This window comes from Nocardia sp. NPDC004604 (assembly GCF_040609795.1).
Classification (GTDB): Bacteria; Actinomycetota; Actinomycetes; order Mycobacteriales; family Mycobacteriaceae; genus Nocardia.
Window position 1 is genome coordinate 1 of sequence record NZ_JBEXLC010000013.1, and the last position, 57,671, is coordinate 57,671.

Consider the following 57,671-nt stretch of genomic DNA (forward strand, 5'->3'; position numbering starts at 1 on the left):
AGAGGGTGGATCGCTGCATGGGATATTTCCCTTTCGCTGTGAAGTTCGGCTGCTCTACTGCGGTGTGGCCTCGCGGTATGACGGCCATGCCGATGTCAGTAGCTGACATTTTGCTGAACGTCAATGAGATTGCGGGAGCGCGGTCGGCTGATAACAGGTTTCGGTGCATGCTGCGTGGACGCGAAATGGAGCCGGGCAGGCCGCGCAAGACCGATCAGGCGATGTGTGAGCGTACCTGGGGCAGGTCACCGAGATGGAGACCGGTGACCTGTCTTTTGGTTTCACGTGTGGGTGCCGCCGCGAATCCAGTCGGCCCAGGGGACGCTCCAGTCGCCGTTCTGCCAGATGTCGAGGGGGTCGCCGCCGGTGTTGCGGACCTCGACGACGTCCCCGGGGATGACGAAGTCGTAGAACCATGCGGCATCGTTGGGGGAGATGTTCAGGCAGCCGTGTGAGACGTTGGTGTTGCCTTGAGCCCACATGGTTGCGGCCAGTTCGTGCACGAAGATGCCGTCGTGGCTGATGCGGACCGCGTGGTTGATGCTCGTGCGGTAGCCACCGGAGCTGGTCGGCAGGCCGTAGCTGGCGGAGTCCATGATCACCGGGTTGTTTCGGTCCAGCACGGTGTAGATGCCGGGGCGGGTCCAGAACGACAGGTATCTGCCACCGACGACCGCGGTGCCGCCCTTGCCCATCGATGTGGGCATGGTGCGCACCAGGTTTCCGTTTTCGAAGACCTGGATCTGTTTGGTGTCGTCGTCGGCGATCGCGACGTGTGCGGGGCCGATGATCACCGACACCTGTTGGTTGCGCAGGCCGTAGCGGCCGTCGCCGAGCGCGAGTCCGAAGAGTTCGGACTCGATGGTGATCCTGGTTCCAGGCGCGTAATAGTGCTCCGGCCGCCAGTGTGCATTCTGATCGTCGAGCCAGTACCAGGCACCGGTGACGGCGGGCTCGGTGGTGACCTTCAGGTGGGTTTCCGCGGCCGCCCGGTCGACGGGTTCGTCGAAATGTGCGACGAGCACGAAACCTACTCCGTAGGTGTCGTTTTCGGCCAGGTCGACGAGATTGGCCGAGCGCAGGGAGACGTCGATGAGCTGTTGCGGCTGTACCGTGGTGCAGGTTGTCGTCGCGGTGACGTCGCCGGTTTCGCCCTGCGCCACGGCTTTCGCGGTGTAGGTGTGTCCGTAGCCGAGTGGTTCGGCGCTGGTCCAGGTTCGATGATCGGGGGCCGGTGTGCCCGGCAGTGATCTGCCCGTTTCATCGATCCATTCGACCGACCGCAGCGTCCCGTCGGTGACGGTGACCGTGCCGAGGGTGCGCGCATCGACGTCGTGGGTGCCGGGTGGGGGATCGAATCGGAGTGTGGCGGGTTTGGGGGGCGCGGGTTCCAGCCCGCATCCGGCCAGGGCGAGGCCACCCGCACCGGCGAAGCCGATCAGTAGCCGACGACGTCCCAATGCCACCACGTATCTCCCTTCGCTGGGTGCAGCAGGGCCGACCTCTGTCCGCCAGCATGTGGTAGCTACGCGCTTGCTGGGGCAACAATGAGCGGAATCTCCACCGATCCGTCGCACAACCGACACCGTTCCGCGATCGATCCGCGTATTCGGGAAAGACGCGTGCGGATGGTCTGCAAGACCCGTCCGAGCCCGCGTCGTCCTGTTCGGCCATCGCGGCGACCTCCGCGGGCAGCGGATCCATCTGCTCGATCGCGACCGGGCAGCCGGGCGCACTGAGCGAGACCGAACTCGCTGCCCCGCAGGGTGATCGGTCGGCGCTGAACCCGCCGCACGTAACCACCAATATCCAAGGGCGGCTCAGGATTGGTGCGGAGGAGGTTGGAAGCCACTTGGCCATATGGTGGTGGCGTCGTATTGAACGTTGTCAAATTTTGCTGTGGAAAGATTGAGTGCCGGTGCGGGAGGTTTTGGCCAATCGAAGCGGGTTCCTTTTAGGTTCGAGTTGCGAAGTTCGGCATCCTTTAAATTCGTACGAAGCAGGTTGCAATTGCTGATGTCAGATTCGATAATGCGTCCACGAACCAAGCTTGCCCGCGATAGGTCGCAGCCACTCATGACGTCGTCGGAGAAGCGTGCCCCATTAAGGTTTGCGCCATCCAGGCTAGCCTTCTCGAGTGTTGAGTACTCGATGGTCGACCCCTCGAGGTCGGCGTATGCAAATTGGCTTCGATAGAAATTTGCGCCTCTGATGCCATGTCTATCGAAGGTCGCATTGTTGAATCTTGAATATGGCAATATGGCGAAGTCGAGATTTACATTGACGAGCTTTGCGTTTGTCCAGTTCGCCCCTGTCAGGCATGTGCTCGATAGGTCGACGGGATCGTCGCCGCTGCGTCGACCGATGACAGTGAGCACAGCTTGCACATCAGTGGGCGGGTATGCGGTGCTGAACTCTGTGTTGCAGACGTCGAGTCGAGCTGTGTGCTCCCGGACGTAAGCGCTCAGTATGTGGAGAATTGTCGGGCGATCCCGAACTGAATCCTGGGCGAGTCTTTCCAGCAGATAGATTCCGCCGAGGCGTGTGTCAAGGTTGATGCTTCCTATCTGTTCTATCGCCTTGCCGAATGTTGTGGTGAACTCCGCCCGTTCAGCTATGCGGTACTGCTTGCTGTTGGCAAGTAGTGACTGGACGCTGAAGAAGAGGCCGGCGAGAACACCGATCGCGCCAGCGATGGCCCCAAGTTTTAGCCATCCGTCCCAGGTGAGGAACTTCTTAGCGCGTCGTACGGCCTTACGCGTGCGGCTGACCTCGGGGTGCCCGAGGCTGGTGACACGGTAAATTCGACGGCGTCGAGGCGGTATTTCGGATTGTGATCCCACAGTTCAATGATCCGCCGAATGCACTACCCGTGTGACAACGACGCGCGCATGCCAACCTCGAGCCACTCGGGGGTGTCGATAGGGGCAAACAACGACCGAGGAGATTCGTCATGGTGCCAATTCCTGTTCCGGATGGTCAACCGTCCGGTTGGTACACCCCGGCGACAATATTCAACACATACCGTTCAGGGCCACCGGGCAAACCACGAACGGTCATCTATGTGAGCTGTGGTGGAACGGAACCTGGCGGTTCGCCGACCTCACGTGGGGTCGGCGGACGTCCCTAGCGCTGCCGCTACGGGTTCGCTCGACCGAGCTTGCGTCACACGGGGCTCGTCGGACCTTCGCGGCGGGCGCAGGGAAATGTGAAATCACATCCATGGGCCCGGTCCGGAGCCGGGCCCATGGATACCCCTAGGGGTATAATTCAGTGGGACGGCTGGGAACCGATGACCGCAGCCGAAATCGAGGAACTGTTCCAGGCCATCGCCTGACCGAAAATCGCAGGTATAGAACATGATTGGATGAATTCGAATGGCGAAACTACCTCGACACCAGGGCTGGTCCATCCCGCGACTCGTACCGTTGCTTGCGGGCACTTTTGTGCTGATCAGCACGCTACTGGCCGCGGTGGTCTCGCCTTGGTGGCTGATATTCACCGGGTTCATCGGCGCGAACCTGCTGCTCTACAGCGCTGTGGGATGGTGCCCGTCGACGCTGCTGCTACGGCGACTCGGCGTTCCCGACGGCTCGACGTTCCGAGCCCGTCCCACCGCGCCGTCGGCGTGAACCGATGGAGGCCATGATGGGTTGATGAGGCGACGCGATGATGGGTTGGGGTCGGCAGAGGCGGACGCAGCGCTCGCGGCTGGTTCGGTGATGTCGGTTGCCGATGCTGCACCCGCGGCACGAGAGATCCGGGTGCTGGCATTGAACACGTGGCACAGCGGCAGCAAGATCGCCAGTGGTATTCAGCTGATCGCCGATCTCGTCATCTCGACACAGGCCTCGATTGTGCTGCTCTCGGAGGCAACCGAAGCGACCACGGCCGTCGCGGCCGAACTGGCGCGGCGGGGGCGCGAGTTCAACGCGGTGCCCTCGCACGACACGGGAATTCTGTCGGTGTTTCCGGTCCAGGACAGCGCCGATCTGCAATGGATGGTCAAGGCGCGGTTGGATATCGACGGAAAGCGCCTCACCGTCTACTCCGCGCATCTCGAGTACCGCTGGTATGCCTCCAACCTGGCTCGAGGGTACGGACCAGGGGCCCCGGCGCCGGGCGAGTTCGCCGAACACGAGTGGAACAAGCTGCCGGGCGGTCCGGTGACCGACCCTGCCGCAATCCAGCGCATCAACACGGCCTCGGGCCGCCCCGCGGTCATCAGCAACTTTCTCGCCGATGCGAAAGCCGAGATCGCCGCTGGGGCTTCGGTCATCATGGGTGGCGACCTGAACGAGCCGTCCCTGCTGGATTGGACGTCTGCCACAGCGAACTCGTTCGACCACAACGGTGTGGTGTCGGCGTGGGAGACCACTCGACGCCTGCATCAAGCTGGTTTCATCGATGCCTACCGATCGATGTACCCGGATCCGGCCACCCATCCCGGACTCACCTGGCCCTCGGACAACGTCGATGTGGATGTTTCCGAGCTCGCCTGGGCTCCTGAGGCCGACGAACGCGACCGCGTCGACTACATCTTCGCCCGTGGTGCCGCGCTGCGCCTGTCCGGCGTCGGCATCATCGGCCCGCGCGCGTCCATCGTGCGCGGTACCCGATTGCCGGAATCAACCCAGGACAATTTCCTCGCCTCGCCAGCGCAGTGGGGCAGCGACCACAAGGGCATCCTCGCGACATACCAACTCAGCGACTGACACAGAGGATGCGGCGCGCGCCTCCGCCCGGGGGCCGACCCACCGACCGGAAAATGGCGGCCTGGACGACGTCTTCCACGGTCTGGTCGGATCGGCAGCAATCGCGCCTCCGGCTGTAGGCATGGTTGCGTACGTCAGGTCTCGAGCGAGTGTGCGGGCGCGGCGAGATTGGCGGGTCGACATTGCGGTGTGCCGGATCAGGCATCGATACATTCCCGAATCCGGTGTTCAGAGGCCTATTCTGCCCATGTGACAGAGCAACTGGCGCGCCCAGCGCGCCCATTCCGGCGGCGGATGGTGCTGTTGGCCGTCGGTGTGGTGCTGGCTGCGGGGGGAGCCGCCACCCGACCGTTCAGTTGGTCGGCAACCGTGCTCGTGGTGGCGGCGATGGTTGTGGTTTTGGTACTGGCTTTCCGGGCGGGGTCCGAGCAGATTCCACGCACCGCCGGGCTGCGGCGCGGAGTGGCCGTCTGGTCGATGCTGCTGGTCTGGGCGTCGGCATGGGAGGTCTATGCCTTTGTGCGGCAACCGGATCGGACCCGGCCGAGCGAGGTACACCCGACCTTGTCGACGCTGCTCGATCCGGCACTCGAGCACGGGCCGCTGCGGTTCGCCGGATGGCTGGTGTGGCTGGGTGTCGGCTGGTGGCTGGTGTCGAGATGAGCGATCGAGTGATCGTCATCATCGGGTTCGTGCTGGTGCTAATGGTCACGCTCGGCGTGGTCGTGGTCACGCATGTGCGCCGGGATCTGATTGCGCCCGTGGGGGAAACGATCGCGTACCTCACGCGCACTCGGGTGGCGAGGATTGCCGCTGTGCTCATATGGGCATGGGTCGGCTGGCACTTTCTCGCGCGGTAGAGGCAACCGTGACGATGCTGGCGCAGGTGAAACCCGCCGATACGTCCGGTCTCGGATTCCACCGCATCGAACGACGGGATGTCGCGTATTCCAGTTTCGGTAGGGTCGCGGCGGGGTCCGCATGTCGCGCGGGACCCGGAGAAGGGATACCCCACCATGCCACTGATCGGCCGAGACACCGAGCTGAAAGACCTGGGCGCGCTCGTGGACGGCCCCGGCGATCGGAGCGGAATTCTGATCGAAGGGGAACCGGGTATCGGTAAGTCGGCGCTCGTCGACGAGACGGTGGCGGCCGCGGCCGTCGCGGGATTGCGGGTGCTGCGGACCGCCGGGGTGGAAGCCGAACAGAACCTCGCCTACGCCGGACTGCATCGGCTGCTGTATCCCCTCCGCCGCGGGATATATGCCCTGCCCGTGCGCCAATCGGACGCGCTGGCGACCGCTTTGGGCGTATCGGACACCATCGGCGATCCGAGTCCGTACCTCGTGGGGCTCGGCGCACTCACATTGCTGACCGATGCGGCGGCCGAGCAGCCGCTGCTGATCGTCGCCGAAGATGTGCACTGGCTCGATGCCGCCAGCGCCGATGTGCTCGCCTTCCTCGCCCGCCGCATCGACACCGAACCCGTGGCTGTACTTGCCACCCTTCGAGACGGCGACATGCCGCTCTGCGACGCGGGACTGACCGCCATGAGAATCGGTCCACTGTCCGACGACGACGCGACGGTGCTGCTCGACAACACGGCACCGGAACTGCCCGCGCCGATCCGCCGCCGCGTACTCGCCGAGGCCCAGGGGAATCCGCTCGCACTGACCGAACTACCCACGGCCGTCACGGATCGCACCGAACTCGCCACTGCCCTGCCGTTGACCGAACGCCTCGAACGCGCGTTCTCCGCGCGGTGCGCCGCGTTGCCCGCGCGGAGCCGTGACGCGTTGCTGGTCGTGGCGCTCAACGACAGCGACTCGCTCGCCGAAACACTCGCTGCCACAAGCATTCTGCTGGGCTGCACCGTCGAGCCCGAGATCCTCACGCCCGCGATGCAGGCACGGTTGATCGGAATCGGTTCCGGCACTGTGACCTTCCGGCATCCGCTGGTGCGGTCGGCGCTCGCTGCCACAGCGACGATCGAGCAGCGCCACCGCACCCACCGCGCGCTGGCCGAGATACTCGGCGGGCTGCCGGATCGCCAGGTATGGCATCGTGCGGCGGGCGCATCGGTCCCCGACGAACAGGTCGCCATCGAACTCGAGGACGCCGCCGAACGGGCGCGACACCGCGGGGGCGCGGTCGCGGCGCTGGAGCAGGCCGCGGCGCTGAGCGACAGTTCGGTGCGGCGTGCGGACCGGCTGCTACGGGCGGCCGAACTGGCCGTCGACTCCGGCCGCCGCGACACCGCCGAACGACTGGTGCACACCGCGCGCACGCTATCCCTGACACCGCGACAGGAGAGCACCGCGCACTGGCTGCTCAGCGGATTCGACGACGGAATACGCGAAAACCCATCGCGCATAGGCGAACTGGCCGACCTGGCGGCATCCGTCGCCGTCGACGGGCACACCGATGCCGCGATGCGGATCCTGTGGGGCGCGGCCATGCGGTGCTTCTGGTCCGAACCCGGACCCGACACCCGCCGCGCGCTGCTCGCCGTCGCCGACGCACTCCCCATCCCCGGCAGTGACCCCCGCCTGGTCGCGGTCGACGCATACGTGGCTCCCTTCGAACGCGGCGACCGCGTCCTCGGCCACCTGCACGCCTTGGCCTCGACCACCGGACGCGATCCGGAAGTGGACCGGTTCCTGGGCAGCGCGGCACTCCAAGTGGGCGCCTTCGACCTCGCCGCCCACTTCTCCAACGCCGCTGCACCCGGACTGCGCGCTGCTGGGCGGCTGGGGCTGCTGCCCCGCGCACTCACGGTCCACGCCTGGAGTCTGGCCCGGCTCGGTGATCTCGCCACCGCGACGCCCATTGCGGCCGAGGCCGCGGCCTTCGCGCGCGAGACCGGCCAGCCGTTCATGCACGGACTGGCCACCGCCGTCCAAGCCGAAATCGCCGCGCTCCGCGGGGATTACCCGCACGCCATCGCGCTCACGGCGGAGGCCGAGCGGATCGGGCTGGCCTCCGGTGCGCGCCCCGTGCTGGCCACCGTCCAGCTCGCGCGCGGGCTCACCGCGCTCGGCGAAGGCCGGTTCGACGACGCCTTCGCCGATCTGAGCCGGATCCACGATCCGCGTGATCCGTCCCATTCACCGGCGCTGCGCGCGTATTTCCTCACCGAACTCGCCGAGGCCGCGGTGCGCGCCGGACAGGTCGACGCCCTGCGGGAACTGCTGCACGGACTGGAATCGGCGGCGGCGTCCACACCGTCACCCGCCCTGCACATCGGAATGCGGTACACGCAGGCCGTACTCGCCACCGACGCGGCCGAGGAGCGGTTCGGCGCCGCGCTGGCGGCCGACCTCACCGGCTGGCCGGCCGAACGTGGCCGGCTGCACCTGGCCTACGGCGAATGGCTACGGCGACAGCGCCGAGTTGTCGAATCCCGGACCCATTTGCGCACGGCCAGAGAGACTTTCGACGCCCTGGGCTTTGTGGCCTGGAGCGAACGGGCACGCCTGGAACTGCGCAGTGCGGGCGAATCGAGCCCGGACCGCAGCCCGGACGCCCGAGAACGGCTAACCCCGCACGAGCTGAGCATCGCGCACCTGGCGGCGCAGGGACTGACCAATCGGGAGATCGGGCAACGGCTCTATCTGTCGCATCGGACCGTCAGCACCCATCTGCATCGCATCTTCCCGAAGCTCGGGATCAGTTCGCGCAGCGATCTGGCGGCACTGCTGCCGCCCGGTGACGCGAGCCGGTAATATCGGCAGTTGCACGGTCTACCGACACCGATCGGTGGCGGTTGAGCTCGGCGCCGGGTGAGTCACAATACGACGTCTACGAACAACAACTCGCCACCGGACCCGCCATCACCATCGGTAGCGATTTCGACGGCGCGGCCAAGGATGGAAAACCCTACCGCGTCAAATTCACCGGCCCATACGAACACCGCATCCTCGACGGCATCGGCCACAATGTCCCGCAGGAGGCCCCGCACCCGTTCGCCCAGGCGATCAACCCTTTTCGCCGGGAAGTGCTAGTTGCTGTAGACCCGACTCGGTTCGATGAGGACCGCGGCGCGACGCTCCGCCGCCATCACGCGGTCGTATTCGTCCCAGTCGTCGTGCTTACCGCCGGCAGCGGTGAACACATTGCGCAGCAGCAGGCGCAGCCCTTCGGCGTCGATCCATGGCTGCGGATCGTCGGGACCGACGATGTGGGCCCGGCCCTCGACCGTTGCCCATGCCCAGCCTTGCCTGAAGGTGGTGGTCACCTGCGGTCGGACACGTAGATTGGCGAGTTTCACCTTGCCGTAGGTAACGAAGCCCAGGACCGGCTGGCCCGACAGGGGATGAGCCAGCAGTCCGACATTGACCAGGGTGGAGTGGATGGTGTCGTCGGGCCGGAGGGTGGAGACGACGGCGAGCCCGTTCTCATCACGAGCCAGCTCAGCCGCCTGTGCCAGTGTGGTCATCACATCTCCCATGGTTGTATGCCCAGCCGATCGTCGAATTCTCCGTGTGCGTTCATTAGAACAATGCTCCGGCCGCTCCTATTCGATCCTGACCACAGGAGCATCGCGAACGCCGACTCATGACCGGTCCGGCCGCCTGCGCGAACTGATCGAGACCGCTCTAGGACATCGACGGCCTACAGCCGCACGTCTCCCCGACATCGAGCTGGACATCGATGGCCACGGGGCTGGCGTCGGCAGCGATGTCCGTACTCAGCACTGCGTTGAGGGCCGCGCGTGCGATTGTGTCGATGGGCTGCTGCACCGTGGTGAGGACCAGCTGGCCGTAGGTGTTGGTGCGGTCGCCGTCGAAGCCGACGACCGAAATGTCCTGGGGGATACGCGCTCCCGTGTCGGTGATGGCACGAAGCGCCGCGGCGGCTTGGCCGAAGGTGTCGACGATCAATCGGCTAGCCGGTCGGATTCATTTCGATCACGTCGCTCACCCACATCAGCATCCGATTCTGGGCAGAATGACTACCGCGAGTGGCGGCGGCGCATGGTCATTACGCCGGTGACCCATCCGACCGCGAACATTATCAGCAGGATCAGCCACAGCGGTGAGCGAATAGTGATCAAAAGGAATTCGATGGAGACCTTGTTACGGTTCTCGGCGACGAAGATCACCGCCATGACCGTGACTGCGAGGGCAACCCATTGCGTTGGTGAGATACGGGACAGTATCGAACGACTGTCAGTGCTGTTCATACGACCAAAGTATGACGCTGGTCGCAAGCGGAGATGCGCATTTCGGTCCGCCGCCCAGTCGGTCGGGTCGACCTGATAGCGCAGCCATCCGTAGCGCGGTTGGTGTGTCGGTGCCGTTGGCGGATCCGCCAGTTGAGTGGCGGATCCGCCGAGGCGAAGCTAGGACCCGGTGGGCGGCTCGCCGACGGTGACGTTGGTGTCGATGACGCCGAATACCTCTCCCTGTGGCGCCTTCAGCACCCCCATGCGGCCGAAGGGGCTGTCCTGGGGACCCATCATGACCGTGGCGCCGAGTTCGGTGGCGCGTTTGATGGCTGCGTCTACATCGTCGTACTGGAACCAGGTGAGCCAGTAGCTCATACCCTCGCCGGGCTCCTTGCTGGAATCCATCAGGCCGCCGACGCTGTCGGCGCCGCCCGGCGTGGTGAAGGTGGAGTAGATGAACTGGTCCCCGTCGCCGATCTCGGCGTAGCTCCAGCCGTACACCTTGCGGTAGAAGTCCTGTGCGGCCTGGTAGCCGCGGGTGTGCAGTTCGTTCCAGCAGTAAGTGCCGTGTTCGTTGTAGACGCCAGCGCCGGTATGCGCCTTGGCTTCCCACACGCCGAATACGCCACCCGCGGGATCGGCGGCGACGAACATCCGCCCGACGTCCATGACATCGAACGGCGGCATGAACACCTGCCCACCCGCCGCGGTGACCTTACCGGCGATATCGTCGGCACTGTCCGCGGCAAAGTAGGTGGTCCACGCCGACGGCATCGGCATACCCTCGGGCTTCGGGCCGATACCCGCAGCGGGCTTGCCGTTGCGCAGCGCCATCAGATAGCCGCCCGCTTCGGCCGGGCTGTCCTGGATCTCCCAGCCGAAGAGATTGGCGTAGAACTCGCGGGCCTTGTCGGTGTCGTCGACCTGACAGTCGACCCAACACGGTGTGCCCTGTGGCCAAGCGGAGTCACGAGTGGACATAGGTTTGTCTCCTTAATCGAGGGCGGATCCGCCGCGTCGAATCTAGGCGGGCGGCCTTGCACTGTTTCGAAAAAAGGGGATCGAGCCGGTTAAGAGTTTGCCCCGATTGCCGCCGCCGCACAGCGGGTTGGCGCAGGAATTCATCGGCGAGTCACCCGGAAGGCCAAAGGTTGTCGCGGTTTCCGTGACCTCGGCGGTCACCGTACGCGGTCGCGCGCGTCCTGCCACAGGCCGTGGACGGCCACCAGTGGCTTTGCCGCCATCCACTCACCGAACCGGTATTCCGCTCCCCGCACCAGACGCGAGGCCAGCTCCGGGGACTGCTGGGCGAGGTATCGCCGCCCCTTTGCGGCGTGGAGGGGCAGCGAGACGATCTTGATTCGATCGAAGTCTTTCAGCTGTGGGATTGTGAAACCGATATTTTCCCACGTTGTCCGGCTCTGGTCTTCCAGGACGAGTTCGCCGCGGTACCCGCAGATCTCCGTGGCGTAGTGGGCCATCAGGGCGGCCTCGGTGTGCAGGCCCGCGCATGCGCCTCCGCAGAGTACGAGACGACTGCTGAGCGCGTTCGGGTCGATGGACCGCAGACCGGCTCGCACACGCCACCGGTTCATGAGGTTCGCGCGGGTGCCCGCATTGCGATAGCCGAGAACCACAACGGCCTCGGAGCCGCCCGTGGCCGCTCCGACGAGCCTGCGGGAAGCGCGCCAGTTCTCCCACTCGCCCCACAGCAGCACGAGCACGAGACCGATAGCCGAAAGCCGAGTTCGTTTCCGCACAGCGCTCTCAATCGTGGGGCGGTCGAATCCGGATGAACGTGAAGACGCGATCGATGATTTCGGGAAGCGGTCGGGCATCCGCACTGTCGGCCCACTGCGATAGCGCGACCTCGAAGCATCCCAAGGCAGCGCTGACCATTGCGCGTGCCTCGAGGTCGGCGGTCCCGTCGTGAGTCTCGAGACAGCGGGCAACTTCCGGGGAGAGCGCCGCGGACCAGGCGAGGTGCTTTTCGAGATTCTTCGCCCGCAATTCGCCGGTGTGGGTGATCACGCGCATGATGCGTTTCCAGCTGGCGGCGTCCTCCTCCATCCAGGTGGCGCCCTCGCGGAAGGTCGCGTGCAGGGCCGACCAGATATCGGCGTCGCCGAGCTTGGCGACGAATGCTGCGCGGACCTCCTCGGCAGTGGGTATTCGGCTTCCGAAGACGACGTCTTCCTTGCTGGGGAAGTAGCGGAAGAAACTGCGCGTGGAGATTTCGGCGGCCGCTGCGATGTCGTTGACCGTGACCTGGTCATACCCGCGCTCGTCGAACAGCTCGATCGCCGTTTCGGCCAGGGATTCCTTCAATGCCTCGCGCGCGCGGGCCCGCAAACCGCCGATGTCCGCTACTGCCATGGTGAAAGCATACAATGCCAGATGTGACGTACGCTGCCAAATGTGTCTTTGTGTGACAATCTTGTCATACAGTGACAATCAAGCATCGAAGGGTGAACGCGCAAGGAGGCGGAGCAAACATGACAAAGGTTCTTTTCGTGGTCTCGGCGGCAGATCGCTGGACGCTCAACGACGGCACCGTCCACCCCTCCGGGTATTGGGCGGAGGAGTTGGCGGTTCCGCATCGGATCTTCAGCGAGGCCGGATGGGACATCACGATCGCCACACCGGGCGGTAAGCCGCCCACTCTCGATGAGCTGAGTCTGGGTTTTGCCGGTGGGATGCCGAAGAAACGACGTGCGATCAAGAACTACCTGGACAGCATCGGCGCCGCGCTGAGCGCTCCGCGACCATTGGATGAGGTCGATGTCGACGAGTTCGATGTGGTGTTCTATCCCGGCGGTCACGGTCCGATGGAAGACCTTGCCTACGACGAGGTTTCGGGTGAGCTGCTGAGGCATCGGCTCGCCTCGGGTAAGCCGCTGGCGCTGCTGTGCCACGCACCGGCGGCGATCCTGGCGGCGACGAATCCGGATGGCAGTTCGGCGTTTGCGGGCTACCGGATGACCGGGTTGTCGAACCGGGAAGAGCGATTGAACTGGTTTGCCCGAAAGGCGCCCTGGCGATTGGAGGACAAACTGAAGGAGGCCGGAGTCGACTACCTGAAGGGCATGCCCCTGCGGCCGTTCGTGGTGACCGACCGCAATCTCTACACCGGCCAGAACCCGCAGTCCTCGGAAAAGCTGGCGCACCTGCTGGTTTCGCAACTGCGTGGGTGAGCGGCGCCTGCTGTCGCGGCAGCGAATCAGGGCTGCGGCAGTGCCGCTACCGCGCTGGAGGCGCCGAGTGTCGCGTACACCGCCGCGCGAACCCGATCGGCGACGACCTGTGGGGAGGAGGTGTCGTACTTGCCGTCGAGGTGTAGGAAGGCAAGACCGTGCACAAGTGCCCACACCGCGGTGGCCATCGCTTCTGGGCCGGCAGCGGGAAAAGCCTGCTGCACAATGGATTTGACGTACTCGGCGATCGCGGCCGTGGCGGCCACCCGTTCGGGGCTGCTCGGATCGCAGGGGTCGGCGAACATCACCCGGAACAGCCCGGGCCGCTCGAGCGCGAACTGGACGTAGGCGACCGCGATCGCGGCGAGGTCCTCGGCCTTCGTCGGCGAGGGATGTGCCGCGGCCAGATGTGCGGCGAGTTCGCGATATCCGACGGCGGCTACCGCGGACAGCAAGGCGTTGCGGTCGGCGAAATGCCGGTAGGGCGCAGCGGTGGACACACCGGCGCGCCGGGCCGCGGCTTGCAGGGACAACTCGGTCGCCCCGCTTTCCTCGAGCAATTCCACGGCCGCGCGCGACTACGACCTGACCGGCAAACGTGTCGCGGTGATCGGCACCGGACCCTCGGCGGTGCAGTTCGTCCCGGCGATCCAGCCAGACGTCGCGCACCTGACCGTCTTCCAGCGCACCCCGGCGTGGGTGGTACCCCGCCACGACCACCAGATCAGCGGGTTCAGCCGCCTGCTGTACCGCACGGTGCCCGTTGTGCAGCAGCTGGAACGGTTGAGCCTGTATCTGCGGCGCGAGTGGCAGGTAGTCGGCTTCCGCAATCCGGCGCTGATGAAACTGCCCGAACGCGGCGCCCGCCGCCACCTCGAGGCACAGGTCCGTGACCAATTACATCGCCGACGCGGTCAGCTACGCCCGCGACCACGACCTGGCCGCTGTCGAACCCACCGCCGCCGCGCAGCATGCGTTCACCGAGGAGGTCGAGCGTCTCGATGCGGGCACCGTGTGGACCGCGGGCGGCTGCACCAGCTGGTACCTCAACGAAGACGGGCGCAACACCAACATCTGGCCGGGCTCCACAATCGACTTCCGCCGCCGCACAATGCATTTCGACCCCACCCAGCATCTACTGCACCGTCGCGCACCCGTGGCGGTCACCGCATGAGCGCCGGGGCGATGATCGCGGGAATCCCCGTCGCGCCATCGATCATGCTGATCCACGGCCTCGGCGGCTCCTACCGAGTCTGGGACCGGGTCGTGCCCTTGCTCGAGGCGAGCGCGAATATCGTTGCGGTGCAGTTGGAATCGACCGAATCGATCGAGTTCGATGCGGACGATGCCGCGGCGTTGATCGACTCGCCGACGCTCATCGTCGGACACTCCCGCGGCGGTCTGGTCGCCACCGCGCTGGCCGAACGCCACCCCGATCTCGTGTCGGAACTGATTCTGCTGTGCCCGCCGTGGTCACCGGCCAGCCTGGCCCGACCCGCCACTGGTGCCCCGCGGCTCCAGCCGACCGGAATGGCGTACCGAATAACATCCGGTAGGCACACGGGGGGTGAATGCCGCGCCTACGAGGTCTCGACGGCGGGTCGTCGGCGGGAGGGGCGGATGTCGGACCAGAGTCGGCGGACGAGGGCCTTGCACTCGTCGAGGGTGCCGGGCTGGCCGACCGTTGTCCAGCCGGTGGGCGTGGGTCGGTGCGCGGGCCAGATCGCGTATTGGTCATCGTCATTGACCACGACTGTGCGCAGGGGCGGACCGGCGGTCGGTGCCGTGGGCGCCGCCGTGGCGTCGATGAGGCGACGTCTGTCGAGTTTGCCGTTGGCGGTGACGGACGCTTCGGTGCGCAGGACATAGATGTCGGGCCGAAGGTGGTCTACGACAGTGGATGCCATGTGGGCGCGGAGGTCCGACTCCTCGGCGGTGGACCCGGTGCGCAGCGTCACATACGCGGCGAGGTACTTGCCGCGGCGGTCGTTGTGTTCGGCGGTCACGTAGGCGGCGAGGACGTCCGGGTGGTGCACCAGCGCCTGCTCGACTTCGGCCGGTTCGATTCGGCGGCCGCGGATCTTGAGTTGGTTGTCGATACGACCCAGGAATTCCATCCCGCCGTAACCGATCGCCCGCACCCGATCCCCGGTTCGGTACAGCCGGTCGCCGGGGCGGGATGCGTGCGGGTCCGGCGTGAACCGCTCCGCGGTGAGGTCGGGTGCGCCGAGGTATCCACAGGCCAATCCTGCTCCGGTGATGCACAATTCGCCCGGTTCGCCGTCGGGGACCGGGTTCAGATCCTCGTCGAGGATATAGGTGCGCACGCCGGTGATGTCATGACCGATGACAACGACCGGAGGCAGCGGATCGGCACTCGTCTGGACATGCGCGGTGACGAGGACGGTCGATTCGGTGGGACCGTAGCCCACGATTATCGAGGTGTCGGGAAGGTGTCGCGCGCTCAACTCGAGGTGGGCGGGGAAGATGGCCTCGCCGCCGAGCAGCAGATCGCGCAGGGGACGCAACGCATCCGGTTGTTCCTCCAGGATCAGCCGGAACATGGTGGGCGTGAGAAAGGTCGCCGTCGCGCCGTGATCACTGACCAGGCGGGCGAATTCGCCCACCGAAGGCGGTCCGGGCGGCGCGATCGCGAGCCTGCCGCCGTTGATCAAGGCACCCCAGGTCTCGAATATCGACGGATCGAAGGTGGGAGCGGTGTGCAGCAGGTAGCACTGTTCCGGCCCTACCTTCATGTAGTTCTGGGTGGTGACGACATTGACCACCGCACGGTGCGGAATGGCCACCGCCTTGGGTTTTCCGGTGGAGCCGGAAGTGAACATGATGCACGCGAAGTGATCCGGTCCGACGGAGTCGGGGAGCGGTTCGGTGGGATGGGCGACAAGGTCGTCGTACAGCAACGTGCGGACGGTGCCGGGCAGCCGGTCGCGGCTGGCGCCGTCGGTGATCACGACGGGCACCCCAGCGATCGCGATCTGTTCGGCGAGCGCCTTATCGGGTTGTGCGGGATCCAGGGTCAGGTAGGCGCCGCCTGCGGCCAGGACGGCCAAGTGCGCCGTGACCAGCCTTTCGCTACGCGGAAGGTGAACGCCGACAGGGACATCGGGCCCGACACCCTGACGGCGCAGACCTGCCGCCATACGGCATGCGATGGTGACGAGTTCGGCGTAGCCGAAGCGTCGGTCGCCGAACTCCAGCGCCACCGAATCCGGTGTGCGAGTGGACCATTCGAGCACCCTGCGATGCACAACGGTGTTGGAACTATCGCCGTACCTGCCGTCAGGGTGCATATGATCCGCCTGCCCTCCGCGGTGAGTCGAGTCCAATGATGTTATTACGCCAGCTATTTCAGTAATCTTGCCAACTAAGGGAATAGCGGCGGCACGAACATGCGACGCTCGGAGGATGGACAGTCTGTACCATCGGATCCGGCGCGGGATCGAGAACTTCGCCGACGCCGTCGCTCTTGTCGACGACGGGCGCGCGCTGACGTATCGAGAGCTCGGCCATCGGGTCGATGCCATGGCAGATCGGTTGCGGCGCAATGGAGTCGAACCCGAGACCGTGACGGCCATCTGTGTCCGGCAGCCCGCGGTGGCGATCGTTGCGGTGCTGGCGGTGTGGGCCGTCGGGGGCGCGTATCTGCCGCTGGACGCGGACTTTCCCGGCGATACGTTGCGGCGGTGGATGGCCGGATCCGCTGTGCGCCTGGTACTTACCGAGCCCGAGCAGCAGGCACGACTGTCCGACCTGGACGGGGTCGACGTGATGATCGTCGACGCATCGGAACCATCTTTCCCGGGTGACGCGCCGTTCCATGGCCCACCCAATTCTCGGAACCTCGCGTACGTGATGTTCACCTCCGGCTCCACAGGTAGGCCGAAAGGTGTTGCCGTAGAACATCACAGCCTTGCCGCCTACCACACCGCGCTGGCGTCGTACGTCTCGCTCGGGCAACACCATGTGGTACTGCAGGTGGCGGCGTTCACCTTCGATCCGTGGCTGCGGGATGCGCTGATGCCGCTCGCCGTGGGGGCCAAGGTGGTGGTCACCTCGAAGTCGGTGCGTCGCAATCCGGATCAGCTCCTGGCCGCGGTGCGAGCGCACGGGGTTACCCACTTGTTGAGTGCCACACCGGCTTTGCTCACCGGCCTGATCACCTCGCCGACATTCGCTGCCGAACCGCCTCGGCTGGAGACCACATTGGTCAGCGGTGAGAGCTTCCTGCCGCTGCGTGCGCACGCGGCGGCCCTGGTCCGATTCGGGCGTGTGGTCAATCATTTCGGGCTCACCGAGACCACCCTCATCGCCACCCAGCACACGATCACGTCAGCGGCGGTCGCCGCCGACGTGATCGGCAAGCCACTGCCGGGCGTCTCGGTGCACCTACTCGATAGCGCGCTGCAGCCGGTCGACCGCGGCGAAGTGGGCGAAATCTACCTCGGGGGAACAGGAGTGAGCAGGGGATATCTGGGAGCGGTCGGCCACACCGCCGCGCGGTTCATCGCCGATCCGTTCGTGTCGGCATCCAGTGCGGGTGGGGCGAGGCTGTATCGCACCGGGGATCTGGGACGTCTGCTCATGGACGGGTCGCTGGAGTACCTCGGTCGGCGCGATCGGCAGATCAACTTGCGCGGCCACCGTGTCGAGCCAGCGGAAGTCGAGTTGGCGCTGACCCGTCACCCGGCCGTCCGCGCCGCGGTCGTCATCGGTCATCGCCGCCCGACGCACGGGATCGTCCTGGTCGGCTACGTCGTCCGGGCGGAGAGCACGGCAGGTGCGCCGCTCGATAGCGGCGGGTTGCGGACGCACTTGGCGGCGCTGCTCCCGGCCCACATGATTCCGGCGGCGTACGTGTTCCTGGACCGGCTGCCCTTGGGGGCTACGGGCAAGGTGGACCGATCCGCCTTGCCGGAGCCCGTGTTCGGCGGGCGTCGGGCCGACGCCGAGGACGGTGCGGTACCGGATTTCGCCCCGAGCACCGCGGTGCAGCGCGCGATTGCCGAGGTCTGGTCGGACGTGCTGAATGTGCGGGAGATCGGTCGCGACGACAACTTCTTCGATCTCGGCGGCCATTCGCTGCTGGCGGCGCGTATTGCGAACCGCCTGGCTGCCGACCTGGGCCGTGACTTCACTACCGAGCGCATCCTGGGCAACCCCACTATCGCTCTGCTCGCCGCGAACCTGCCGGGACGGGCGGCCGCCGCGCGGCCGACGGATGAGCTGGTACGCCGGACCGGAACCCGGTATCCGCTGTCCGCGGTGCAGCGGGGGCTGTGGAATCTGGCGTCATGGCAAACGCAACCACCGGTGGTGGCGCGCGCATTCCGGCTGAACGTTCGGCCGGACCGGGATCGGCTCGCCGGTGCGGTGGCTGCGTTGCTGCGCAGACATGCGGTGCTGCGCTGCGCGTTCGATGCCGCGCCGGGACAGCCGCCGGGCCAGACCGTGCGGCACCGGGCGAGCGTTGTGGTCAAGACCGAGACAGCACCCGCCGACGAGATGGCCGCGGAACTCGTGCTGGCGTGTGCGACCGCTATGGACGTTACGCGCGGGCAGGTCATCGATGTGACCCTTTACGAACACCCGACCCGAGCGGCGTGCACGTTGCTGGTGCGCTGTCACCGTCTCGTCGCCGATCAGCCTTCGCTGGACATCCTGGTACGTGAGCTCGGCGAGCTGTACTCGGATGCGCGAAGCACAGCGGGCCGCGCGGAGCCCACGGCCGACTATCCCGAGTTCGCCCGTGCGCAGGACCCGATAGCAGATGCGGGAAAAGCATTGCGGTACTGGCAGTCCCGGCTGGGCGAGATCGATCCGCCCGCGGATGCGGCAGGCGCGGTGTCGTCGGCACGGCTGTCGCTGCCGAGGGCCGTGGTTCGCCCGCTGCGGGCCGAGGCACGGTCGCTGGGCATGGACCTGCCCGGCGTATTGCGCACCGCTTTCGCGACCGCGCTCGCGGCCGATGAACCCGATCGAGACCGGATTGCGGTGTGTACCAAGGTATTACGCCGCCCAGGGCCGGAGTGGGAGCCGGTGATAGGCCCCTTCGCCCGATCCGAGCCCGCGGTGGTCGATATCGGCGCCGGGCATTCGCTGCGGCAGTTGCTGCGGATGGAGACCGACCGGCTCGGCGACGCCGCCGCGTTCGTGGAGATCCCGGTCGAGTTTCTGTGCGGAGAGCTGGGTCTGTCCTCGTCGATGCTGACCAATTGCGTCCTCGTGCATCCGGCTGCCGCCGAACCGCTGCTGCTCGACGGCGTCGAGGCGACCCCGGTCGAACTGCCGATCCTCGGCGCTCACACCATGCGGCTGCTGGAGGTGACCGAACAGGCGGGTGGTCTGACCGGCTGGGTGCATGTGCGCGGCCACGATTCGGAAGCGGCCGATCACATCGCGGCACGCGTGCGAGAGCTGCTGACCGAACTCGTCGAGGACAGGAACGCGCGATGACCGACAACCAGAAGAACGGTGCGCCGACCTTTGCGACGATCGGCATGGTCGGTGCGGGAAATATGGCACGTGCCTTGGCAACCGGATGGGCAACTCCGATCCTGTGCACCGACAACGGCTCGGGACGCGCGGCTGAGCTGGCCGCGGACACCGGCGGTGTCGCCGTGGCGACCAATGCCGAACTCGCCGCCCGCGCGGACGTGATCGTGTTGTGCCACAAGCCGGGGCAGTTGGCCGCGGTGGGCCGGGAACTCGACGGGACGCGGGCCGTGGTGGTCTCGGTGCTATCCGGCGTGACATCCGCACAGCTGAACGCGGTGTACCGCCGGTCACGGGCGGTGCGAGTAACGGTCAATCTCCCGGTCCGGGTCCGCGCGGGGATCGTATCGCTGCCGACCGGCCAGTGCGTGGACGCGGAGGTGGAGTCCGCTGTAGCGGAACTGTTCGGCCGGGTGGGCGCGGTCGTCCGAATCCCGGAACATCAAGTGGACGCTTTGATTCCATTGGCCGGTGTCGGACCCGCGCTGGTCGCGATGTTCGCGCAGGCCCAAGCGGATGCGGCCATCCACGCCGGACTCCCCGCGAATCTGGCGATTTCGCTGGCGACCGAGACACTGCGCGGCACGGCCGCTCTTTTGGCCGACTTCGAGCACGACACGCTCGCGCTGCGTCGCGCGGTGGCCTCGCCGGGCGGTCTGACCGAGCGGGCGCTGGCGGCGGCGCAAGCTCAGGGACTACCGGACGCGGTGCTCGCCGCTGCTCGGGCAGCCTCGCCAGCACGCTGACCAACTGGATTGCGGCGCAACGCCTTTTGAGTTTTCCACTGCCGGGAACTCACACAGCACAGCGGCGATTTGCGTCGATATCCTTTCCGGGAGGCTGCATTACAGCGTTGTCGCCCGCATTGGAGAACCGATGGTGATCGCACAGACCGCACTTCCGGTGGATATCGACGGCGACAGTGTGCTGGTCCGCTATTACGCGGACCTGCGCACCGCGGCCCGGCTCTACCGGTCCGAGAACGGAACTTCGAAGACGCCGGGTTTGGCCATGGATCCGGAGCTTCCCGAACTGACCGAGCCGCTGGCGCAGTTGCTGGGGACCGCGCGGATGCGGATGGTCGGACTGGGTTCGCACGCGGGCCGGGAGCTGCGGCTGCTGGACTTGCGCTGCACCGCGTCCACCCGGACCACGAAAACGTTCGCCTCGGTGCTCATCGTGGCCAGGGCGGTGGCGCATATCCAGCGAACCTGCGAGCGGGTAATGATCGTGACGCCGACATCGGCGAACAAGGGCACCGCATTGCGCGATGCCGTGCTGCGGGCGATCCGACTCGGTCTGGTGTCGGCAGAGCAGTTGAGCATTGCCGTGGTCGCGCCCGCGGAGTCGCTGCCCAAGCTGTGGGCTTCCGAGTTGTCCGAGGACTCGGAGTTGTTGCGGCGCAACCCGATTCTGCTCTACGACGGTGAGCGGACGGACGGGGTCAAGGCGTTGGCCGCCGAGTTCGTGCGCGCGGCCGCGGACTCCTTCGAGCAGGATCGGGGAGTACAGCTTTGGTACACAATGGATTTGGCCAATTACATCGTCGCCGATACCGCGCGGGCCTTCTTCGAAGCGGACGTGTCGGGACCGGCGCCGCAGGGGCGATTGCACGCACATGCCGTATCGAGTGCATTCGGGCTGCTCGGGTACCACCTCGGCAGGCGGGTGCGCCATCCCGAGCCGGATCCGGACCATCCGCAATTCCTGCTCGTCCAACATTTGCGTACGTCCGATATGGTGACGAGCCTGCTGCGAGCGCGGTCGGGTGGCGAGATCCCACCGCGCTACGTTCGTGACGAATCCGTGAAAGTGTTTGCACAGCAGGATGATCCGCACTTCCCGGCGGTCACCGATAGTCCCACCGAGGATTTGGACAGCACCTTCTACACGCGCCAACCGGCCACATCACCGACCATGAACGCAATCATCGAACGGCACGGTGGCGACGGCATTGTGGTGTCGCGGCGGGAATGCCTGGCCCGCTACGACGAGCTGCGGGCACGCTTGGCCGCGGTGGACATCGCGCTGCCCGCCGATGCCGCAGCGCTGCGGGAGTGGTCGCTGGTCATGGCGCTGACCGGCGTAATGAATGCCATCGAACGCGGTTTGGTGCCCGCGGGTGTGGAGGTGGTCGTGCACGGCTCGGGCAGTTACTCGACCGACGACTATGTGCCGCTGTCCGAGACGTGCACCACCCGCGTCCGTACGGCCGCCGATCTCGAGGCTCCGTTGACCAAGGCCGCACTGTGACAAGGGATTTCGCGGGATCGCAGCCGGACCCTGCGGCCGAGGCGGCGCCATTGGCGGACGAGGCCCGGTACCGGCCGGTGTACGCCGCGGGGGACTGGAGCCCGACACTCACCGCGATCTGGCAGGAATGCTATGGCGCGGACCTCCCGGACGGGCTGGAACCGCTGGGCTTCAGCTCCGCCGGAGAACTGGGGTCGTTGCGGCGCTGGCTGGATGTCGGTCCGGGCGATCGCATTGTCGACGTGGGGTGTGGACGCGGTGGTCCTGGCCTGTGGATCGCCCGGCACGCCGAGGTCGATCTGGTCGGGGTGGATCTGCTCCCGGAAGCCGTCGCCGCGGCGCAAAAGCGGGCTCCGACACTGTATCCCGGTGGGTCGGCGACCTTCGTCGTGGGGGATTTCCTTGATACCGGGCTGCCTGCGGGCTCGTTCCAGGGCGCGGTGAGCATTGATTCGCTGTGGATGGTGCTCGACAAGGCCGCGGCCATGCGGGAAGTGGCGCGGCTGCTCGAGCCGGGCGCGCGCTGGGTGTTGTCGACATGGGAGCCGAGCTATCTCTCGTATGCGACGTTGTTGGCGGCGGCGGGATGGGAGGTACTCACCTGTCGGGAACCCGCGGGCTGGTACGAGCGGCAGACCGCGGTATACGACCGGATCATCGGCGCCGAGCCGGATCTGGTCGCGGAGCTGGGGGTCGAGGCCGCGCAGGTGTTGGTTTCGGAGGCACGGACCATGACGCCGACGTTGCGCGACTACCGCAGATTGCTCATCGCCGCGCGGCGATAGCCTCGCAGTCCGGCATACCACGCCACGATCGCCGCACCCGTCACAAGCGTTCCCGCGCCGAGGAATACGAACCGAGGATCGCCGTCGAGCGCGAGCGTGAGACTCCCCGCGACGAATACGCCTATCGGATCCACCGCCAGGAACAGCAGTTTCACGGTGCTGGTTACCCGCCCGAGCATATCGCCACGCACCATCAGTTGCCGCTGGGTGCGATTCACCAGGCTCGCGGTGACCAATGCCCAGAGGTAGATTGCGTTCGCCGCCGCCAGCACAGCCCACGTGTGCGCCAGACTCATTGCCGCCGTGGCGATTCCGGCGAAAACCACGCCACCGGCGAACACCCGCAGATGTCCGAGCCGATATCCGAGCCATGGTGCTGTCAGCGCGCCGACCAGCCCGCCAACGCCACCTGCGCCCACCACCACACTCACCAGCGAGGTGGTCAGTCCGAGGGTGTCCTTGGCGTAGAAGAACAGCATCTTCTCCACGGCCAGACCGAAATTCACCACCATCTGTAGGGCGGTCAACATCACGAGAATTCGGATCGACAGCAGATACCGCAATCCGTCCCGGAATTCCCGCCAGATGTCAGTGATGCGCAGCGGGGAAACCACCGGCGGCGCCGCAGACCGGTGCGACCACACGGCGAGCAGGCTTGCCAGCGACACCAGGAAGGTAACGGCGTCGACGAGCAATGCGGTATCCAGACCGACCGTGGCGGCCAGCGCGCCGACGGTGACCGGCCCCAGTACCAGGGCGAGCTGGCTGCTCACTTCGAGCACCGAGTTGGCCCGGAGCAGATCGCGATCGGCGCACAGCTCCGTCACCGTCACCGTCACCGCGGTCTCGAAGAACACATGGCTCGCACCAGCCAGCAGACCCAGCCCGAGCAGTAGCGGCACCGTCAGGAGATCGGTTGCCGCCAGCACGTACAGCGCGGCGAACAGGCCGGCTCGCAGCGCGTCCATGGTGATGAGCACCCGCCACGGGCCGAACCGGTCGACGACGACCCCGGCGGGCACGCCGACGCAGAGGTAGCCGATGGTGACCGTGGCCGCCGATATTCCGGAAACCACTGGGTTGCTGCTCAGTTCGAGGGCCAATAGCGGCACCACCAAGAGTGCGAGACCGTCGCCCAGCAGCGACACCGCCTGACCACCGAGAAAGATCCGCACGTGGCCCGGCCATGCGCGCGCGTGCGGACGCGTCGTCATACCCGGGGCACGACCCGCAGCGCCATCGTTTCGGCGATGCGTTCCAAGCTGGCGACGACGGTGCCGCGATCGAGGCCGAAGTCCACCAGACAGGCGATCTCGTCGACACCCATATCCGCCAGTCGCTGTGCCCGGGACCGGAAGGTATCCGCACCGCCGAGCAGCGCGCTCGATCCCCAGTATCGCGCGAAGGCGAAGTCCATCAGGGTTTCCCGGTCGGCGGCCGTGAGCTGATCCAGGTCGAGCTCGCCGAGCACCGCCCTGGCCGCGGACTTGATGATTTCGGAATTCGCCCAGAGGTATTCGCGGAACGGCCGCTCCACCACCGCCCGTACCTCGTCGTCGCTACCCGCGCCCAGGTAGGCGTGCACCATGACGGAAACAGTGCCCGCGGCCGGGTCGAGGCCGCTCTCGGCGCGTCCGGCGCGATAGGCGACGATCCGCTCGTCCAGTTCGGTCACGTCCAGGTTGATCAGCGCGGTGAGCACGTTGTAGCCCGACCGCCCCGCCGCGGCGAAGGTCACCGGATTGGTGGCCGCGGTGAGCCACACCGGTAGTTCGGGCTGGACCGGCCGGGGGAAGGTGCGCAGACGCACCCGCTCACCTGAACCGTTGACGTCCTCGATCGATTCGCCGCGCCACAGCTTGCGCACCTTCTCGATGCGGTCCAGCATGATCTGCTGCTTGCGCTCATAGGAGGCCTGGCTGAAGACGAAGTCCAGTGGCACGAATCCCGGTGCGAATCCGAGTCCGACCCGGCCGCCCGAGAGATTGTCCACGATCGCCCATTCCTCGGCGATTCGTGCCGGATGATGCAGCGGCGCAACGACACTGCCCGCACGCAGGTGAATCCTGCTGGTACGGGACGCAATTCCCGCGGCAAGCACCGAAGGGTTGGGAAACAGGTCGCCGAATTGGTGGAAGTGGCGTTCCGGCGTCCAGATCGCGGTATAGCCGAGTTCGTCGGCGCGCTGCGCGCAATCGAGAATCAGCCCGTAACGGTCACCTTCGACGGAATCGGCGGAGAAGAAGAACACGCTGAACTGCGGGCCCGACCGCGGGCCGGATGCGGCTGCGGCACTGTCACATACGGAAACAGTGGGTGTCGCCGGACAGGTCTGGATCGACAGGTCGGCAGCACCGGGGAGTGATGTCGTCTCGGCTGTTCGGGATGTGGGGACGGCGGTTGTACGGTTGGCCAGCAGGGCTGTCAGTCGCTCGATGCTGGGATTGTCGACGAATTCGCGCAACGACAGCTCCCGGCCCAGCGCGGCGCGCAACGCAAGCACCGCCTGCACTGCCACCAGCGAATCTCCGCCCGCGTCGAAGAAGTTGGCGGTGTCGTCGAGCGGACGTCCGATCGTGTCCGTGTAGGTGGCGCGGACCGCCGCGAGCAGTTCCTCGGATTCCGAGCGGGACTGTTCCGAGCTCAGCTCTGGCTGCGTGGCAACAGCAGCCGGTGCGGTACCGGGATCCGGGGGTGCGTCGGCGGGCCAATGGCGAGTGCGCTGGAACGGGTAGGCAGGCAGGTCGACCGGGGTCCGCGACCGGTCGTACTCCCACAGCGCCGACCAGTCGACCGGAGCGCCCGTGGTCCATGCCGCCGCCAACGCCCTTGACAGGCACTCGGATTCGGACTCCGCGTCGTCGGGCGCGGGCAGAGCCGCGAGCACCTGCAGGCCTTCCGGCCGCGCTGGATCGCGCTGTGCCAGTCTGCTCAGTGCGCGGCCGGGCCCCAATTCGACCACCACGTTCGGACCCGCGGCGAATACGGTGGCTAAACCTTCGGCGAATCGCACGGTGCGGCGCGTTTGTTCGACCCAGTAGTCCGGACTCGTCGCCTGCTCGTCGGTGATCCAGGTGCCGGTGACATTGGAGGCGAACGGAATCTTCGGCGGGTGCAAGGTCACCTGGGCCAACCGCGCACGCAGGCCATCGAGGCAGGTATCGGTCATCCGGCTGTGGAAGGCCCGCGTCACTGCCAGGCGTCGGAACGGGATGCCCGCGCCGGTCAGGTCCTCGGCGACCGCGTCGACGACCTCGACCGGGCCCGAAAGCACACATGACTTTGCGGCATTGACGGCCGCGAGATCCGCCCCGGCGGCAATGAACCGAGCGGCATCCTCCTCGCTGATCGCGGCCGCGAGCATTGCCCCCGGCTCGAGTTGCTGCATCAGCTCCGCACGGGCCACCACCAGCCGCGCCGCGTCCTCGACGGTCAGCACGTCCGCGATCACCGCTGCCACATATTCGCCGAGGCTGTGGCCGATCATGCTCGTCGGCTGCACACCGAGGTGCAGCCAGGTGCGGGCCAGCGCGTATTCGACCGCGAACAGCGCGGGTTGGGCGACCAGAGTGTCGTGCGCGCGAGCTGGTTCGGACAGCAATGTCTCGAGTGATCGGTCGGAGGCGGCGTTCAGCAGCTCGAGGCATTCCCGGTGCGCATCACGGAAGACCGCGAAGTCGGGCCGCAGCCGGGCACCTACCTCGGGGTACTGTCCGCCGTGGCCGGGAAAGAGGAACGCCACCTTTGCCTTCGACGCCGCGGTTGTGCCGACTGCCGCTGTGTCGGCGAGCGCCGCTATCAGCTCGGAGCCGCTGCTCGCGATCGCGAAACGACGGTGCGGCAGCGCACTGCGGCCCAGTTGAGTGGTGCGGGCGATATCGGCCGGATCGACGTCGGGGTTGGTCTCGAGATAGGTGCGCAGGTCCCGGGTCCGGGCTGCCAGGGCGGCAGCGGAGTGCGCCGAGAACGTCACCACGTGAGACGAACGGGTGGCGGGCGCGGGCGCGGCTTCGGCCCAACCCCCCAGCACGACATGGGCATTGGTGCCGCCGATACCGAGACTGCTCACACCGCAGCGGCGGTCCGCTCGGGATTGCGGCCACTGCACCACCGATGCGTTGACGGCGAACGGGGAACGATCCCATTCGAAGTTCGGGTTCGGCTCTCGGAAATGCACTGTGCCCGGAATGATTCCGTGTTCGAGTGCGAGCACCGCCTTGATGAGACCGGTCACGCCCGCGGCGGCGTCCAGATGTCCGATATTCGACTTGACCGAACCGAGCAGACAGTCGCCGGGTTCCGCCACACCGTCGCGGTGCCGCCCGAACGCTTCGGCCAGCGCCGACACCTCCAGCGGATCGCCGATCGGCGTGCCGGTGCCGTGGGCTTCCACGTATCCGATATCGGTACTCGCGATACCCGCGCGCTCGAGCGCGCGGGACACGGTCCGCACTTGGCCTTCCCAGCCGGGCGCGGCGTAGCCGACCTTGCGCCGCCCGTCGTTCTCGACCGCGGAACCGAGGATCACCGCACGAATCGGATTGCCGTCGCGGACGGCGTCGGCGACGCGGCGCAACACCACCGCGGCCACCCCATTGCCGCCGACCGCGCCGGTGGCGGCGGCGTCGAACGGGCGACAGTGCCCATCGGCGGAGATGATGGCACCGTCCACATGCTCCTGCAGAGTCACTTGCGGCAGGAATACCGTGGCGCCGCCCACCACCGCGACCCCGCAGTCGCCCGCGGCCAGTGCGCGGGCCGCGAGGTGCACCGCGACCAGTGACGACGAGCATGCCGTCTGCACGCCGATGCTCGGGCCCTGTAGGTCGAGCTTGTAGGAGGTACGGGTCGCGAGGTAGTCCTTGTCGGTGGCCAGCAGGATGCGATGCTGCTCGGTCGGATTCGCATGCTGGAATCGAGTGAGCAGGGTCCGGAGCAGATATGTGCTCGGGCTGGCGGAGGCGAAGACCCCGGTCTGCGGACCGTAGCGGTCCGGCGGGCAGCCAGCGTGTTCCAAGGCATGCCATGCGCATTCGAGGAACAGCCGGTGCTGTGGATCGAGGAGTTCGGCCTCGGCCGGTGCGAACTTGAAGAACTCGGCGTCGAACAGGTCGATATCGGCCAGCACGCCGTAGGCGTCCGAACCCGGTGAACCTGGTGTGCCGTGCGTTGTGCGGACCAGAGACTCTTTGCCCGCCACCAGGTTCCGCCAGAACTCGGCCACATCGGAGGCGCCGGGGAAGCGGCCCGCCATACCCACCACTGCGATTGCGTCGTCCACCGTCATCGTGTCTTCCCGTAGAGGTAGTCGGCCAGCTCCGCCACCGTGGGATGGCGGAAGAAGCTGGTCAGCTCGGTGGTGATGCCCAACTCGGTGTCGAGGCGGTCCTTCACCATGAGCAGCTGGAAGGAAGTCCCGCCCAGGTCGAAGAAGCTGTCGTCCGGGCCGACCGCGTCGACATCGAGGATCGTGCACCACATTCGAGTGATGTATGCGGTGATGCCGGGGTGGGTCATATCGGTCAGCGGTTCCACTGGGCGAGCTCCTGCAGCAGGCGGTCGATGAACGAGGCGACGGTCACCGAGTCGAACAGGTCGGTGCTGAACTCCACCACGCCATCCAGAGCCGGTGTGGTGTCGTGGATTTCCACCGTGAGATCGGTGCGGGCGGCGTTCTGCAGCACCGGACGTCCTTGGATCTGCGTTGCGCCGAGGCGCAATTCGGCGCACGGGTCGGTTGCGAAGGTCAGGACGGTCTGAAAGAGCGGAGTGCGGCCGAGGTCGCGGGGCGGGCGCACGGCGTCGACGATGTGTTCCAGGGGAAGGTCCTGATTCGCATAGGCGCGCAACAGGTTGCGCCGAACCCGGTCGAAAAGCTCCGGTCGGTCGGGTGCGCCCGAGCAGTCCGCCTTGACCGGAATGGTGTTGACGAAGAATCCGACGACATTGTCGACCGCGGCGGGGCCACGTCCCGACACCGCGGTGCCGACGACGAATCGATCCTGTCCGCCGAATTCGGCGAGCACTGCCTGGAACGCGGCCATCAGCACCATGTGCACGGTGCCGCCGTGCCGGCGGGCAGCCGCGCGGATCCCGGCCGTGGTGTCTGCGGGGACCATGAAATGCAGGGATTGCCCCTGTGCGGTCCGTATGGCTGGTCGCGGCCGATCGGTCGGCAGCTCCAGGGTCAGCGGCCAGTCGGCGAGTTCGGTGCGCCAGAACGACGACTGGTCATCCCACTGTCGGGCCTCGACCATGGCGCGCTGCCATTCCGCGTAATCGCCGTAGCGAATCGGAATGTCCGGCAGCACGGGCGTGGTCCCGGCCAGGAAGGCGTTGTAGCACAGCGACAATTCGCGCAACAGGAGGTCGATGGACCAGCCATCGGTAATGGCATGGTGTATCGCGATGGCCAGCAGATGATCGGCGGCGTCGAATCTCGCGACGGCGATGCGGAGCAATGGGAGCGTCGTCAGGTCGAATGGGGTGCCGGTGATTCCGTCGACGAAATCCGCTGCGGCAGCCTCGGCTACATCTTCGACCTGGATCGATATCCGGAAGTCACCTTCTACGATCTGTTCGGGGATGCTGCCGGTGTCGGCGAAGCGCGTCCGGAGGACATCGTGCCTTGCCACGATCACCTCGACTGCCCGTTGCAGCGCCGCGAGATCCAATGCACCCCGAACTCTGGCGGACACCGGCACGGTGTAGGTGGTGCTGTCGGGCTCGAGTCGCTGCATGAACCAGAGGCGGTGCTGACCGTATGACACGCGCGCGGGAATGCGTCCGGATGGGCCCAATGGCACTGAATCCGATTCGGCCGCAGCCGGATTCGTGGTCAGCAGCGAGGCGAGTCCGGCGACGGTCGGTGTGCGAAGGAAATCGGCCAGCCCGATACTGCGTCCGGTCCTGGTTTCGATCCGGCTCAGCAGCCGAATGGCCTGTAGCGAGTCGCCGCCGCAGGTGAACAGGTCGTCGTGCACGCCGACGTAGTCCAGCCCGAGCAATTGCGTCCAGATTTCGGCGACAAACCGCTGCAGGTCGGTTCGCGGACCGTCGGCGGCCGCCGCAGCAGCGGGAGCGGCTACTCGGGCGGGGATCGTCGGCGTTGGACGGGCGTGCGTGCAGAGTGCGCGCTCCACCCCGGCAGCGATGTCCTCGAGCAGTCCCGATAGTCCCGCCAACCATTCGGAAGCACGTTCGTGGTCGATGAGGGCGACGGGTCGAATCAGATAGCCCTGCAATCGCTTTCCATCGTCGTAGACGATGAGATCGAGGTCGGAATGGCAGCCGCCGGAGGGGGCGACGCAGACGTACTCCAGCTCGATATCGGGCAGGCGCAGTTCGGCGATCGGATGCGGGCCGTAGGTGAGGATGGCCTGGAACAGCGGAGTGCGTGCCGGATCCCGCGGCGGGCGCACGGCGTCCACGATGTGGTCCAGCGGTAGGTCCTGGTGGGCGTAGGCCCGAAGCAACTGCTCCCGAACCCGGCCGAACAACTCCGGGAAGGTTGGCGTGCCCGAACAATCCGCCTTGACGGGAACGGTGTTGACGAAGAACCCGATCAGATTCTCCACCGCCGCGGGGCTGCGGCCGGACACCGCCGTGCCGACTACGAACCGGTCCTGACCGGCGACGTCGGCGAGCAGCGCCTGGAACGCGGCCATCAGCGCCATATGTACGGTGCCGCCGAGTCGGCGCGCCGCCTCCCGAATGCCCGCGGCGGTCGGCGCGGACACCGTGAACGGAATTGCTTCGCCCGCCGATGATCGCACCGCTGGCCGTGGCCGGTCGGTCGGCAAATCCAGTACCAGCGGCATATCCGCGAGTTCGGCGCGCCAGAAGTCGGCCTGATCGTCCCATCGGCCCGCCGCGACGGCATCCTGCTGCCACTCGGCGTAATCGCCGTACTGCACTGCCAATTCCGGCGGATCCGGGATCGCGCCCGCGCGAATTGCGGCGTAGCTTTCGGAAAGTTCGCGCAGCAGCACGCCGTACGACCAGCCGTCGGTGACGGCATGGTGCATGGTGATCGCCAGCAGGTGATCCGTGTCGGCGAAGTGGGCGAGGGCGATGCGCAGCAGCGGCGCGACGGTCGGATCGAAGGGGGTGGTCGCGATGCGGTCGAGGAAATCCGAGGCGTCCGACTCGGGGATTTCTTCGATTTCGACGCGCACCCGGCAGGTGTCGAGGACCACCTGCTCCGGTGCCCCGCCGCGATCAGCGAGACAGGTACGCAGCGTATCGTGCCGCTGCACCACTAGATCGACCGCTCGCTGCCATGCCGCGGGATCGAAGGGGCCGCGCAAGCGTATTGCCAAGGGCACGTTGGCGATCGGGCTCATCGGCTCCAGGCGCTCTGCGTACCACAGCCGACGCTGGCCGAATGACGCCGCATAGACGGCCACGCCCTGTTCGGTGCTGTTGCCGCTCATGTCATGGCCACCAGTACGCGGCGCGCGCCGCGGTAGGGCATGCGGCCGTGCGCCGCCACCATATTGTCGACCAGCATCAGATCGCCGCGCCGCCACGGGATCGTGAGGGCACATTCCCGGTAGACCTCGTCGATGCGCCCGAGATCATCCGCGGCCACCGGACTGCCGTCGCCGTGATACGCGTTGCGGGGGAGATCGCTCTCGGGGTAGCTCAGCAGCAGTGCCTCGCGGATCTCCTCGTCCAGCGCCGACACATGGAACAAGTGGGCTTGGTTGAACCACACCGTGCTGCCGGAAGAGGGCTCGGTACGCCAACTCGGTCGGTGGAAGCGGGTTCGCAGGACCCGGCCGTCCCACTCGCATTGTTGGCCGTGCCGGGCGCAATAGTCCTCGACTTCGGACCGCGAATCGGTCTGGAACGCCTCCTGCCAACCCAGCCCCAAATCGTCACGGTAGGTCCTGGTGTAGACAATGCCGTCGGCGAATCGCGTGCGGATGTCGGCGTCGATTCGGTCGAACACCGCGCGACTGTCGGCGACCGGCGTCGATCCGCCGTGTTGGGCGGGTACGGCGCAGAAGAAGAACAGCAACGTGGGCCAGACATCGGCATATGAATTCTCGTTGTGCAGTGGAATCCGTTGGTCTGCCGGGTATTCCGTGGAGGTGTAGATGTTTCCGTCGACCCGCGAGCGGGGCGTGGACCGGTCGCGGTAGGACAGCGGCTCGCCGCCGACGGCGGCGACGATTCGTCCGAAGAGGTCGAGTTCGACGGCTATGTTGCGCAGTAGCACCACCCCGAACCGGGCCAGTACGGCCCGGATTTCCGCGCGGTGCTGCCGTGCCCATCCGGGGATGTCGACGAGGTCGTCCGGGAGCGGATAGACCGCCGCGGAGGTGATCCCATTGGTTTCGAGCACGCCCGCGACGGGGCCGAGGTGGGGGAGTTCGGCGGGCAGCGTCGGTGCCATATCGTCTCCTCAGTGCCGGGCCGGAAAGTGGGGATCGAGCAACCTGCGCACCGTGCGGTGGCTCAGCACGTCGGTGAGGGTGAAATCCACGCCGCTGCGGCGCGCCCGGGTCACCAGGCGCGCCGCGGCCAGACTGGTTCCGCCGAGGGCGAAGAAGTCGTCGTCGACGCCGACCTCTTCGAGTTCGAGCAGTTCGGCCATGAGCTCACAGACGAGCTGTTCCGTGGGTGTCTGCGGCGCTGCGGACGAATCCGCCTGCTGCCCAGCACTTTCCGTGGGTTCCGGCAGTGCGGCGTAGTCGAGCTTGCCGTTCGGGGTCAGTGGGAAAGCTTCGAGCAGCACGATGGTCGTCGGCACCAGGTGTCCCGGAAGCCGGTCGGCCAGGTACTGCCGCAGCGCACCTGCGGTCGGGGTGGCGCCGGGTGCCGGTGTGGCGTACGCGATGAGCCCGGTGCCCGCGGATCCGTCATCGCGAGCGACCACCGCGGCTCGATCCACATCGGCGGCCCGGGTGAGCATGTCGGCGATTTCGCCCGGCTCGACCCGGAATCCGTTGATGGACAGCTGGTCGTCCACCCGGCCCGCGAATTCGAGCAGGTCATCGTCTCGGCGGCGGACGCGGTCGCCGCTGCGGTACATCCGAGTGCCGGGCGGCCCGAGCGGGTCGGCGACGAAGGCGGCGGCCGTGAGCCCGGGGCTGTGCAGGTAGCCGCGCGCGAGTTGGGACCCGGCGATGTACAACTCACCCTCGTCGACGGGAAGGAGTCGCGAGTCGAGCAGGTACAGCCGGGTGCCCGGGGTGGCCAGGCCGATGGCGACGGGCCCGGGTGCGAGTGCATCGCCCGGCCCCACCCGGTGGACACAGCAGCCGACCGTCGCCTCGGTGGGCCCGTACTCGTTGATGACGGCGGCCGCCGGATGCTCGCGCCGCCAGTCGACGAGCATCGCACCGGTGAGCGCTTCGCCGCCCACTATGAGGTCCGAGGTGGGTGCGCAGTGCGGAAAGGTGGATCGCAGCAGCGGCAGATGCGCGGGAGTCACCTTGAGAAAGGTCGGCGCATCGTGGTTCTCGCCGGGGTCGTCGAGGGCCGCGATATCGAGCGTTCCACCCGCGACCAGCGGGCCGAACAGACTCGTCACCGACATGTCGAACGCTGGCGAGGAGTGCACGCGCACCAACCCGGCCAAGCCCGGATACCACGTCACGGCCCAACGCAGATATGTTGCGAGGGCACCGTGTTCGATGACGACGCCCTTGGGTCGGCCGGTGGAACCGGACGTGTGGATGACGTAGGCGGCATCGTGTGGCGCCGGGCCGAGTGGCGCGTTGCCGGGGGAGTCGTCGTGGGTCTGCACACCCAACGGGACGATGGGAGCGAGTCCGGACATCCACTGTGGCCAGTTCTGTTCGACCAGCACGAGTTTCGGTTCGGCCGCCCGCAGCAGTGCCTCGGTCCGCGGCGGTGGATCGGTCACGGCCAACGGCAGATAACCCGCCCCGCTCTTGACGATCGAGAGCAGCGCGATGACGAGATCGACCGAGTTGTCGAGGTACACCGCGACGAGGTCGCCGCGGCGCACGCCGTGGCGGTGCAATGCTCGGGCCTGTCGTGTGGAGATGTCGTCGAGCTGGCGGTAGCTCAGCCGCCCGCGTGGATGCACGACGGCCGTGGCATCGCCGATCCGGTGTACCTGTTCGCGGAACAGCTCTGTGACAGTGGAGGTGCCGGTCGCCATGTCATCTCCTACCTTCCGGTTGCATCGCGTTCATGACCAGGCGGGCGACCTGAGGTGTGCGCAACAGGTCGCGGCGGCCGATCGCGGTGGGGATGCGTTGCGCGGTGAAGCCTGGTTCCCCGTCGTCTTCCATAGAGATCACGGCGGTCGCCGACGACCACCGAGGGTGCGGCGCAATGGATGACGCCGCCCTCAAATACGCTGTGTAGGAGGCGAATACATCGATCAGCTCGGCACCGACGTCCGGTGCGATACCGACTCGTCCGAAGGCGTCGCTGGCGGCGTCGCGATAGAGCGCCAGGAGTCGATCCAGGATGCCGGGAATATCACGCGGCCACTCCTCGAGCAGGGCGCTCGCCGTGCCGATGAGGTCGTTGCGTTCGGCGGCCGACAGCGAAGACAGCGAAGTCAGGGTGGTGCGCATATCGCGGAACACCGAATCCCTGGTGGGGCGACCGGGATTGAAGACGACGGTGGCGGGTCGGCGGCCTTGCCGACGTGCCACCTCATCGGCGAGGGCGCAGGCGAACACACTGCCCGCGCAATACCCGAGTACCGCGTCGATCTGCGCACCGGATGCGGCAAGCCGATTCCACCACCACGCGGTGTAGGCCGCACCCGACGCCGTATCGGCGACGCTCGCGGGCGGCTGGGCGGTCAGCCAGACCGTCACCGGCTCGGGCAGCAGCATCGCGAGGTCACGGAACCCCGCCTCACCACGGCTGGTGAGGTCGAAATCAACTGCCACAACAAGGTATTCGTTAGCACCTGGTTCGAGGCCGATAAAACCCGGCGGGACGATGCCACCGTGTCGGTTTGCCTGCGACGAATCTGACCCCACGTGGACGCTCCATTGCAGCGAGGGTTGAGTCCTGCAAGTAAACCCGATGGCGCGGGTCGCCGTAGTCCCTCCTGCATTCCCGATGGTGGGGATATCACGAATGTTGCTGGTACGCAGTGGATTCGGTCTATCAAGATCGGATGATATTTGAATGTGTATGCGTCCCTGATGATTCCCCGCGGGGTTGACGTACTCACGGTGGTCCGGCTTCCGGGGTCGCGCCAGACGAGATCGAAAACCCGGAATCGCCGATCGGAGTGCGAGATTCGCGCGATCTGTTCGAGGGGCGCCGCTGCCGGTGCTACTTGCGAGCCGACAATCATTGCCACACAGGCGAGTTGCGGCCTCGGCGCAGCCTGGTTACCAGGCCGCGCCGAGACCGCAGACAGGGAGATCACCGCACATCGGGTCAGCCGATGCGGGTCATCACGATTACCGGGGCCAGGGCAGGCAACCGGCGGCGCGCAGGCGGGCCGCCAGTCCGGAGGAAACACTGGCGTTGGAACTGGAACCAGTGCTGGCGAGGGCAAGTACGAGGTCCACGCCCAGCCCAGCGCCGATGGAACATCCCAGCAGGTTGAGATCGATCGAGATGATCTCGGTGGGCGCACCAGGGGTGGGTTCATCGGCCTGCGCCGGACTTGCTGCGGCCACGGTGGCGGCAGCAAGTGCAACGGCGATGGCACCGACTTTGTTGGAACGCACTTGTTCTTCCTCCTTGTTCGCGCAAGGTGGCGCGGATCTCGGGTGGGGTGGTGCAGCTGGTGTGTGGCGGGTGCCGATCGCGCGCGACCGACGGACCGCTGCATAAATATTGACCAATCCAGACGGCGAGAACGCCACCTCGCCCTGGCAAACGCTTTGCTGCGCACCCGGCAGGGCGGCCGAGATTGTCGGTACCGTCGCCTAACCTCACCACGAAACCGGGAAGTGCGGCCTGCGCGTCGATTTGCACTGGAGCCAGGTGGCAATCTCGATCAGGCTCTTGGGAAGGAGGCCGGGTGGCCACATTCGTCTTCATCCACGGCGCTGGCGATGTCGGCTGGTACTGGCATCTGGTGGCGGCCGAACTGCATGCACGAGGCCATGCGGCCATCGCTCCGGATCTGCCATGCGACGACGACTCGGCTGGCCTGTCCGAGTACGCGGACACCGTGGTCGGTGCGATCGGCGACCGGACCGATCTCGTCGTGGTCGCGCAATCGTTCGGCGGCTTCACCGCCCCGCTCGTCTGCGACCGGGTGGCGGTGGAACTGCTCGTCCTGATCGCGCCCATGATCCCCAGGCCGGGAGAGGCGCCCGCCGACTACTGGACCAATACGAGATATGACGAGGAAGAGCGGGTCCGATACGACGATACGATCGCCCTTTTCTACCAGGACGTTCCGCCGGAGCTGGCCGCCGAAGCGCTGACCCGATCGCGCACCCAGTCCGAGGCCCGGATGAGCGAACCGTCGCCGTTCGACACCTGGCCCGGTGTCCCCACGCGAGTCCTGATCGGACACGACGACCGCCTGTTCCCCGCTGGCTTCCTGCACCGCGTCACCCAAGAACGCCTGGGCATCACCCCCGACGAGATCAACTGCGGGCACACCCCCGCACTGAGCCGCCCACACGAGCTGGCGGACCGCCTCGAGGCGTACGCCGCCGAACAAGGACTGCTCGGCGGCCACTAGCCGACATCGTGGCGTGCCTTTCCCATGCGCTCAGGATCCTGCCGGTGTCCAGGGGAGGGACCTCGATGCGAGATAGTGGGGCCAGACGCGAGAGAGTCACGAATCGTTTCGAAAGCCGTTCCGCAACATGGGTTCCGAAACCTGTTCAGACACCGAAATCATGCAAAGTCTCGGTCGGCACACCAACGACCTCATGACCTCGATCTACATCACGACTCCGTCGAGCTTCCAGATCGAACTCGGGCATGGAGGATTGGTCGTGGACGATCTCAGCTGGGTGGCGCGAACCTACAACAAGCCCAGCTACTGGGGGCACCGCTTCTCTTCGGCAGCGCAGACTCGTGCACCTGGGATTCTGAACCCGATCGGATAGTTCCGGCCGAGTCACAAACATCGCGGGATATTTCCGCGACAGGAATGCGCGTACCGCGCAACGTGCTAGGGCATTTCCTCAATTGCATCCAGGTAATTCGGGGTGCATCGAACGCTGCCACGGTCGGCATGGACTTCTGCACCGCCGCTGCCAACAAGGGCGCCGATGTCTTTGTGGCCGCCGGAAAGCGTGTCCTGATCAAGATCGAGCCCTGTCACGCGACCGGCATGCCGCAAGTCTGGGCGGGTCGATGCCGCAAATATTGCACCTCGGGTTGTTTACTGGGCGGGATGCTCGTTCGTGGCGCCTTGTCGAATGCGCGGGCAGCGCTGTGAATAGGGCTGTCGGCGAAGCTGATCCGGTGATCACGTGATCGATCGTCAGGATGTCGCCGATCTCGATGCAGGCAGGAATCGACCGTGAGGAGGGCTAGTGACGAACAACGTGGTTGGCCGGGTTGCTGGCGTGGTCGCCAAATTCAGTGTCGCCGGTGCGGTGGTCGGTGCGTCGGTGCTGGGGCAGCACACCGTGGCTCGCGCCGCGGAAATGGCCACGTTCCGACTGCCGCTGGTGAAGGTATCCCAATCAGGGGGTGTGCCAACGCAATTCAGTATCTACTTGACGGCGACCGTCGGCGACGCCCCGGGGGTCACTACCTTCGGTGTCGCCAACCCCGCCCCCTTCGGCGATGGCACCATTTTCGAGTCCCACGCCCGGATCCAGTGGTCGAATCTGACGACCGGAGCGATCGGTGTGGTGGACGTGGCAGATCGGGAAACAGCGCAGCAGCCCTGCGACTGCGCCCCGGCTCCGGTGCCGGTGTTAACCGGAGCAGGACAGATCGTCGCAATCGCGACCGCTGGTGGCTTCGGCATCACTCTGTCCTCGGGGGTGGGTACCTTCACGGCTCGGTGAGCCCGGCTCTCCACGCCACATGAGGCCGGATCTGTCACCTGAGGTACACGCGTCCGGCGGCATCATCGGACGGTCTGCACCGCCGTGGATCTCACTGTTCAGATCGCCCGCCCAGCGGCACTTCCGGATGTTCGCCACGCTGAGGCGTACCTTTAGTTCGAGCTGTTCGCTCCATGGCATTCACAAGGCGGGTCCAGTCGATGTTCCCGACGTGTTCACCGGCTCGACGCGGAATACCGGGCATCGGGGCGCTGCGGCGGCGAAGCTGTCCGGTGAAGCGGAGTCGACCAGCCCGTTTCTGATGAAAGCTTGTGTTCCCCTTGGGTTTTGGGTGGGGAACTCGCGCATAATGGGTTCCCGCTGCTGTTCGGGCACCTCGATCAGATTCACGATCCGCGTTTTCCGCCCGCGCGTCAGCACGCCGTGACCGGCGACTCGGGCATTCTTCACCCAGTCGGCGTTGGGGTACGCCTGTACGAGGTAGTGGGTGCCGTCGATGAGTATCGGCGCGACGGGAGTGGTACGGGGGTGCCCGCTGGTGCGGCCAGGGAGGGTGAGCAGTTGCATGGGGCCGAACGGCAAGCCGACGCGATGCGAGAGCGCGACTATGCGGTTGCGGATCTTGTGTTTGGTGGACAGTGTCGTCACCGGGTCTTCCTTCAGTGCGCTGGGTGGGCATCGATCGCGGGCTTGCCGCCGGCCCTGCCGGGTTGGCGGTTGTGTTCGTCGATAGCGCCGGACCCGATGACTATCGTGATCACCAGGACGAATGCGATGAGGGCGCACCCGGTTCGGGTGAAATGGAACAGTTCCCAGCGCCGGAGGATCTCGGCGTAATCGCTGGGTGGCGTTCCCACTGCCCAGTGTTTGATCTGCTGATTGATCGGCACGTTTCCGAAACGGGTCACCAGGAACGAGACGAACGTCAGCGCCGAGGCGCTCGCCGCGACCCACCGTGGCCGTGACTTCGATCGCACCGCCAGCAGCAGTGTGCTCAGGACGGCCAGACCCATCAGTGTCTGCATGACCGGGCCGTTGACGCGCATCAACGCGGTATGAAACGTGAACCGAACATCAAGGGGCACTTCACGAAATGCGTATAGCACGTTCACCGCGCCATATCCGAACGCTCCGGCGAGCAGGCCGGGAAACAACAGCGCCGCAGCTCGGACGGATTTCGACAGCATCGGAACTCCCATCTCCACATCGCAACACTGAGTTGCGATATTGTCAGCCTGCCCGACTTTCACCGATATCGCAACTGGGAGTTGCAATGAGTTCTGCCGCGCCCCTCGGCCGTGGACCAAAGGTTCGTGCAGCCGTGCTCGCCGCGACCGTCGTTGAACTGAGCGAGCGAGGGTACTCCGCGTTCACCGTCGACAACGTCGCTCAGCGCGCCGGTGTGCACAAGACCACGGTCTACCGGCGATGGCCCGACCGCGACGCCTTGATCGCCGATGCACTGGCCGACAGTGTCGCCGCGGAAATCCCCATTCCTGATACCGGTTCGGTCGAGGACGATTTGCGTGCGCTGGCGCGCAGCCTCGTCGGGTGGATCAACAGCCCGTCCGGGCGGGCGGTCCTCGCGGTCATGCTGCCCTCCGCCGGGTTGCCGTCGCCGCCCGATGCCACGCGTCATGTCTTCCGCGACCGTATCCGCCGGGCGCTGCCGGTCGTCGCGCGTGCGATCACGCGCGGCGAGATTCCCAGCGGCACAGATGCCGCCGAGGTGATCAAAACCCTTGTGGCGCCTATCTACCTGCGTGTCCTGATCACAGGCGAGTCTGTGGACGACACTACCGCCGACGCCGCCGCCGCACTGTCGCTGACCGCCGCGCGCGCCGGCCTTTTCAGCTGATACGACGCTTGTAGCTCCGACACGTGTGTATCCGCTATTGATACGCGCAGGACCAGCACACCCCGCCCGCACATCGGCATGTGCGGATGGTTGAGATGTCATGTCGCTGAGGTCATTTAGGCGGGCAGGATTAGTGCAGGTGGTCACGGAGCCGATCCGGAGATGCGATTCTTTCGTCCATGGGGCCATGTGGGATCCACACAATCTGCTCGATTCTGCCGTCGAGTTCCGGCATGACCCCGCAGGGTTCGAATTCATGGAGGACTGATAGAAACACCCCATCGGCGGTTTGCTGATGGGATGCTGGAAGCGCGACAAGGTAGTCGACTACTGGTGGCGCTGCCGTGGGAGACGGGATCGACTGGAACGTCGCGGGGCCGGACGTCTTCCGGCTCGACGAACTCGGCAGGGTTACCCTCGCGGCACAGCACGACAGCCGGACCGTCGTCACCGACGACACGGCTGGCATGTTCGCAGCCGTCCCCGGCGATGTGCTCATCGCAGGCCCGGACGCACACCTGGCACCAACGCACTACCGGGACTGGCTCCAGAAAGCCCACTGAATCAGCGGATACCGGCCCGCTTCAGGCCTGGCCTTGCCCGCCCAAGTGCGCGTCCCACTCATCTCACCGGTCGAGCTCGGTTGCGCGGTCGGCACAGTTCATCCCGCCGTCCAGGGCCGCAGCTTCTCCGGGTTCCGGATGGCCCAGATGCGGGTGATGCGGCCGTCGGCGATATCGAAGGCGTAGACGGACACGATGGCGTCGGCGAGTTGCGCCACCAGGCCGGGTTGGCCGTTCACGGTGCGCTCGAGCAGTGTCACCTCGGGGGCTCGGGCGGCGATTTCGACCCAGGCGCGGGCGATCTGCTCGCCGCCGTTGATCGGGTGCAGGAAGGCCGGGGCCAGGCCGCCGCTATCGGAGGTCGCGGTCGCCTGCGGATCGAGCAGGCCGATCAGCGCCTCGATATCTCTTGTCTCCCAGGCCCGTTTGAAGTCCCGGACCACCTCGGCGCGCTGGGTGCCCGATGGACCCTGTGATGTGTGGATGCGGCGGCGGGCGGAGGAGGCGAGCTGACGGCAGGCCGCGGGGGTGCGCCCGACGATGTCGGCGACCTCGGCGAAGGAGTATCGAAACACGTCGTGCAGTACGAAGGCCACCCGCTCGGCCGGTGTCATGGAATCCAGCACGACCAGGAAGGCCATGCTGATCGACTCGTCGAGGGTGACCCGGTCGGCGGGATCGGCGGGCGCCGGGCCACCGAGCCATTCGGAACGGTCGGGTACCGGTTCCGGAATCCATTCGCCCACATAGCGTTCCCGCCTGGTTCGCGCCGAGCCGAGCAGATCGAGGCAGATGCGGCTGGCGACCGTGGTCAACCAGGCGCCTGGCGTCACCACATCCTGCCGCTGCCGCTCGGATAACGCGTACCAGCGCGCATAGGTCTCCTGCACCACATCCTCGGCTTCGGCCAGCGAGCCGAGCAGGCGGTAGGCGAGATTGATCAGCTGACGGCGTTCGCTGATCACCGAGCGCAGCTGTGGATCGGTCATGTGTCGGCTCCTTCGGTCGATGCGGCCCTCACCTAATTGACGAAATAGCCACCCGGACTGTGAGACGGCCTGACATTCCGACCCGCTGCATCGTCGGAAGGTCGTGACACTTTCAGCAGAGCAGGAGTTCCCGGACGTGATCAGAATCGGCATCATTCTCGGCAGTACCCGGCCCAACCGCAACGGCCCACAGGTCGCCCAGTGGGTTCTGGACATGGCATCGCGTCGCGACGACGCCGAGTTCGAACTGATCGACCTGCGCGACCACCCGCTACCGCATCTGGACGAGCCGGTGGCGCCGATGTTCGGTCCCTCCGTCCATGAGCACACCCGAGCCTGGGCCGAGCGAATCGCCCCGTTCGACGGCTTCGTGATAGTGACCCCCGAGTACAACCACTCGGCCCCCGGAGTGCTGAAGAACGCGATCGACCACCTGTTCGCGCAGTGGGCCGACAAGGCGGTCGGATTCGTCTCCTACGGTGCGGGCGGCGGCGTCCGCGCGGTGGAGCAGCTGCGGCTGGTCTGCGGCGCCCTGGGCATGGCCGATGTGAGCCACCAGGTCACGATCTCGGTGCTCGCCGATTTCGAGAACTACACCACCTTCAAACCGGGCGACCGCCACGCCACAGCCCTGAGCACGCTGCTGGACCAGGTCGTCGCATGGAGCCGCGCGCTCGCACCGCTACGGCAGGCCAGTGCCGAAACCACTCTCGTCAATTCCTGAGGAGCCAATGATGTCTACGCCAAACGACTTTCGGTCACTCGTCGACCGTATCGAAATCGAAGCACTCTGCGCCGGATTCACCGACGCGGTGATGATGCACGACTTCGAGCGCCTGGCAGCGCTGTTCACCGACGACGCGGTGCTGCGCATCCCCGATGCGGGTATCGAAGTCTCCGGACGCGCCGAATTGGAGACCGCAATGCCGCGAATGCAAGACGCCTGGGACTACTTCGTGCAGCACACCCATCCCGGCGCGGTCGATATCGACGGCGATACCGCCTCCGGTCGCGCCCACATCTGTGAATTCGGCCGGTTGCGAAGTGGCAGTTCACATTTGAACTATGCGATCTACCACGATCGCTACCGGCGAACGGCGGACGGCTGGAAGTTCACCGAGCGGGTCTACGAGATCCGATACCTCGACAGCTCGCCGCTGCCGGGCTCACCGCCGGGAGAGAACGGACTGGGTGTGGACGTATCCGCTGCCCAACTGCACGGGTGATCATGCGCTGCCCATGGGGCCGCCGCAACCACCGGCAACCCCGTGGGCGGCATCCTGTCGCGCACGGCCTCGTCATCGGTGAACGAGGCCGCCGTCGAGCTTCCGGGCCATCTGGCGCCGTCGCCAGCCACCGTCGGGACCGGCCGAGATATTGGTGAAGTATGCCGCGCAGCTGGAATCGGCTGTCCGACCAGCTGGTGATACTCCGGGAATTTGCACGCCGCCGGAACTGCGGGGACTGGACCACTCGCCGACCATTGAGGTCATCGTCGATCCCGAGGATATCGATTACGACGCGGGTTCGGAAACCGCACGGCGACAGTCGAGGCGGGTCGATATGGTTGCGAATACCTTGGAGCAGTGGGCGATACGCGACGTCGGTCCACACAAGCCGTTCCGGCATTTCTTCGAGTCTCCGACCGAGATCCTCGGCGCCGGCGGCACGGTCGTCGGCCTGCGCACCGAGCGCACCTGGCTCGACGGCATCGGAAAGGTGGAGGGCACCGGGTCTTGCGGGACTGGCCGGTGGGTGCCGTGTACCGAGCCGTCGGCTACCTGTCCCAGAGCCTGGCCGAGCTGCCGTTCGACGAGCGCGCGGGTGTGGTGCCGAGCGAGGCGCGCCGGATGCGCATGGTGCGGCGCGCTATCTGCCGGCCGTGTACGTCATGGGCTTGGATCAAGCGCGGTCCGGTCGGTCTCAACGGCCATACCAAGGGCGACGCCAATGAAACCGTGGCCTGTTTGCTCGCCAATTGCGAAATCTGCCAGGCTGCAGTTTATCCCGCGCTGGAGTCGGTCATCGCCTTCCTAACTATCAAGGGCATATCCGTTCACGACTCGGCCGGGCTGGTATTGCCTCGGTGCGCATGAGTGGGCGCGCGGTGAACGTGCGGGACGCGAGCGCGTCAAGTCGTCGAGCATGTGGACATGCTGCAGATCGGCTCGGCTGGCGGATGCCGGGGGGCCGTCCCGGCATGGCGTAACTGTTATTTGCTCCGAATTGTTCGACGAGGGCACCGGTCTGGGCTCGCATCGGACGCCCGACTGCCGGTTATTTGGGCCGATCAGGCTTTCTTTCCATAGTGTCGCTGAAGATTTGCCGAATGTGGTATTTGTATTCAGCCTGGCTTGTCGACTATGCCCGCGAACTATCCGTGGAGGTCAAGGTCGTGACTCTTCCGTTCCATTCTTTCTTCGGTAGTAGACGCAGCGGTTGGACCAAGGTCCTGGGTGCATTCAGCGGTATGGCACTTGCGCTGCTGGCGACGACGGCAACCGCCGAACCGCTGTATCCGGTGCCCGATCCGGATCCGTTCTATGCCACCCCGGGGGATGTGGCAGCACACCAACCGGGTGACATCCTCGACGTGCGGGCGATGCCACCGGTGCCCCTCTTCCCCGGCGCCACCGTCACACTGGTCAAATTCCGCTCGACCGACTCGCACGGTGGGCCGATCGCGGCGACCACCACAGTCATTACCCCTTTCGGCCATCAGCCCGACGCGCCGTTGCTGTCGTACCAGCACTTCATCAATGCACTCGGCACCGACTGCGCGGTATCGCACAAGCTGTACACCGGCGATCTGAATCTGGCCGCGACGGCGTCGATGTTGAACGCGGTGCTGCAGGAGGGGTGGACTGTCGCGATGCCGGATCATCTGGGACCGCAGTTCGCGCTCGGAGCGGCGCATTTGGGTGCGCACATCGTATTGGACGGCATCCGGGCGGTGAAACGGCTGCCCGAACTCGCGGTGCAGCACAGTCCGGTGACGATGGCGGGCTACTCCGGCGGCGGCCTGGCCACCTCATGGGCGTCAGTGCTGCAGCCGTCGTATGCAAGTGAGCTACAGATCGCGGGCGCGGCCATCGGCGGCGCACCGATGAACCTGCTGACGATGGCGGAGGCGCTCGGCCTCGACCCGCATCCGGCCTTCGGGCTGGCCATGGCGACGGCAATCGGTCTGGAGCGGGAGTATCCGGACCAAGTGCCGACCAGCTTGTATCTCAACCCGCGCGGCGTCGCGCTCCGTGACGCCATGGCCAACCGCTGCACCAACGAAATCCTCGCCATCGGCGCCAACGGCAGCGCTCGCGAATTCGTCACCACCACGTCGATCTTCGACAGGCCCGAGGCCCGGACGATAGTGGAGCAAAACAGTCTGGAGCTCTACCCAGGGGTGCCGGAAATGCCCATGTTCGAATGGCATTCGCCGAGCGACCCACTGGTTCCGGTCGGCGCCATCGAAAACACCGACCGCCGCTGGTGCAATTCCGGGGTGCGGCTGCAGACGATGACGGTGTCCGTGCCCGAGCATTTGTCCGCAGCGGCAGCGGGCGCACCTGAGGTACTGCGGTGGCTCGAGGGCCGGGTTCGCGGCGAACCTGCCCCTGTCGCCTGCTGAGATCCGACAGGATCGGCGTTGGTGGTGGCTTGGCGCAAACGCGGTGTCGGTGGCGTGGACGGCAATCGTTTGTCTTCCACGTCACCGATCGCGCGTTATGCGGCGTGACCGGGCCGACCGCCTATCAGATTCTGACCGGGCTCGATATCGAGGTGTTCACCCCCCGATCTTCGTGACGAGCCGCATCGCGCGCCGCATCGTCAATTCGCCTTCTCGGTGTTCAGGTTTGCGGCAGTGAGGTTCTGGGCAGCGAAACGGGCGATGGTGCATGCCTGGCGGGCCTGCGCTTCCGGGTGCGCGGTGCGCTGCTCCAGTGCGGCGCGGATCCGATCCAACGATGCAGTGGCATCGCTGGCGGCTCGGCGCAGCACTGTGTAGCGGTGGTCGAGTTCGCGGTGGGCGAGGTCGATGTCGTGGTAGCGGCGGCGTAGGTCGGCCACATGGTTGAGCAGGTCGGCTACTTCACGAGTGGTCAGCGTCAGGGTCGGGTGCTCCGCTCCGGAGAGGATCGCCTCGCCCGCGACCTCGGCGCAACGGGCGTGCAATACATCGACAATGTCGGCCACACAGATCACCTCCTACACTGCGGCGGAGCGTTCAGAGCTGCTCGGGTGCCCGCGCCGATCGGATACGCCCCCGCCGCAGCGCGAGCTCGGAAAACGAAGAAACGTTGCAGGTCAACACATCTGGCGATGCTGGTCGAAAATCGACGTCTTCCACTCCCGTTCGAATGCGCTCATCGATACCCGCGCCGAACTACGACCCGATCACGGGCACGGTACTGGAACCTGGCCGGATCGAGGAATTCCGCCACCGACTGTCATAGGCCCGTATGAGGGATTTCCCACGATACGCGCGGGTAACCGCCGGACGGTCTGTACCTGCGAGCAGTATGGGGTGCAGACTACGCGGGACCGGTAGTCGCAACCCCTAGCCCGAGCGGGCCAGAGCTTTGGAATGGAAGGAGCTGGCGAGTGTTCAGCCGCATCGCCATCGTGAACCGCGGAGAGGCCGCCATGCGCCTCATCCATGCCGTCCAAGATCTGGCCGCGGAGACCGGTAGACCGATCGAAACCGTCGCTCTGCATACCGATGTCGACCGGAACGCGACATTCGTGCGCGAGGCCGACATCGCCTACGACCTCGGTCCCGCGTCCGCGCGCCCATATCTGGATCTGAAGGCGCTCGAGCAAGCTCTGGTGACGACCAAGGCCGACGCCGCGTGGGTCGGTTGGGGTTTCGTCGCGGAGGATCCGGCGTTCGCCGAACTCTGCGAGCAGATCGGCGTCACTTTCGTCGGCCCCAGTCCGGAAGCCATGCGCAAGCTCGGCGACAAGATCGGTGCGAAGCTGATCGCGGAGGAAGTCGGCGTGCCGGTCGCGCCGTGGAGCCGCGGACCGGTCGAAACCGTGGACGCAGCCCTCGCGGCCGCCGCCGAGATCGGCTACCCGCTGATGCTGAAGGCGACCGCCGGTGGTGGCGGCCGGGGTATCCGGGTGATCACGAACGAGGCCGAGCTCGTCGACGCCTACGAGCGCACCCGTCAGGAAGCCGCGCGCGCATTCGGCAGTGGCGTGGTCTTCCTGGAACGGCTGGTGACCGGCGCCAGGCATGTCGAGGTCCAGGTGATCGCGGACGGCCAGGGGACCGCGTGGGCGCTCGGCGTCCGCGATTGCTCGGTGCAGCGGCGCAATCAGAAGGTCATCGAGGAGTCTGCGTCGCCGGTGCTGCGCCCCGAACAGGCGGCCGAGCTCAAGGAGTCGGCCGAGCGGTTGGCGATCGCGGTCGGGTATCGCGGCGCCGCGACCGTCGAATTTCTGTACCACCCGGGTGACGAGCTGTTCGCGTTCCTCGAGGTCAACACCCGCCTGCAGGTCGAACACCCGATCACCGAGTGCACCACCGGATTCGACCTGGTTCGGGCGCAGCTGCTGGTGGCATCGGGCGGCAAGCTCGAGGGCGAACCTCCGGCTGAGCGCGGACATGCGATCGAGGCCCGGCTCAATGCCGAGGATCCCGACCGCGACTTCGCGCCCGCTCCGGGCCGCATCGCGCGGCTGGACCTGCCCGCCGGGCCCGGCATTCGAGTCGATACCGGCGTCAGCGAGGGCGACACGATTCCCGCCGACTTCGACTCGATGATCGCCAAGATCATCGCCTACGGCCGAGACCGCGACGAAGCGCTGGGCAGGCTGCGCCGGGCAGTGGCGAAGACCCGGGTCGTCATCGAGGGCGGCGCGACGAACAAGAGCTTCGTGCTCGACCTGCTGAACCAGCCCGAGGTGATCGATGCCAGCGCGGATACCGGCTGGATCGACCGTGTTCGCGCCCAGGGCCGCCTCGTATCGCATCGGCACTCCGCGATCGCGGTGGCCGTCGCCGCCATCGACGCTTATGAAGAGGAAGAGCGGGTCGAGCGGCACCGGCTGCTGTCGACGGCGGCGGGTGGACGTCCCCAGGTGCAGCATCAGAGCGGTCGGCCGCACGACCTCAAGCTGCGCGGCGTCGGTTACCGCGTGCGCGTCGCGCGTATCGGTGCCTATCGGTTCCGAGTCGGCATCGAGTCGGGCGGCAATACGGCCGCCGCTGATGTGGACCTCGAGCGCTTCGACCGCCACACCGGGCAGATCGTGGTCAACGGCACCCGCTACCGCGTGATCACCGGTACGCACGGGCCGATTCATCTGGTCGATGTCGACGGTGTGACGCATCGGATCAGCCGTGACGAGGGTGGTGTCGTCCGCTCGCCCGCTCCCGCGCTGGTCGTTGCCACGCCACTGGAGATCGGCGCCGAGGTCGAGGCGGGCGCGCCGGTCCTGGTACTGGAGAGCATGAAGATGGAAACGGTGCTGCGCGCGCCGTTCCGGGCTCGGTTGAAGGAATGCGCTGTTTCCGTCGGCACCCAGGTGGAGACCGGTGCGCCGCTGCTGCGGCTGGAGCCGCTCGCCGATGACGACGAGGCCGAGGATGCGGCGGCGGTCGAGTCGGTCGAGCTGGACCTGCCCGGCGAGTCTGCACCGGACCAGCCGCACGAGGGTACGGCACGCAGCCTGCAGGATCTGCGCAGCTTGTTGCTGGGTTTCGACGTCGACCCGCATGACGATCGCCGAGTACTCGACCGCTACCTCGCCGTGCGCCGGGCAGCCCTTGCGGACAACCGTCGGCCCCTCGCCGAGGAAATCGAACTCGTGCAGGTGTTCGCCGATCTCTCCGAACTGAGCCACAACCGGTCGGGGGACGAGGACGGTGGCCACGGGCATGTCCACAGCGCCCGCGAGTACTTCCACACCTACCTGCAGAGCCTCGACGTCGAACGGGCCGGGCTGCCGGAGTCGTACCAGGCCACGCTCGCCAAGGCGCTCGGGCACTACGGTGTCACCGATCTGGAACGTTCCCCTGAGCTCGAAGCCGCGGTCTTCCGGATCTTCCTCGCCCAGCAACGTCCATCCGACACCGTCACGCTCATCACCACATTCCTGCGCGAATGGCTGCGCGAGCCGGTGCCGGACCGGGCGCTGCGTGAACCGGTCGGTCTGGCGCTGGAGCGGCTGGTGGCCGCGACGCAGGTGCGCTTCCCGGTGATCGCGGACCTCACCCGCGGTTTGGTGTATGCCTGGTTCGGCCAGCCGCTGCTGCGGCGCAACCGCGCCCGCGTTTACACCAATGTCCGTAAGCAGTTGAGCCACCTCGACGCGCATCCGGAAACGCCCGATCGCGCCGAGCGCATTTCCGAGATGGTGCGCAGCACCGAGCCGCTGGTGCGGCTGGTCGGTCAGCGGCTGGTGCGCGGCCGCGTGGACAACACCGCCATGCTCGAGGTCCTGACCCGGCGGTACTACGGAAACAAGGGGCTGGCCAGCGTACACACGCGAGAGGCCAGCGGGTGCACCTTCGTGATCGCCGAGCGCCGGGGCCTGAGCCTGGTGTCGGCAGCGGTGAGTTTCGACGCGCTCGACACCGTGCTGCGCGGTCTCACCGAACTGGCGAGCGAGGCCGCGTCCATCGAGGTCGACATCTACCTGAGCTGGGAGAAGCAGCCAGAGGACTTCGACGCGATGGCGGCGGCGCTGCAGGAAGTGCTCGGTGCGCGGCCGTTGCCGAACCAGATACACCGGATCACGGCGACCGTCGCGGGCAGCGGCGGTGCGGTGATGCACCATCACTTCACCTTCCGTCCGTCCGCGACGGGCATGGTCGAGGAGCGGTTGATCCGCGGCCTGCATCCCTACATCGCGGAGCGGATGCAGATGAAGCGGCTGCGCAAGTTCGACCTCACCCGGCTGCCGTCCTCGGACGAGGAGATCTACCTCTTCCGCTGCATCGCGAAAGAAAACCCGTCCGATGAGCGCCTCGTCGCATTCGCGCAGGTGCGTGACCTGGCCGCGCTGCGCGAGCAGGACGGCCGACTGCTGGCACTGCCGACAGCCGAGAGCACCATCGCCACCTGCCTCGACTCGATCCGCCGGGCACAGTCGCAGCGGCCGTCGGCCAAGCGCTTCCACACCAACCGCATCGTGATGTACATCTGGCCGCCGGTCGACATCACCCGCGCCGAGTTGGAGACGATCGTCGATCGCGTGCGGCCGACGACCGCGGGCGCCGGGCTGGAGGAGATCCTGCTCATCGCACGGCACCGGGCCCCGAGGTCCGGCGAGCTGATCAAGGTCGCCGTGCGCATAACCTTCGACACCACCGGCGGCACCGAGGTGACCATCGGCGAGCGGTCCGACGAGGTGGTCGAGCCACTCGACGAGTACCGGCAGAAGGTGCTGCGGGCGAGCAGCCGCAACACCGTCTACCCCTACGAGTTGACCGGTCTGCTCGGTGAGTTCGCCGAATACGACCTCGACACCGACCACACGCTGGTGCCGGTCGACCGGCCCAAGGGACGCAATAAGGCCGCGATTGTCGCGGGCGTGGTCACCACGCCGACCGAGCAGTATCCGGACGGCATCACCAGGGTGGTGCTGCTCGGTGATCCGACGAAATCTCTCGGCGCGCTCTCGGAGCCGGAGTGCCGTCGCGTGATCGCCGCGCTGGACCTGGCCGAACGGATGCAGGCGCCGCTGGAGTGGTACGCGCTGTCCTCTGGTGCCCGGATCTCGATGCAGTCGGGCACCGAGAACATGGACTGGGTGGCGGCGGCGCTCAAGCGGATCGTCGAATTCACCCAGGACGGCGGCGAGATCAATATCGTGGTCTCGGGCATCAATGTCGGTGCGCAGCCGTACTGGAACGCCGAGGCGACGATGCTCATGCACACCAAGGGCATCCTGGTGATGACGCCGGACTCGGCGATGGTGTTGACCGGCAAGCAGGCACTGGACTTCTCCGGTGGTGTGTCGGCCGAGGACAACTTCGGTATCGGCGGCTACGACCGGGTGATGGGCCCGAACGGGCAGGCGCAGTACTGGGCGCCGAATCTGCTTGCCGCGCGCGATGTGCTGATGTCGCACTACGACCACACCTACGTGGCACCCGGCGAGCAGTCGCCGCGGCGGTCCCGGACCAGTGACCCGATCGATCGCGACGTCTCCGATTTCCCGCATGTCGTGGCGGGCAGCGACTTCACCACCGTCGGTGAGATCTTCTCCGCCACCGCCAACCCGGACCGCAAGAAGCCGTTCGACATTCGGACTGTCATGCGGGCGGTATCCGATCAGGACCACCCGGTACTGGAACGCTGGGCCGGGATGGCCGACGCCGAGACGGCCGTGGTGCAGGACGTGCGGCTCGGCGGTATCCCGGTGTGCCTGTTGGGCATCGAGTCCAGGGGCGTGCCGCGGCGCGGCTTCCCGTCCACCGATGGCCCGGATACCTATACGGCAGGCACGCTGTTCCCGCGGTCGTCGAAGAAGGCCGCGCGGGCGATCAGCGCGGCCAGCGGCAATCGGCCGCTCGTGGTGCTGGCGAACCTGTCGGGCTTCGACGGCTCGCCGGAATCGATGCGGAAGCTGCAGCTCGAGTACGGCGCCGAGATCGGCCGTGCGATCGTGAACTTCCAAGGGCCCATTGTGTTCTGCGTGATCTCGCGCTATCACGGTGGCGCATTCGTGGTCTTCTCGAAGCTGCTCAACCCGAATATGACCGTGCTCGCGCTGGAAGGCTCATTCGCCTCGGTGCTCGGCGGCGCCCCCGCCGCCGCGGTGGTCTTCGCCGGCGAGGTCGATGCCCGTACCGCAGCCGATCAGCGAGTGCGGGACCTCGAGGCACGCACCGCGAACGCGGTCGGCGCCGACCGCGCGGCACTGACGGCGGAACGCGACGAGGTCCGGACGTCGGTCCGCACGGAGAAACTCGGTGAGGTCGCAGCAGAATTCGACCGCGTGCACAATATCCAGCGCGCTGTCGAGGTCGGTTCGGTAGATGCCATCATCCGCGCCGCCGAACTGCGCCCGCGCATCATCGAAGCCATCGAGGCCGGTTTGCCTGGCTGATCAGTCCGGACCATCTGATTGCTGATGCGGTAGGTCCGAGCGGGACTCGGGGCTCTCGACATCGGGCCCGGACTCGGTGAAACGGCTGCCCGTGGAGGTGCAGCCGGCGGGAGGCGGCGTTGTACTCAACGCCGCCGCCCGCCGATTGCGGCCGCCGCAGATTTGATGCGGTATTGCGTGATCGGACCCTGGCGCACCGCGGCAGGGCAGGGATTCGGATGGGTCTCCCGACGGGAGTCGGGTCCGCATCGGTATGTCGTGGGGAGTGCGTGTTGGTCGTTGTTGTGGTTGTCGCGGTTGTCGTGGGAGTTGTCGTTCTCGCGGTGTCAGGTGTTGGGCTGCACTGGTATGTATGGCGGCGGCTCGTGCGTGATACGACTGTCGCGGGCTCTGTGTCCCGGCATATCGGCAGCGCCATCGTGGTGGTTGGGCCGGTGCTGCTGATCGGGACCGTGGTCGCCGAACGCCTTCGGGCACCGTTTCGGCTCGTTCGGATCATCGCCTGGCCGGGCTATCTGTGGGGTGCTGTCTTCGGGTACCTGCTGATGGCGCTGTTCGTGGGAGAGGTGGTCCGATTTGTATTGCTGAGATGGGCTGGTCGCGGTGACTCGGCGGCGGATACCGCCGCGACGATTTCGGTAAAGGACACGGCCGCCCCCGGTGGGGCGATCCCGGGGCCGGGTGCCGAGACGCGGCCGGAGTCATCGTCGGGGGTGGCCACCGCCGCGGTCACTCGAATTCCGCGCCGACTCTTCGTATCTCGCGTCGTGGGTGGTACGGCCGCGGCTGCCGCGGTGACCACCGTCGGATACGGAACCTACGGTGTATTGCGTGGTCCCAGCGTGCAGCGCGTTGTCGTTCCGCTGGCGAAACTGCCTCGCCGTGCACACGGGTTCCGTATAGCCGTGGTCAGCGACATCCATCTCGGTCCGACCCTCGGGCGTGGGTTCGCCGAACGCGTGGTCGCCACGATCAATGGCACGCAGCCCGACCTCATCGCCGTTGTCGGCGATCTGGTGGACGGCACTGTCGAGGATCTCCGTCCCGCCGTCGCGCCGCTGGCCGGGTTGCGGGCCCGCCACGGTGCGTATTTCGTGACCGGCAACCATGAGTACTTCTCCGGTGCGGAGGAATGGATCGAACACGTCCAGGAATTGGGGCTGCACTTGCTCGCCAATACCCGAACGGAACTGCCCGGATTCGACCTCGCGGGCGTCAACGACGTGCAGGGCGCGTCGACCGGACAGGGACCCGACTTCGGTCGGGCGCTGGGGGATCGGGATCGCTCGCGTACGGCGGTGCTCCTGGCGCACCAGCCCGTGCTGATCGATGATGCGGTTGCCCACGGCGTCGACCTGCAGCTGTCGGGGCACACCCATGGCGGTCAGATGTGGCCGGGCAATTTCCTTGCGGGCCTGGCCAATCCGACCGTTGCCGGGCTCGAGCGTTACGGCGACACGCAACTGTATGTGACGCGAGGCGCCGGGGCATGGGGCCCGCCGGTCCGGGTGGGGGCGCCGTCCGATATCACCGTGGTCGAACTCGCTGCGCTGCAGGCGTGAGGTCGCGCTGGCCGGGCGCTCGCACCGCGGCCGTCCTCGGTCAGCGATAGACAGCCGGGAGCAGTGCGGTCATCACTCGTCCGGTATTCGGGCCGAAGCAGAGTAGGACGCTGTCGGACATATCGATGATCCGATCGGCGCGCCCGGCTGGAGTTTGTCCGATGCCGGGCAGTTTGAGCAGGCTGGCCGCGCCGCCCACCGAGGCGAGGCCATCGGTCATGACCAGGAGGATATCGGGGCGGGCCGCGATCAGCGCCTCGCTGGTGATGGTGACGAAGGGCTCGGTCAGCCCGGCCGCTGTTCCCGCGTCCTGCGCACCCAACCCGATGATCAGTGCGTCCGCGCCCGAGCCCGGTCCGGCCAACATGGCGAGCGCGGTGCCGCGCAGATACACGAATGCGATGCGCGGCTTGGGCTTTCCAGCCGGGACGGCCGCGGTCGCGGCGGCAATCTCCTCGGTCGTGCGCTGGGCGAGCGCGACACCCTGGTCGTGGACGCCGAGAGTGTCCGCGACGGCCTGGATCTGCGGACCGGTCCCCGTCAGCGTGCGCGCCGGATCGAAGACGACGATCGGGACGCCAGCGGCGTGCAACTGCTCGAAGACCGCAGGTGTCCCGGTGGTGGTATCGGTCAGCAAGACGGTGGGGTGCAAGGCCAGAACGGCCTCGACGCTCATGGCTTCACCGCCGGGGGTGACATCGGTGCGGTCGATGATCGCCGGGAGCTTCGCGGCGGTACTGCGACCGACGAGATGTGGGCCGAGGCCGAGTGCGTACACCGTCTGCGCCAGGGTGCCGAAACGGTCTACCGCAATGATGCGACTGGTGTCGGAGACCGTCACGTCGGTGCCGTCGAAACCGCGGACGGTGACCGGCAGCCTCGGCCGCGGGTCGGATGCGATCGGTTGCGGATCGGGATCCGTCAGGGTTGCTGTGATTTCGCCCTTGGATGCGACATCGGTCTGCCCTTGCGACGAACATGCGCTGAGTCCGAGTGCGAAGCTGAGTCCGAATGTCAGTATTCCGAGTCCGGCACGGCTGAACATGATTGTCAGAGTATCCGCGGGCAACGCGCCGTTCGCTACTCAATTTCGTGGATGTCACAACGGAAGCTGTTTTCCTGCAATCGTTTTCCGGTGTTCATGAGTAGTTAACTGGCGGACCGCGGCTCTGTTGTGAGGTCATGACGTGTGTTGGCTGGTAGGAGTGGGCGCGATTCCAGAAGTGCACCCGATACGGCGGAGGTTAAAGCATGTTGAACCGCAAGAAAATAGGTCAATCGACCAGATATTTTGCAGTGCGTTTCGATCAGGTCCGCCCGGGTGAACCGGACCGCGGACCGGTCGATGACCGTGCGATCCTTGGGTACAGTGCGGTTCACCTGAGGATATTCATCGAGGGATAGCCCGGGGCACCATGGGTGGGTATCAAAGGGGAAACCGAAATGGCAACCATGGCACGAATGCGGCGCTGGCACTGGGTGATTCGGCGCGGCCACAATAGCCGATCGATTGTTGGCTATCCGGGCGTCCGAGAGATCGGTGTATGACGCAGGATCCGCCGGATGTGGTGCCCGTCCGCCTGGCGGCCCGGCATATACCCGACGGCCATCGCCGCGGGCTGGTGGCTGGAGAACCCAAGGGTTGCAAGGGAATCGGGGCGGCAGTTACACGCGTCGCGTGGTGGATACAACTATCGATCGATGAGGCGTGATGACCGCGATGATATCGGTGCTGGTGATCGACGATCACAACATGCTGCGCGGCGCGCTGTGCGAAATCCTGGATCGTGAGAGCGATATCACGGTGGTGGGCCAGGCTGCCGATGGCCGTTCGGGCATCGCGCAGGCGGAGCAGCTATATCCGAATGTCGTGATCTTGGATGTCGAGATCCCAGGGGAAGACGTCGTGACGACACTGCTCAGGCTGCGGGCGGTGAGTCCTGACACGCGGGTGTTGATCGTGAGCGTGCACCAGGATATGGGGTTGATCCGCGAACTGGTCGAGTGCGGCATCGCTGGCTACCTGCACAAGAGCGCGAGGCGGGAGACGCTGCTGTCGGCGATCCGCACCGCGGACAGCGATGGCGAGGTCATCGTCTACGTGTCCTGGCAGGAGGATCGCCGATCCGCGGACGGCAACCGGGACGGCTCGCCGGATCAGGCGCTGACGGCGCGCGAGTTGGAGGTCGTCGAACGGGTCGCGAGCGCCATGAGCAATCGGCAGATCGCGAATGCCCTCGGCATCACCGAGGGCACCGTAAAGCGGCACCTGCGCAACATCTTCCAGAAGCTCGGCGCCGTATCGAGACTGGATATGGTCAACCGGGCGACGGCGGCCAAGCTCATCGTCCCGTATCCGCCGGAGTGATCAACCGCCAGCCTGCTGCGGGCCGCGCCGAGAGCGGCGGCCATCTGTCATGAGTAGCGGTCGCCTGCTATGGGTTGCGATAGCGCGTCGTGAGTATGCAATAGATGCGGGATCGTGGCGCTTCTGGTGTCCGGTCTGTTAACTCGCGCTGAACTATCCGGCGCACCGGTTGATCAGGTAGGTGAGTGATCACTAAACTTCGGGATATGAGTTCACCGGCTCGAGTACGAATGTCGGCGAGCGTGCGACGCGAACAGGTATTGGCTGCGGCCATAGCCGAATTCGCAGCCGGTGGCTACACGGCGACGACAACGGAGTCGATCGCCCGGCATTCCGGAATTTCGCAGGCCTATCTCTTCCGTTTGTTCCAGACCAAGAAGGAGATTTTTCTCGCCGCGGCGAATCGAGCATTCGACGCCGTCGAGAAGGCCTTCCGCGAGGCCGCCTCGAAAAGCGTGCAAGACGACCGCCTGGACGCGATGGCGGACGCCTATATAGAGCTGCTGGGTGATCGCCAGCAGCTGACCTTCCAACTGCAGGTGTATGCGGCATCGGCTCTCGACGACGAGATCCGCGCCCTCGCCCGCGAACGGTTTCACCGCCTGTACCGGGTGGTGCAGGACCTGTCCGGCAGCGATGCCGGGGGTGCGTTCGATTTCATGGCGCAGGGCATGCTGCTGAATGTCACGAGTGTGCTGGAACTGGAACTGCTGGACCCGGACAGTGAGGAATAACGCCAGATTCCGAGCGGTTCATCGCGCGATCGAATTACGCGCTGAGCCAAATTACTGAACAAGGAATTCGTCGATGACGGACACGGGCTGTCGTCGCATGTTGCGGACCACGCTGTCAACGTTATCGCGATCTTCATGGTTTCGCTCGACAATCTGGTCGTAATGAATACCTTACCGACAAATGCACACGGGCCTAGCTGGCCTCCCGAAGGACGTTTGCTGCCTTCCCATTGATGTAAGGAGATTTTCATGCCCGCTCTGCCCTGGACCGCAGGGGTGCACAAGCCCGCGGAAGGTGACCAGTTGCACGTGCTCACCTCCCGGCTGCCGCTGACGAACTATATCGATGTGCCCCGATTTCTCTACTGGACAATGCGGATTCGCACCCAACTGGTTTCCGCACCGGGGTGTGTCGGATTCGCACTGGACGCGAAGCTGATCTCCAAGACGTTCTGGACGCTGTCCGCGTGGTCGGACAAGCAGGCCATGGACCACTTCGCGCACAGCGGTACGCACGCGAAGATGCTGGCGGATATGGCCGGTCGGATCGGCGATCCGAATTTCGTCGAGTCGAGCGCGTCGGCCGGGGACATACCGCTGTCCTGGGCCGATGCCCGAGTCCGGATCTCCGCGCGCTAGCCCCTGACAGCTAGCCGGACCAGCCGATCGAGGAGTGGTGATGCCACAGAAGATTCGCTTGATCAGTGAGTTCTCTTTTCCCGCAGTGCTTTTCCATGCGGCACTGGTCAGTGCCGAGTACTGGCAGGCGCGCGTGGCCGAACTGGACGGCCCGCATGCCGAACTGTCTCTCCATCGTGAGGCCGACGGCGTGCTCGTGGCCACGGTATCCAAACCTGTTGCCCCGGACCAGATTCCGCCACGGCTGGCGCGGGTTTGGCCATCCGGGCTGCGGCTGGACTACGCCGAGCACTGGTCACCGCTGGTGGCGGGGGCGGCCCGGGCCGAAATACGCGGCAGCATCGCTGGCGTCGGCACCATGGCGGGCAGCTGCGAGCTGCGCGACGGCGTGGATGGATGCGTCTCGGAATACTCGGTGACGGTCGATTCCGGAATTCCGATGGCGGGCCGGTTGATCGCGGGGGCCTTCGCGAAGGGCATCATCGAGGACTCGGGTGCGGTGGATGCGTTCACCGAGCGCTGGCTGCGGCGGGAGCATGCGTGATGGCTGGTGACCCGTTCGCGCTGTGGATGAGACGAATGCGCCCTGGACGGCCCGGGCAACCGGCCCTGGTGTGCTTTCCGCCCGGTGGCGGCGCGGCCGGAGGCTATCGCGAGCTGGCGAACCACATCACCGAGGGTGTCGGCGTCTACGCCGTGCAGTATCCGGGTCGCCGCGACCGGATCGGCGAGGCACTGATTCCATGCCTCGCCGAACTCGCGGACCATATCGCCATGGCCTTGGCGCCACTGCTCGGCGGTGAGCTGGCATTGTTCGGCCACAGTATGGGGGCGACCATTGCCTTCGAGACCGCCCGTCGGCTGGAGGCGCGCGGCCGAACACCGATCACACTGTTCGTATCCGGTCGGACGGCCCCGTCCGAGCCCGCCGCCGATCGGCTGGCCGACACCGGCGATGCCACGCTGATCGCCGAATTGGAGCGCTTGGCAAATGATCCCGCGTCAGTGGCCGTCCTGCGTACCAACTCGGCGCTCGCCGCCGCCGTGCTGCCCGCGGTTCGCAACGACTACCTCGCGATCGAGAACTACGTCTACGCACCCGGTGATCCGCTGCGCTGCCCGGTGGTCGGCCTGACCGGGGCCGACGACCCCGTGGTCACACCGGACCAGCTCGCGCGGTGGCGCACTCATACCTCGGGACCGTTCGATCTGCATGTCTTCCCGGGTTCGCATTTCTACTTGGACGCCCAACCTGCGGCGATCGCGCAGGTGATCAACAGCGGTATCCGAGCGGCCGATTCGGCATCGACCAACGTTC

At 66.2% G+C, this 57,671-nt stretch carries 50 protein-coding genes and 3 pseudogenes (1 of these 53 running past the window's edge); 30 read left to right on the forward strand and 23 right to left on the reverse strand.

Annotated elements, in window-relative coordinates:
- Positions 1-281 precede the first annotated feature (281 nt).
- Together ABZW16_RS07355 and ABZW16_RS07360 are read right to left on the reverse strand one after the other, a co-directional pair.
- A complete protein-coding gene (locus ABZW16_RS07355) occupies positions 282-1,466 on the reverse strand; it encodes an Ig-like domain-containing protein (RefSeq protein ID WP_354953205.1) in 1,185 nt (394 codons plus the stop codon).
- A gap of 354 nt (positions 1,467-1,820) precedes the next feature.
- Positions 1,821-2,843: a pentapeptide repeat-containing protein gene (locus tag ABZW16_RS07360; RefSeq protein WP_354953207.1), complete on the reverse strand. Its 1,023-nt coding sequence runs from the start codon at positions 2,841-2,843 to the stop codon at positions 1,821-1,823.
- Between the two features lie 534 nt (positions 2,844-3,377).
- Between ABZW16_RS07360 and ABZW16_RS07365 the strand changes: the two genes are divergently transcribed.
- The 6 genes and pseudogenes from ABZW16_RS07365 to ABZW16_RS07390 all read left to right on the forward strand — a co-directional run.
- A complete protein-coding gene (locus tag ABZW16_RS07365; protein ID WP_354953209.1) occupies positions 3,378-3,632 on the forward strand; it encodes a DUF2892 domain-containing protein in 255 nt (84 codons plus the stop codon).
- A gap of 24 nt (positions 3,633-3,656) precedes the next feature.
- Complete coding sequence (locus ABZW16_RS07370) at positions 3,657-4,715, forward strand: endonuclease/exonuclease/phosphatase family protein (RefSeq protein ID WP_354953211.1); 1,059 nt, start codon at positions 3,657-3,659, stop codon at positions 4,713-4,715.
- A 249-nt stretch (positions 4,716-4,964) separates the two neighbouring features.
- Positions 4,965-5,378 (forward strand): hypothetical protein, encoded by a 414-nt coding sequence (locus ABZW16_RS07375; protein ID WP_354953213.1) that lies wholly within the window; start codon positions 4,965-4,967, stop codon positions 5,376-5,378.
- Positions 5,379-5,386: 8 nt separating this feature from the next.
- Entirely contained in the window at positions 5,387-5,575 is a 189-nt protein-coding gene (locus ABZW16_RS07380; RefSeq protein ID WP_354953214.1) for a DUF6186 family protein, read from the forward strand.
- A gap of 156 nt (positions 5,576-5,731) precedes the next feature.
- The gene (locus ABZW16_RS07385; RefSeq protein ID WP_354953216.1) at positions 5,732-8,440 is read left to right on the forward strand and encodes an AAA family ATPase; all 2,709 of its coding nucleotides are present in this window, start codon (positions 5,732-5,734) and stop codon (positions 8,438-8,440) included.
- Positions 8,441-8,472: 32 nt separating this feature from the next.
- A pseudogene (locus ABZW16_RS07390) lies at positions 8,473-8,694 on the forward strand (alpha/beta hydrolase); the annotation flags it as partial.
- 21 nt (positions 8,695-8,715) lie between these two features.
- Here ABZW16_RS07390 and ABZW16_RS07395 read toward each other — a convergent pair.
- From ABZW16_RS07395 to ABZW16_RS07420, 6 genes are all read right to left on the reverse strand, one after another.
- On the reverse strand, positions 8,716-9,153 hold the full coding sequence (locus tag ABZW16_RS07395) for a TIGR03618 family F420-dependent PPOX class oxidoreductase (protein WP_354953218.1): 438 nt from the start codon (positions 9,151-9,153) through the stop codon (positions 8,716-8,718).
- 160 nt (positions 9,154-9,313) lie between these two features.
- Positions 9,314-9,598 (reverse strand): substrate-binding domain-containing protein, encoded by a 285-nt coding sequence (locus ABZW16_RS07400; protein ID WP_354953220.1) that lies wholly within the window; start codon positions 9,596-9,598, stop codon positions 9,314-9,316.
- 71 nt (positions 9,599-9,669) lie between these two features.
- A complete protein-coding gene (locus ABZW16_RS07405; protein ID WP_354953222.1) occupies positions 9,670-9,900 on the reverse strand; it encodes a hypothetical protein in 231 nt (76 codons plus the stop codon).
- Between the two features lie 159 nt (positions 9,901-10,059).
- On the reverse strand, positions 10,060-10,866 hold the full coding sequence (locus ABZW16_RS07410; protein WP_354953224.1) for a VOC family protein: 807 nt from the start codon (positions 10,864-10,866) through the stop codon (positions 10,060-10,062).
- Between the two features lie 197 nt (positions 10,867-11,063).
- Entirely contained in the window at positions 11,064-11,645 is a 582-nt protein-coding gene (locus ABZW16_RS07415) for a YdcF family protein (RefSeq protein WP_354953225.1), read from the reverse strand.
- A gap of 7 nt (positions 11,646-11,652) precedes the next feature.
- Positions 11,653-12,261, reverse strand: a complete 609-nt coding sequence (locus tag ABZW16_RS07420; protein WP_354953227.1) for a TetR family transcriptional regulator — start codon at positions 12,259-12,261, stop codon at positions 11,653-11,655.
- Between the two features lie 119 nt (positions 12,262-12,380).
- On the opposite strand from ABZW16_RS07420, the gene ABZW16_RS07425 reads away from it, so the two are divergent.
- Entirely contained in the window at positions 12,381-13,079 is a 699-nt protein-coding gene (locus ABZW16_RS07425) for a type 1 glutamine amidotransferase domain-containing protein (RefSeq protein WP_354953229.1), read from the forward strand.
- Between the two features lie 26 nt (positions 13,080-13,105).
- Here the strand turns inward: ABZW16_RS07425 and ABZW16_RS07430 are convergent, their stop codons facing one another.
- The gene (locus ABZW16_RS07430; protein WP_354953231.1) at positions 13,106-13,645 is read right to left on the reverse strand and encodes a TetR/AcrR family transcriptional regulator; all 540 of its coding nucleotides are present in this window, start codon (positions 13,643-13,645) and stop codon (positions 13,106-13,108) included.
- 323 nt (positions 13,646-13,968) lie between these two features.
- Here ABZW16_RS07430 and ABZW16_RS07435 point away from each other — a divergent pair, with 323 nt between their 5' ends.
- The gene (locus ABZW16_RS07435) at positions 13,969-14,253 is read left to right on the forward strand and encodes a hypothetical protein (RefSeq protein WP_354953232.1); all 285 of its coding nucleotides are present in this window, start codon (positions 13,969-13,971) and stop codon (positions 14,251-14,253) included.
- 44 nt (positions 14,254-14,297) lie between these two features.
- Positions 14,298-14,717 (forward strand): annotated as a pseudogene (locus ABZW16_RS07440) (alpha/beta hydrolase); the annotation flags it as partial.
- Here ABZW16_RS07440 and ABZW16_RS07445 read toward each other — a convergent pair.
- Entirely contained in the window at positions 14,660-16,624 is a 1,965-nt protein-coding gene (locus ABZW16_RS07445; RefSeq protein ID WP_354953234.1) for an amino acid adenylation domain-containing protein, read from the reverse strand. The pseudogene ABZW16_RS07440 and the gene ABZW16_RS07445 sit on opposite strands and share 58 nt — an antisense overlap.
- Between ABZW16_RS07445 and ABZW16_RS07450 the strand changes: the two genes are divergently transcribed.
- The 4 genes from ABZW16_RS07450 to ABZW16_RS07465 all read left to right on the forward strand — a co-directional run bounded on the left by ABZW16_RS07450 (position 16,506) and on the right by ABZW16_RS07465 (position 22,630).
- Entirely contained in the window at positions 16,506-19,553 is a 3,048-nt protein-coding gene (locus ABZW16_RS07450; RefSeq protein ID WP_354953236.1) for an amino acid adenylation domain-containing protein, read from the forward strand. The genes ABZW16_RS07445 and ABZW16_RS07450 overlap by 119 nt on opposite strands.
- Positions 19,550-20,338 (forward strand): pyrroline-5-carboxylate reductase dimerization domain-containing protein, encoded by a 789-nt coding sequence (locus ABZW16_RS07455; RefSeq protein WP_354953238.1) that lies wholly within the window; start codon positions 19,550-19,552, stop codon positions 20,336-20,338. The genes ABZW16_RS07450 and ABZW16_RS07455 overlap by 4 nt, the downstream gene beginning before the upstream one ends.
- Positions 20,339-20,468: 130 nt before the next feature.
- Complete coding sequence (locus ABZW16_RS07460) at positions 20,469-21,845, forward strand: DUF6002 family protein (protein WP_354953240.1); 1,377 nt, start codon at positions 20,469-20,471, stop codon at positions 21,843-21,845.
- Positions 21,842-22,630, forward strand: a complete 789-nt coding sequence (locus ABZW16_RS07465) for a class I SAM-dependent methyltransferase (RefSeq protein ID WP_354953242.1) — start codon at positions 21,842-21,844, stop codon at positions 22,628-22,630. Before ABZW16_RS07460 ends, ABZW16_RS07465 begins: the two co-directional genes overlap by 4 nt.
- Here ABZW16_RS07465 and ABZW16_RS07470 read toward each other — a convergent pair.
- From ABZW16_RS07470 to ABZW16_RS07505, 8 genes are all read right to left on the reverse strand, one after another.
- Positions 22,597-23,844, reverse strand: coding sequence for an MFS transporter (locus ABZW16_RS07470; RefSeq protein WP_354953244.1), 1,248 nt, complete (start codon positions 23,842-23,844; stop codon positions 22,597-22,599). The two genes, ABZW16_RS07465 and ABZW16_RS07470, sit on opposite strands and share 34 nt — an antisense overlap.
- Positions 23,841-27,917, reverse strand: a complete 4,077-nt coding sequence (locus tag ABZW16_RS07475) for a MupA/Atu3671 family FMN-dependent luciferase-like monooxygenase (RefSeq protein ID WP_354953246.1) — start codon at positions 27,915-27,917, stop codon at positions 23,841-23,843. Before ABZW16_RS07475 ends, ABZW16_RS07470 begins: the two co-directional genes overlap by 4 nt.
- The gene (locus ABZW16_RS07480) at positions 27,914-28,165 is read right to left on the reverse strand and encodes a phosphopantetheine-binding protein (RefSeq protein WP_354953248.1); all 252 of its coding nucleotides are present in this window, start codon (positions 28,163-28,165) and stop codon (positions 27,914-27,916) included. The genes ABZW16_RS07475 and ABZW16_RS07480 overlap by 4 nt, the downstream gene beginning before the upstream one ends.
- Positions 28,153-31,065 carry a condensation domain-containing protein gene (locus tag ABZW16_RS07485; protein ID WP_354953250.1) on the reverse strand — a complete coding sequence of 971 codons (2,913 nt, stop codon included), beginning with the start codon at positions 31,063-31,065 and terminating at the stop codon, positions 28,153-28,155. The genes ABZW16_RS07480 and ABZW16_RS07485 overlap by 13 nt, the downstream gene beginning before the upstream one ends.
- Positions 31,062-32,033, reverse strand: coding sequence for a TauD/TfdA family dioxygenase (locus ABZW16_RS07490; protein WP_354953252.1), 972 nt, complete (start codon positions 32,031-32,033; stop codon positions 31,062-31,064). Before ABZW16_RS07490 ends, ABZW16_RS07485 begins: the two co-directional genes overlap by 4 nt.
- A 9-nt stretch (positions 32,034-32,042) precedes the next feature.
- On the reverse strand, positions 32,043-33,770 hold the full coding sequence (locus ABZW16_RS07495; protein WP_354953254.1) for a non-ribosomal peptide synthetase: 1,728 nt from the start codon (positions 33,768-33,770) through the stop codon (positions 32,043-32,045).
- A 1-nt stretch (position 33,771) separates the two neighbouring features.
- Entirely contained in the window at positions 33,772-34,518 is a 747-nt protein-coding gene (locus ABZW16_RS07500) for a hypothetical protein (protein ID WP_354953256.1), read from the reverse strand.
- 525 nt (positions 34,519-35,043) lie between these two features.
- Positions 35,044-35,316, reverse strand: coding sequence for a hypothetical protein (locus ABZW16_RS07505; protein WP_354953258.1), 273 nt, complete (start codon positions 35,314-35,316; stop codon positions 35,044-35,046).
- 296 nt (positions 35,317-35,612) lie between these two features.
- Between ABZW16_RS07505 and ABZW16_RS07510 the strand changes: the two genes are divergently transcribed.
- The 4 genes from ABZW16_RS07510 (at position 35,613) to ABZW16_RS07525 (ending at position 37,575) form a co-directional block, all read left to right on the forward strand.
- Positions 35,613-36,287, forward strand: a complete 675-nt coding sequence (locus ABZW16_RS07510) for an alpha/beta hydrolase (protein WP_354953260.1) — start codon at positions 35,613-35,615, stop codon at positions 36,285-36,287.
- Positions 36,288-36,447: 160 nt separating this feature from the next.
- The gene (locus tag ABZW16_RS07515) at positions 36,448-36,660 is read left to right on the forward strand and encodes a hypothetical protein (protein ID WP_354953261.1); all 213 of its coding nucleotides are present in this window, start codon (positions 36,448-36,450) and stop codon (positions 36,658-36,660) included.
- Between the two features lie 44 nt (positions 36,661-36,704).
- Positions 36,705-36,995: a hypothetical protein gene (locus ABZW16_RS07520; protein WP_354953263.1), complete on the forward strand. Its 291-nt coding sequence runs from the start codon at positions 36,705-36,707 to the stop codon at positions 36,993-36,995.
- Between the two features lie 97 nt (positions 36,996-37,092).
- Positions 37,093-37,575, forward strand: a complete 483-nt coding sequence (locus ABZW16_RS07525; protein WP_354953265.1) for a hypothetical protein — start codon at positions 37,093-37,095, stop codon at positions 37,573-37,575.
- A gap of 180 nt (positions 37,576-37,755) precedes the next feature.
- Here the strand turns inward: ABZW16_RS07525 and ABZW16_RS07530 are convergent, their stop codons facing one another.
- Positions 37,756-38,223: a deazaflavin-dependent nitroreductase gene (locus tag ABZW16_RS07530; RefSeq protein WP_354953267.1), complete on the reverse strand. Its 468-nt coding sequence runs from the start codon at positions 38,221-38,223 to the stop codon at positions 37,756-37,758.
- A gap of 11 nt (positions 38,224-38,234) precedes the next feature.
- On the reverse strand, positions 38,235-38,762 hold the full coding sequence (locus ABZW16_RS07535) for a DUF1772 domain-containing protein (protein ID WP_354953269.1): 528 nt from the start codon (positions 38,760-38,762) through the stop codon (positions 38,235-38,237).
- Between the two features lie 134 nt (positions 38,763-38,896).
- On the opposite strand from ABZW16_RS07535, the gene ABZW16_RS07540 reads away from it, so the two are divergent.
- Both ABZW16_RS07540 and ABZW16_RS07545 read left to right on the forward strand, forming a co-directional pair.
- A complete protein-coding gene (locus ABZW16_RS07540; RefSeq protein WP_354953270.1) occupies positions 38,897-39,433 on the forward strand; it encodes a TetR/AcrR family transcriptional regulator in 537 nt (178 codons plus the stop codon).
- Between the two features lie 344 nt (positions 39,434-39,777).
- Positions 39,778-39,996, forward strand: a complete 219-nt coding sequence (locus ABZW16_RS07545; RefSeq protein ID WP_354953271.1) for a hypothetical protein — start codon at positions 39,778-39,780, stop codon at positions 39,994-39,996.
- Between the two features lie 98 nt (positions 39,997-40,094).
- Here ABZW16_RS07545 and sigJ read toward each other — a convergent pair whose 3' ends face one another.
- The gene (gene sigJ, locus ABZW16_RS07550) at positions 40,095-40,985 is read right to left on the reverse strand and encodes an RNA polymerase sigma factor SigJ (RefSeq protein ID WP_354953273.1); all 891 of its coding nucleotides are present in this window, start codon (positions 40,983-40,985) and stop codon (positions 40,095-40,097) included.
- 136 nt (positions 40,986-41,121) lie between these two features.
- On the opposite strand from sigJ, the gene ABZW16_RS07555 reads away from it, so the two are divergent.
- The 4 genes and pseudogenes from ABZW16_RS07555 to ABZW16_RS07570 all read left to right on the forward strand — a co-directional run bounded on the left by ABZW16_RS07555 (position 41,122) and on the right by ABZW16_RS07570 (position 44,613).
- Positions 41,122-41,709 carry an NAD(P)H-dependent oxidoreductase gene (locus ABZW16_RS07555; RefSeq protein WP_354953318.1) on the forward strand — a complete coding sequence of 196 codons (588 nt, stop codon included), beginning with the start codon at positions 41,122-41,124 and terminating at the stop codon, positions 41,707-41,709.
- 10 nt (positions 41,710-41,719) lie between these two features.
- Positions 41,720-42,211 carry a nuclear transport factor 2 family protein gene (locus ABZW16_RS07560; protein ID WP_354953275.1) on the forward strand — a complete coding sequence of 164 codons (492 nt, stop codon included), beginning with the start codon at positions 41,720-41,722 and terminating at the stop codon, positions 42,209-42,211.
- A gap of 217 nt (positions 42,212-42,428) precedes the next feature.
- Positions 42,429-43,121: pseudogene (locus tag ABZW16_RS07565) on the forward strand (pyridine nucleotide-disulfide oxidoreductase); the annotation flags it as partial.
- A gap of 259 nt (positions 43,122-43,380) precedes the next feature.
- The gene (locus tag ABZW16_RS07570) at positions 43,381-44,613 is read left to right on the forward strand and encodes a lipase family protein (protein ID WP_354953277.1); all 1,233 of its coding nucleotides are present in this window, start codon (positions 43,381-43,383) and stop codon (positions 44,611-44,613) included.
- Between the two features lie 200 nt (positions 44,614-44,813).
- Here the strand turns inward: ABZW16_RS07570 and ABZW16_RS07575 are convergent, their stop codons facing one another.
- Positions 44,814-45,179: a hypothetical protein gene (locus ABZW16_RS07575; protein WP_354953279.1), complete on the reverse strand. Its 366-nt coding sequence runs from the start codon at positions 45,177-45,179 to the stop codon at positions 44,814-44,816.
- A gap of 408 nt (positions 45,180-45,587) precedes the next feature.
- Here ABZW16_RS07575 and ABZW16_RS07580 point away from each other — a divergent pair, with 408 nt between their 5' ends.
- On the forward strand, positions 45,588-51,050 hold the full coding sequence (locus ABZW16_RS07580; RefSeq protein ID WP_354953281.1) for a carboxyl transferase domain-containing protein: 5,463 nt from the start codon (positions 45,588-45,590) through the stop codon (positions 51,048-51,050).
- 365 nt (positions 51,051-51,415) lie between these two features.
- Complete coding sequence (locus ABZW16_RS07585; protein WP_354953283.1) at positions 51,416-52,612, forward strand: metallophosphoesterase; 1,197 nt, start codon at positions 51,416-51,418, stop codon at positions 52,610-52,612.
- A gap of 40 nt (positions 52,613-52,652) precedes the next feature.
- On the opposite strand, the gene ABZW16_RS07590 is transcribed toward ABZW16_RS07585, so the two are convergent.
- Positions 52,653-53,657, reverse strand: coding sequence for an ABC transporter substrate-binding protein (locus ABZW16_RS07590; RefSeq protein ID WP_354953284.1), 1,005 nt, complete (start codon positions 53,655-53,657; stop codon positions 52,653-52,655).
- Between the two features lie 666 nt (positions 53,658-54,323).
- Between ABZW16_RS07590 and ABZW16_RS07595 the strand changes: the two genes are divergently transcribed.
- From ABZW16_RS07595 to ABZW16_RS07615, 5 genes are all read left to right on the forward strand, one after another.
- Positions 54,324-54,980 carry a response regulator transcription factor gene (locus ABZW16_RS07595; protein ID WP_354953286.1) on the forward strand — a complete coding sequence of 219 codons (657 nt, stop codon included), beginning with the start codon at positions 54,324-54,326 and terminating at the stop codon, positions 54,978-54,980.
- A 206-nt stretch (positions 54,981-55,186) separates the two neighbouring features.
- Positions 55,187-55,714: a TetR/AcrR family transcriptional regulator gene (locus ABZW16_RS07600; protein ID WP_354953288.1), complete on the forward strand. Its 528-nt coding sequence runs from the start codon at positions 55,187-55,189 to the stop codon at positions 55,712-55,714.
- Positions 55,715-55,963: 249 nt separating this feature from the next.
- Positions 55,964-56,353 carry a hypothetical protein gene (locus ABZW16_RS07605; protein ID WP_354953290.1) on the forward strand — a complete coding sequence of 130 codons (390 nt, stop codon included), beginning with the start codon at positions 55,964-55,966 and terminating at the stop codon, positions 56,351-56,353.
- A 40-nt stretch (positions 56,354-56,393) separates the two neighbouring features.
- The gene (locus ABZW16_RS07610; RefSeq protein WP_354953292.1) at positions 56,394-56,897 is read left to right on the forward strand and encodes a DUF2505 domain-containing protein; all 504 of its coding nucleotides are present in this window, start codon (positions 56,394-56,396) and stop codon (positions 56,895-56,897) included.
- A gap of 35 nt (positions 56,898-56,932) precedes the next feature.
- Positions 56,933-57,671: the 5' portion of an alpha/beta fold hydrolase gene (locus ABZW16_RS07615; protein ID WP_354953294.1), read on the forward strand. 158 nt of this gene lie beyond the right edge of the window; 739 of the gene's 897 nt are visible here — the first part of the coding sequence; the start codon lies at positions 56,933-56,935; its stop codon lies off the right edge, out of view.

Excerpts from the sequence above, each read along its gene's own strand:
- ABZW16_RS07365 (WP_354953209.1), top strand. The coding sequence starts at position 3,378 with ATGGCGAAACTACCTCGACACCAGGGCTGGTCCATCCCGCGACTCGTA.
- ABZW16_RS07370 (WP_354953211.1), top strand. The coding sequence starts at position 3,657 with ATGAGGCGACGCGATGATGGGTTGGGGTCGGCAGAGGCGGACGCAGCG.
- ABZW16_RS07385 (WP_354953216.1), top strand. The coding sequence starts at position 5,732 with ATGCCACTGATCGGCCGAGACACCGAGCTGAAAGACCTGGGCGCGCTC.
- ABZW16_RS07395 (WP_354953218.1), bottom strand. The coding sequence starts at position 9,153 with ATGACCACACTGGCACAGGCGGCTGAGCTGGCTCGTGATGAGAACGGG.
- ABZW16_RS07405 (WP_354953222.1), bottom strand. The coding sequence starts at position 9,900 with ATGAACAGCACTGACAGTCGTTCGATACTGTCCCGTATCTCACCAACG.
- ABZW16_RS07410 (WP_354953224.1), bottom strand. The coding sequence starts at position 10,866 with ATGTCCACTCGTGACTCCGCTTGGCCACAGGGCACACCGTGTTGGGTC.
- ABZW16_RS07420 (WP_354953227.1), bottom strand. The coding sequence starts at position 12,261 with ATGGCAGTAGCGGACATCGGCGGTTTGCGGGCCCGCGCGCGCGAGGCA.
- ABZW16_RS07425 (WP_354953229.1), top strand. The coding sequence starts at position 12,381 with ATGACAAAGGTTCTTTTCGTGGTCTCGGCGGCAGATCGCTGGACGCTC.
- ABZW16_RS07450 (WP_354953236.1), top strand. The coding sequence starts at position 16,506 with ATGGACAGTCTGTACCATCGGATCCGGCGCGGGATCGAGAACTTCGCC.
- ABZW16_RS07445 (WP_354953234.1), bottom strand. The coding sequence starts at position 16,624 with ATGGCATCGACCCGATGGCCGAGCTCTCGATACGTCAGCGCGCGCCCG.
- ABZW16_RS07455 (WP_354953238.1), top strand. The coding sequence starts at position 19,550 with ATGACCGACAACCAGAAGAACGGTGCGCCGACCTTTGCGACGATCGGC.
- ABZW16_RS07460 (WP_354953240.1), top strand. The coding sequence starts at position 20,469 with ATGGTGATCGCACAGACCGCACTTCCGGTGGATATCGACGGCGACAGT.
- ABZW16_RS07470 (WP_354953244.1), bottom strand. The coding sequence starts at position 23,844 with ATGACGACGCGTCCGCACGCGCGCGCATGGCCGGGCCACGTGCGGATC.
- ABZW16_RS07475 (WP_354953246.1), bottom strand. The coding sequence starts at position 27,917 with ATGACGGTGGACGACGCAATCGCAGTGGTGGGTATGGCGGGCCGCTTC.
- ABZW16_RS07485 (WP_354953250.1), bottom strand. The coding sequence starts at position 31,065 with ATGAGCGGCAACAGCACCGAACAGGGCGTGGCCGTCTATGCGGCGTCA.
- ABZW16_RS07490 (WP_354953252.1), bottom strand. The coding sequence starts at position 32,033 with ATGGCACCGACGCTGCCCGCCGAACTCCCCCACCTCGGCCCCGTCGCG.
- ABZW16_RS07495 (WP_354953254.1), bottom strand. The coding sequence starts at position 33,770 with ATGGCGACCGGCACCTCCACTGTCACAGAGCTGTTCCGCGAACAGGTA.
- ABZW16_RS07515 (WP_354953261.1), top strand. The coding sequence starts at position 36,448 with ATGCAAAGTCTCGGTCGGCACACCAACGACCTCATGACCTCGATCTAC.
- ABZW16_RS07520 (WP_354953263.1), top strand. The coding sequence starts at position 36,705 with ATGCGCGTACCGCGCAACGTGCTAGGGCATTTCCTCAATTGCATCCAG.
- ABZW16_RS07535 (WP_354953269.1), bottom strand. The coding sequence starts at position 38,762 with ATGCTGTCGAAATCCGTCCGAGCTGCGGCGCTGTTGTTTCCCGGCCTG.
- sigJ (WP_354953273.1), bottom strand. The coding sequence starts at position 40,985 with ATGACCGATCCACAGCTGCGCTCGGTGATCAGCGAACGCCGTCAGCTG.
- ABZW16_RS07560 (WP_354953275.1), top strand. The coding sequence starts at position 41,720 with ATGTCTACGCCAAACGACTTTCGGTCACTCGTCGACCGTATCGAAATC.
- ABZW16_RS07590 (WP_354953284.1), bottom strand. The coding sequence starts at position 53,657 with ATGTTCAGCCGTGCCGGACTCGGAATACTGACATTCGGACTCAGCTTC.
- ABZW16_RS07595 (WP_354953286.1), top strand. The coding sequence starts at position 54,324 with ATGACCGCGATGATATCGGTGCTGGTGATCGACGATCACAACATGCTG.
- ABZW16_RS07600 (WP_354953288.1), top strand. The coding sequence starts at position 55,187 with ATGAGTTCACCGGCTCGAGTACGAATGTCGGCGAGCGTGCGACGCGAA.
- ABZW16_RS07605 (WP_354953290.1), top strand. The coding sequence starts at position 55,964 with ATGCCCGCTCTGCCCTGGACCGCAGGGGTGCACAAGCCCGCGGAAGGT.
- ABZW16_RS07610 (WP_354953292.1), top strand. The coding sequence starts at position 56,394 with ATGCCACAGAAGATTCGCTTGATCAGTGAGTTCTCTTTTCCCGCAGTG.